The sequence below is a fragment of the Halococcus sp. AFM35 genome (assembly GCF_051195015.1).
Taxonomy (GTDB): Archaea; Halobacteriota; Halobacteria; order Halobacteriales; family Halococcaceae; genus Halococcus.
Window position 1 is genome coordinate 56,464 of the sequence record NZ_JBNTJU010000002.1, and the last position, 53,791, is coordinate 110,254.

The following is a 53,791-nucleotide window of genomic DNA, read 5'->3' on the forward strand; positions in this document are numbered from 1 at the left end:
CACGCCAACCGGGGTTGGAAAGTCGAGACCGAACACCTTCGTGTGAAGACGCTCGTCGTCGACGGCGTAGCGTGTGGCGAGCGCCCGCTCGAATCGGGTGTGCTGGATAGCATCGAGGAGGGTATGGGCGGCGCTGTGGGCGGTTTCCGCCGGGAGTCGAAATGCGAGCGGTTTCAACAGGTCGTAGGCATGCATTCCCCGATGATCCGTCAGAAGTCGTGTTCGACCTCGTCCTTGTCGGCTTTCTGGATGATGATCTTGTCCTCACGTACCCGGACGAACACCTCGTCGCCGATGGCCATGCCGGCAACCGCCAGTTCGTCCTCGTGGAGGTTGACGTGGACGTTGTGGTATTCGCCGCTGTCGTCCTTTGCCCCGCTGGGACTGAGCTTCTTTTTCCGTACCATCGCGGAGTCCTGTCCGGGCTTCGACGTAGCGTACACTTAACCTTACGGTCCCGATGACGACCCAACGGGGCTTCGTCGGAGCCGACTCGCCCGAGTGCTCGGCCGTGCTCGTGACTGAGGGCGTCACAGCGGGGATATATTTATAACGAGGCCTGCGTTGGGTTCGCACGGGGCGACCAAAACCATGGCACGTGATACGGATGACAAGCGAAACTTCGCACTGCGCGAGCACGACGGGGAAACGAGCGTCTTCTCGGGGCGTACGCCACGGCAGGCGGCGCTGAAGGCCGCACGACGGCTTGAACCCGACGATTCGGAGTCTGATGCCGGGCGGGTGGACCTCAGACTCCGCGAGAAAGGGACCCAGAAGGTCCACATCTACGAGGGGTGGGCGTGGCGTGAGGACGCTCCCGACGACAAACCCGACTGGATGCCCGAACGGATAACCGAGGCGAACGTCTCGAAGCAGGGCATCGAACATCTCGAAGAGATCTGACGCCGCGAGCGGCGAACCGGACCGACTTTTTGTCCGCCACATCGAGTGACAACCGCGCGGCCAGACATCCGACCGGACCCGACGCACACGCGTGGGATGAGCGGTCGACCTCCAGCCGCGCAACAGCCGTCTCCGACGCACCTCGATTGTCTTGTTTTTGATAATTGTCCACATCTGGCTATCTATTCCCCGAAGCTAACGTTTCGATATCGGCAACATTTACTAGACGCGCGACCGAATCCGTCCGTGATGACGACACACGGGGAAGGAGTGAACGGGCCGCACACGCTCTCTAATCCGACGAGCTTATCCGTCAACCCCGATTCGGATGGAACACGACGGTCGGTCGGAAACGACTGGCCGAACGGTAATCCGATGCCCTTAAGTGATACAGGGCATTCGGATGGAATGCAGAAAGAAAGCGACACTCGGAGGCCGTTCAACTCGGTCTCCATACCGGATCTCCGGTGGGTGGAATCGACTCACCCACACGAGACCCGCTTCGAAGGGTTTATCCCTTCCAGTGGTATACGATGAGGTCCGAAGGAGATGAGGATTCCGCCCCTGCGGTCCGCCGTCAAGACGGGATCTGACGTTAGCCCTGATAGTTCGGTGACACCCGGTTCGGTCCGCGGTGTCACGAACGCGAACCCGATAGGTGAACACACCCTTGTGTTCCCGCCTAACCCCCCGAGCCATCGTGCTCGGGACATTCCGGTTGATCCTGCCGGAGGCTATTGCTATCGGGGTCCGATTCAGCCATGCTAGTTGTACGGGTTTAGACCCGTAGCAAATAGCTCCGTAACACGTGGTCAAACTACCCTCTGGACCGGAATACCCTCGGGAAACTGAGGCTAATTCCGGATACCGCTTTCATGTTGGAACACCGAGAGCGGGAAACGGTCTGCCGCCGGAGGACGTGACTGCGGCCGATTAGGTAGACGGTGGGGTAACGGCCCACTGTGCCGATAATCGGTACGGGTTGTGAGAGCAAGAACCCGGAGACGGTATCTGAGACAAGATACCGGGCCCTACGGGGCGCAGCAGGCGCGAAACCTTTACACTGCACGACAGTGCGATAAGGGGACCCCGAGTGCGAGGGCATACAGTCCTCGCTTTTCGTGACCGTAAGGTGGTCACAGAATAAGAGCTGGGCAAGACCGGTGCCAGCCGCCGCGGTAATACCGGCAGCTCGAGTGATAGCCACTTTTATTGGGCCTAAAGCGTCCGTAGCCGGCCGAACGGGTCCGTCGGGAAATCCACTCGCCCAACGAGTGGACGTCCGGCGGAAACCAGTCGGCTTGGGGCCGGGAGACCAGAGAGGTACGTCCGGGGTAGGAGTGAAATCCCGTAATCCTGGACGGACCGCCGGTAGCGAAAGCGTCTCTGGAGAACGGACCCGACGGTGAGGGACGAAAGCTTGGGTCTCGAACCGGATTAGATACCCGGGTAGTCCAAGCTGTAAACGATGCTCGCTAGGTGTGGCGTTGGCTACGAGCCAGCGCTGTGCCGTAGGGAAGCCGAGAAGCGAGCCGCCTGGGAAGTACGTCCGCAAGGATGAAACTTAAAGGAATTGGCGGGGGAGCACTACAACCGGAGGAGCCTGCGGTTTAATTGGACTCAACGCCGGACATCTCACCGGCACCGACAGTGTGCAGTGACAGTCAGTCTGATGGGCTTACTTGAGCCACTGAGAGGAGGTGCATGGCCGCCGTCAGCTCGTACCGTGAGGCGTCCTGTTAAGTCAGGCAACGAGCGAGACCCGCGTCCCTAATTGCCAGCAGCAGCCTTGTGCTGGCTGGGTACATTAGGGAGACTGCCGTCGCTAAGACGGAGGAAGGAACGGGCAACGGTAGGTCAGTATGCCCCGAATGTGCCGGGCGACACGCGGGCTACAATGGCCGAGACAGTGGGACGCTACCCCGAGAGGGGACGCTAATCTCCTAACCTCGGTCGTAGTTCGGATTGCGGGTTGAAACCCACCCGCATGAAGCTGGATTCGGTAGTAATCGCGTCTCAGAAGGGCGCGGTGAATACGTCCCTGCTCCTTGCACACACCGCCCGTCAAATCACCCGAGTGAGGTCCGGATGAGGCCGGCGCAACGCCGGTCGAATCTGGGCTTCGCAAGGGGGATTAAGTCGTAACAAGGTAGCCGTAGGGGAATCTGCGGCTGGATCACCTCCTACAGACCGGGATCGGGCCGACGGCCCGACCCACTCGTAACTGTGTTCGCGTTCGTGACTCGCGGTGCCGACCGGGCACCTACGAACTATCAGGGCTGACAGCGAACGCGAGCCTTCCGTGGCGGTCGGCCTGTGGGAAAACGGAAGGCGGGCCCATAGCTCAGTGGGAGAGTGCCTCCTTTGCAAGGAGGATGCCCTGGGTTCGAATCCCAGTGGGTCCATCCGTCGACTCGGACGAACCGAGTCCCTTAAGTGGGTCTCGGGGATATGTTCGAGTCCGACCGAACCGATGCACCATCCCGTGCAAGCGTGGGTGGGAAGGGTCGAGACGTGCCTCGTGACACTCGGGCGCGTCCGTGAGACTGTGTGTACGTGCGATCCAGGCGTCCACTGGACCCGTTCAGCGGGTTCATGGATTCTGATTAGAAGACCGTGGCTACTATGCCAACTGGTGGATAGCTCGGCTCGAGTGCCGATGAAGGACGTGCCAAGCTGCGATAAGCTCAGGGGAGCCGCACGGAGGCGAAGAACCTGAGATTTCCGAATGGGAATCCCCACCGCAATTGCTTCGCGCAATGGGGAACGCCGGGAACTGAAACATCTCAGTACCGGCAGGAAGAGAAACCGAACGGGATGTCGTTACTAACGGCGAGTGAACGCGACACAGTCCAAACCGAAGCTTACGGGGCTTTGCCCCACGAGCAATGTGGTGTTCGGACTGACTCTCATCACCGGATCGTCTGTGTGAAGTCTCCTGGAACGGAGCGTGAGACAGGGTGAAAACCCCGTAACACAGGTCAGTACGGTGTGCGTCAGCTCCAGAGTATCGGGGGTTGGATATCCCTCGTGAACATGGCCGGCATCGACGGCCAAGACTAAACACACCTCGAGACCGATAGTGAACAAGTAGCGTGAGCGAACGCTGAAAAGCACCCCACAAAGGGAGGTGCAATAGGGCTTGAACTCAGTTGGCGATCGAGCGACGGGGCACGAAAGGCGTCTCGGCGAACGACCCGGGGGCGACCCCGCAGTAGCAGCCGAGACGAGCCGGTGTTCCGTCGTGCGTTTTGAAAAACGAGCCAGGGAGTGTGTCTGCTTGACGAGTCTAACCCGAGTATCGGGGGAGGCATAGGGAAACCGACATGGCCGCAGTGCGTTCTACGTACGAGGGCCGCCGTGTTCAAGCGCGGGGAGTCGAGCGGACACGACCCGAATCCGGACGATCTACACGATGGCAAGGTGAAGCGTGGCGAAAGCCGCGTGGAGGCCTGTTAGGGATGGTGTCCTACAATACCCTCCCGTGACCAGCGTGTAGGGGTGAAAGGCCCATCGAGTCCGGCAACAGCTGGTTCCGACCGAAACATGTCGAAGCATGACCTCCGCCGAGGTAGTTCGTGGGGTAGAGCGACCGATTGGGGGGACCGACTCCGAGAGGAGTCGGCCCTCCTGTCGAACTCCGAACCTACGAACGCCGTCGACGCGGGGAGAGCGGTGTGCGGGGTAAGCCTGTGCACCAGGAGGGAGACAACCCAGAGCTTGGTTGAGGTCCCCAAGTGTGGACTAAGTGCGATCGAAGGTGGTTCCGAGCCATAGACAGCCGGGAGGTGAGCTTAGAAGCAGCTACCCGCTAAGAAAAGCGTAACAGCTTACCGGCCGAGGTTTGGAGCGCCGAAAATGATCGGGGCTCAAGTCCACCACCGAGACCTAGCGGCGCATCGTCTGATGCGATCCAGTAGGTCGGCGCTCCGTTCGGGCGGAAGTGCGGGCGAGAGCTCGTATGGACCGAGCGGTGACGATAATCCTGGCCACAGTAGCAGCGGTAGTCGGGTAAGAATCCCGACGGCCTCACGGACAAGGGTTCCTCGGCAATGTTCGTCAACCGAGGGTTAGCCGGTCCTCAGTCCTACCGCAGTTCGAGTAGGACGAATCGGGAAACTGGTTAATATTCCAGTGCCCGCGTGCAATCATGCCGACGCCTCGGGGTCGACCGAGCCGGGCACTCGCCCGGTCGAATCATCAAAACTCGTGGAAGCCGTAACGGCACGAAGCGGGCGAACGGTGAGATAGGGAAACTCGGTCCAACCTGGGGCCCGTGAAAAGGCGCACGCGGTCCGTACCCAGATCCGACACAGGTGTCCGTGGCGGCGAAAGCCAAGGCCTGTCGGGGACAACCGACGTTAGGGAATTCGGCAAGTTAGTCCCGTACGTTCGCAATAAGGGATGCCTGCTCCGGAATGGAGCAGGTCGCAGCGACTCGGACGCTCCAACTGTCTAATAACAACACAGGTGACCGCAAATCCGCAAGGACTCGTACGGTCACTGAATCCTGCCCAGTGCGGGTATCTGAACACCCGGTACAACGGGACGAAGGACCCGTCAACGGCGGGGGTAACTATGACCCTCTTAAGGTAGCGTAGTACCTTGCCGCTTCAGTAGCGGCTCGCATGAATGGATGAATGAGAGCGTCACTGTCCCAACGTTGGGCCCGGTGAACTGTACGTTCCAGTGCGGAGTCTGGAGACCCCCAAGGGGAAGCGAAGACCCTATAGAGCTTTACTGCAAGCTGTCGCTGGGACACGGTCGCTAGTGTGCAGGATAGGTAGGAGTCGTTACGCAGGCACCCGCGCTAGCGGGCCGCCGAGACATCACTGAAATACTACCCACTAGTGACTGTGACCCTTACTCCGGGAGGAGGACACCGGTAGCTGGGCAGTTTGACTGGGGCGGTACGCGCTTGAAAGAATATCGAGCGCGCCCAAAGATCACCTCATCCGGGTCGGAGACCCGGAAAAGAGCGCAAGAGCAAAAGGTGGTCTGACAGTGTTCTCTCCAACACGGGAACGCTGACGCGAAAGCGTGGTCTAGCGAACGGATGAGCCTGCTTGATGCGGGCCATTTACGACAGAAAAGCTACCTTAGGGATAACAGAGTCGTCACCGGCAAGAGCACATATCGACCCGGTGGCTTGCTACCTCGATGTCGGTTCCCTCCATCCTGCCCGTGCAGCAGCGGGCAAGGGTGAGGTTGTTCGCCTATTAAAGGAGGTCGTGAGCTGGGTTTAGACCGTCGTGAGACAGGTCGGCTGCTATCTATTGGGGGTGTCATGGTACCTGACGGGAACGGTCGTATAGTACGAGAGGAACTACGACTGGTCGCCACTGGTGTACCGGTTGTCCGAGAGGGCACGTGCCGGGCAGCCACGCGACACGGGGTAAGAGCTGAACGCATCTAAGCTCGAAACCCACCCGGAAAAGAGGTACCACCGAGGTCACTCCTAGAAGAGGAGTTCGATAGACTCGGGGTGTACGCGCCGAGGCAACGAGGCGTTCAGCCCGCGAGCACTAACAGACCGAGCCACTCAGTCATATCGCATTGGAATCCGTCCTGCTGGACGGGTCCAGGCGCTAACTGGATCGCACGTCATATCACGACCCGAACGCATCGGCCACCGATCATCGGCTTTGCGCGGTTCGATTCCGCGGATCGGCATTAAGGCGGCCACAGCGGCGGGGCGACTCCCGTACCCATCCCGAACACGGCAGATAAGCCCGCCAGCGTTCCAGCGAGTACTGGAGTGTGCGAACCTCTGGGAAAACTGCCTCGCAAGAGGGGCCAAGTACGAGCCCAGGAACGCAATCGGAAGTACACGCAGGGTCCGTCCCGGTGGAACCCGAGACCGTTCCGTTACAACGGCTCGCAACTGGTGGTTCGCCGCCTCCCATTCATATCCCGAGCTACCCTTCTCGGTAGCTCATTCATCATTCCTCGCGGAGTGGCAACGCTCGGGAGCAATCGCTACCGTTATCCCTTCGAACTCAGTAGTTCCAACTGCGCCAAGGTGGCAGAGTCCGGCCTAACGCAGCGGCCTGCAGAGCCGCCCATCGCCGGTTCAAATCCGGCCCTTGGCTTCTCTCGACCGCTATCGAGCTGCGATAGCTGCTTCGACGTCACCGCGGACGGTCCGAACGAAAAGCAACGATTATACCACGCCGAATGTTCCTGTCGAACATGCAACGACGGGCTGCGGCGATCTACGTCGTTTTCTTCGTCCTCGTCGCCGCTGTAGCGTTTTCGTTGACGACAGTGGCACAGGAGCCGTCGGTATCGGTCGACGGTCAGAACTATTCACAGGGCGATACCATCTCCGCTGCCGGCACGGAGTGGACGGTCAACGTCAACGACGGCGAAGGAAACCTCTCGACGGTCAACGAATCGGCACGGTTCACCGCCTCCATCGCGAACAACTCGTCGTTGCTGTTCGTGAACGGCGAATATCGACCCGCTCCGAACGGTTCGGGCGGCGGTGCTGGGACCGGTACTGGAAGTCCCTCACCGAGTACGACTGGTACCCCCGGCACCATTGGGACCAGCGTCTCAACCGGTGAGGGGGCGAACAACGACTCGGCGACGCGATTCCGTGTCGTCATCGCCAACGCCACGCCCAGCAATGGCTCCGCTGGCAACGCTTCCGGGAACGCAACGAACGTTACGTCGTTCACTCTCCGCCAGCAGTTCGAGACCAGTGCGCGCCTGCGTGAGGACCCGTCGGTCGCGGATGTACCGCTCACCGGCGAGAACGGTACGCAGTACGTCCGATATCGCAACGGGTCGACCCAGCCACTCGATGAATACCTTCCCGAACCGGAGGTCCGCAACGTCTCGGTCGGCGACTCGTTCCCCTACAAGAACAACTCGACGACCGTCGAGAGCGTCAACACCAGCGGCGCGACGCTCGCATGGGAGGGGCGGCTGACGCGCTCGCAGGACTTCGAGGAAGGTTCGAACGTCACTCTCGGCGGAACGACGTACGTCGCACAGTTCCCGACCAACAGTACCGTCACGCTCTCACAGAACGTTTCGGGGTATCAAGCCGAGCAGGCAGCCGTCACGCAGTTCAACAACCGAATTCTCGGTCTCTGGGGCGTCGTCATCATCAGCCTGTTCGCCGCCATCCTCATCGTCGCGCTTGCGTACATGCCGGTCCGGGGCTAAGTCGGTACGTTTCGACTCTTCTCTCGTTCGGCAACTATCTTCATTGTGAAGGCGGCAGGAGCGGTTCGAATCACTTGGGTTCTCCAGCGCTTGCTGTTCATCCCTCACTACCGCTCGTCGCAAAAGCGGGCTGGGAGGGATTCGAACCCCCGACCGTCTGGTTAAAAGCCAGACGCTCTGCCTAACTGAGCTACCAGCCCACATCCCGGTTCGGGGCGGCGACCCTAAATCAGTACCGTTCGGCGGGCGCAGGGTCGGCCGACTGTTCGTCGAGCGCTTCGGCGACCAGTGCTGCGGGGTCGACGCCCTCCCGCGCGGCCCGGCGTCTGAGTTCGGTATAGGTTTCGGGTGGGAGGTGGAGCGTCATCTCGCCGAGGGTCACGCCGTGGGCGGCGAGTGTTTCTTCGGGAGCGGTTCCGGCGTTGATGGCGCTCGCCACCGACCGTACGTCTCGTACTGTGAGGTCGCCGTCGAGCATCGCCCACGCGAGGAGGTACCGCGCTTGGTCGGTGACCCGGGCGATGTGTTTGGCCGCCGTCGGGGCGATCTCGCCCGTGGCGACGTACTGGCGGATGGCTCGCGGGAGGTCGTGGACACGCGCCCACTTGCGGATGAACGAGACCGTCACATCGCTGCCGGCCCGTTCGGCAGCGGCCTTGTAGGAGCCTTCGCCGCGGACGAGTGCTGCGCACGCGGCGGCCCCGCGGAGCATGTAGACGCTGTCGGCAGCGCCCACCGAATCGTCGGCGAAGCGCTCGACGATCTCGGCGGCACGCGCGAGGCTGTCGGGGTCTTCGGGGTCGAACTGGACGGCCTGCTGGGCGTGCTCGCCAGCGAAGGTCGGGTCGCCCCGGACGACCGGCTGACCGACCGGTGACTCGCGGTCTGTCAGCCCATCGGGCGTGTCGTCGGGGGTCATACCCTATTCGGGACGGCGACGAACAAAAGCGCCTCGCCGCTGTGCGTTCGCAACGCTCAGTCGTCGTCCGCTTCGCGCTGTTCGGAGAGATGCTCCCAGATTTCGGTGCAGCCACAGCCGTCCGCGACGTCGTCGAGATGGTCGGTCGCCGGGTCTTCCTCCGTGGTATCCGTCTCACTCATGGCTCGTCCTCCGGCTCGTACAGTTCCGGGGCGACGTCCGCCGAAACGTGTTGGCGTGCGCCGTCGTTGTCTGACATCACCATCGATAGGGCAGTGTCCCGCATAAGCGCGCGCTCACCCGTAAGCGCTACCCTGACTCTCGTCTACCGGCAACCTGTTCCGATAGCTTCGACACGTTCAACACAACGATTCCGACGCAGGCATGCGATTTTTCGAAATCGGCCGTCATCACGACCATCGCGGTTGGCGAGCGACAGACATAGACGGTTGCGGTCGGAAGGATGGATGTGCCAATCGATGTCCACCAGCTCGACGCCGGAGCGTGGATAAGCGTCAACGACAGCCGCGAGATGAGCGTGAGCGACCTCTGGTGGCTCGCCAGACAGGACTTCTGTGGCTGCGAGACGACCGATTTCCTCGCCGAGGGGTTCGTCGAGGTCGGCGTCGACACTCGCGACATCGAGGCGCGCATCGCGGGACAGTGCATCGCCTGCGGGGAGAGCGGCGTCACCGACTGGCTCGTCGTCGGCCGCGTGCTCGACGGCGAGTTCCACCCTGTCGTGCCCGAAAGCGTCCACATCCCCCAACGACGCACGCGCCTCGCCCACCCCGTGTAGCAACTTTTCGGCAATAATTTCCCCATTCACCGAGACGCGGGGAGGATTGACGCCACGGGAGAGGGTTTAGGGCAGTAGCCGTTGGAATGGTGTATGCCGAGCAACGTCGAGGGCTGGAAAGACGAAGTCTATGGGGAAGAGATACGCGAACATCTCTTCGAGTTCGCCGAGGAGGGCTGGGAGTCGATTCCCGACGACGAACACGACGCGTGGTTCGAGCGCTTCAAATGGTGGGGGCTGTACCACCAGCGCAACGGCCAGGAGAGCTACTTCATGATGCGCATCGGGACGCCAAACGGGATTCTGGAACCCGGCCAGCTCGAAGTCGTCGCCGACATCGCCGACGAGTACGCCCGTGGTCCGGCCGACAACCCCGAGTTCGGGGGTGCGTACTGTGACTGGACCACCCGGCAGTCGATTCAACTCCACTGGATTCGCATCGAAGACGTGCCCGACATCTTCGCAAAGCTCGAAGCAAATGGATTGTCGACGATTCAGGCCTGTGGCGACTCGTGGCGGAACATCGTCGGCTGTCCGGTCGCCGGCAAGGACAAGCACGAACACGTCGACGCGTGGCCAGTGGCCGAAGAACTCCACGAGGAGTTCAAGGGCAACGATGCCTACGAGAACCTCCCCCGCAAATGGAAGGTCTCGGTGACGGGCTGTGACGAGGGCTGTGGGCAGGGCGACATCAACGATCTCGCGTTCGAACCCGCCGAAAAGGAGGTCGACGGCGAGGAGACGATGGGCTTCAACGTCCGCGTCGGTGGCGGTCTCTCCCGGAAGGAGCCGCGCTTCGCCCGCGACATCGACGTGTTCTGCACGCCCGAGGACGCCCCGAAGGTTTCAGCGGGGATGTCCGCACTCTTTCGGGACTACGGCGACCGCAACGACCGATTCAACGCCCGCATCAAGTTTCTCGTCGACGAGTGGGGCACCGAGAAGATTCGGAACGTCCTTCAAGAGGAGTACGTCGACTACGAGCTTCCCTCCGCGGGCGAGGACCTCCGCGAGGACTACACCTACAACGCGGGCCGACAGGACGAACACGGCGACCACGTCGGCATCCACGAGCAGCCCGACGGCAACTACTACGTGGGACTCAACGTCATGGTCGGTCGGATGGGCGCGGAAGACACCCGCGAACTCGCTGCCCTCGCCGACGAGTATGGTTCGGGCGAGGTCCGGCTAACCCAGCGCCAGAACGTCATCGTCACCGACGTGCCCGAGGAGAACCTCGACGACCTCCGCTCGGAGCCGCTGCTGGAGGATTACTCGCCCGACCCGCACGCGTTCATGCGCGGGTCGATTGCCTGTACCGGGACGGAATTTTGCTCGCTGTCGATTGTCGAGACGAAAAACCGGCAGGTCCGGTACGCCCGCTGGCTCAAGGAGAACGTCGAGCTACCCGATGGTATCGAGGACTTCCACATCCACCTCTCGGGCTGTACCGCCTCGTGTGCCCAGCCCCAGATCGCCGATATCAGCCTGCGCGGGATGAAGACCAGAAAGGACGGCGAGCCGGTCGAAGCGTTCGATATCGGTCTCGGCGGTGGACTCGGCGAGGACCCCCACTTCGCCGACTGGATCGCGATGCGGGTCGCGGCCGACGAGGTGCCGGGCTACATCGCGAACGTCCTCGACGCCTACGAGGACGAATCCGAGGGAAGCGAGAGCTTTCGTGAGTTCATCGCCGAGCGCGACGAAGAGGAACTCGAAGCGCTCGCCGACCCCGAGGAGACCGACTACGAGGACCCCTTCATGCACAACACGAAGATGACGTGGTATCCTTACGCCGAGGATGACGACATGGACGACCGACCGACGCCGGCCCGCGCCGACGGCACGCCGATTTCGGCGGACGACTGAGCGTCGTCCGGGCTGTGGAGGATGGCGATTAAGTTCTCCCCTCCCCAGCAACACACATGAGCGACCGCATTCTGAAGGTCAACGCTTACACGACGCTCGACCTCCTCGACGGCCGGGCGGAGGGCCACGATTTCGAGGAAGACGCGCTCGCGGTGTTGAACGTGACTTCCGACCGGAAGAATCCCCACGAAGTGAAGCTCCAGCTCGAACTCGACAACACCGACCTCGACCACCTCCCCACTCACGCCGACGAAGTCGGTCTCACGCCCGCGCAGGCTCGCACGGTCGCCGCGGCGCTCGAAGACCACGCCGACGACGTCGAGACCGCAACCGACGACGGCTGAATCGGTCTCGTCAGTCCCTTTCACTGCGCTCGCGCCACGCTCGTCGCTGGCGGTGTTCGGTGACGTGGCGCTGTCCGTCGGCCAGCTCCTCGCGGATGTCCGCCTCGAACCCGGCCGCGGGGTCGAGGAACTCGTCGGCGAAGGCCTCGACGACCTCGTAGGTCCACATCCCCTCGACGACGCCCGCCGGGAGGAGGTCGTCGCGGAGCGCGTCGGCCCGTCCGTCGTGACCGCTCTCGCGGAGTTCCTCGCGCGCGTCGTCGAAGCGGTTCATGGCGCGGCCGACCGCGTGATGGAAGGTGAGCAGGTGGCCGTAGCCCCGATGGAGGTGTTCGATGCCGAGCTGGAGATCGTGGAGTGCCGCCCGTTCACTCTCGCCCAATCCGTTCCGTTGGTCGTCCATGCTTCCCTTCTCATCGAGAGCGACCAAAACGTTTGGTGGCGGGGTCGTCGCCGCAACGCCAACCGCTTTCCGCGGGCCGCCCGCACACCGCCCATGACGACGAACGACGACTGGAGGGCGGAACGAATGGGTGATGTGAGCGACAAAACAGTAGTGGTTACCGGCGCGAACAGCGGGCTGGGCTACGAGGCCGCGAAGACGTTCGCCACCCACGGCGCGAACGTCGTGCTGGCCTGCCGGAGCGTCGAGCGCGGTGTCGAAGCGGGCGAGAAAATCCGGGAAGAAGCTCCCGAGACGCGGCTGACGGTCATCGAACTCGACCTCGCGGACCTCGCCTCGGTGCAGGAATTCGCCGCGAACTTCAGGGACACCCACGACGAACTCCACGTCCTCTGTAACAACGCCGGCGTGATGGCCATCCCTCGAACGGAGACCGAACAGGGTTTCGAGACCCAGTTCGGCGTCAACCATCTGGGTCACTTCGCGCTCACGGGTCTGTTGCTCGACGAGCTACGCGCAACTGACGGCGAGAGCCGCGTCGTCACCCAGTCGAGCGGTCTCCACGAGAGCGGTGAGATCGACTTCGACGACCTCCAGGGCGAGCAGTCGTATGACAAATGGGACGCTTACGGCCAGAGCAAGCTCGCGAACGTCCTCTTCGCCTACGAACTCCAGCGCAGACTCCGGGCTGCGGGCGTCGAGGACGTGGCGAGCGTCGCCTGCCATCCGGGCTATGCAGCCACGAACCTCCAGCAACGCGGTCCCGAACAGGAAGACTCGACGCTGCGGCTGTGGGGGATGCAAGCCGCGAACGCCGCCCTCGCACAGGACGCCGAGACCGGCGCGCTCCCCATGCTCTATGCCGCGACGGCTCCCGACATCGAGGGTGGGGAGTACGTCGGCCCGGGTGGCTTTCAGCAGATGCGCGGCCACCCGGAAAAACAGCGCTCCAGCGACCGGTCGTATGACGAAGCGACCGCGAAACGGCTCTGGGAGGTCTCGGCGGAGCTGACCGGGGTGCGCTACGGTCTCGACGCGGCGTAAGGCTCAGAGTTCGACCCGCTCGCCGCGTTCGGGCGCGCTCGCGTCGAAACTCCTCTCTCGGAGGTCGGCGGCGAAGGCCGGACAGCGGTCACCGTGGACACAGAGCACTTCGGCATCGCGGTAGGCATCGAGATAGGCGAGCAAGCCACGGCGGTCGGCGTGAGCCGAGAAGTCGTACGCCTCGACCCGTGCGCTCACGGCCATCACGCGCCCGTCGATTTCCGCGCGACCAGTCTCAAGGAGTTCGCGGCCGGGCGTGCCCGCGACCTGATGGCCGGTCATGGCGATCAGGTTCGTCGGACTCGCCCGGATTTCGGGGATATACGTCATTGCCGGCCCGCCCGAGAGCATCCCGCTGGTCGTGATGATTGCCGTGCTCTCATCGGCGATGCGCTTTCGCTGCCCGTCGCGCCCGGTGACGAATCTGGCATGCCCTGCGGCGTCGTCGAGGGCATCCCCATCACGGACGAACGCGGGATGGCGACGGCACATCTCCGTCACTTCCTTGCCCATCCCGTCGACGTAGCAATCGATACCGTGGGCCGCACAGACCAGCAGCAGTTCCTGTGTGCGACCGATGGCGAAGGCCGGCACGACGACCGTCCCGCCGTTCCAGAGGGTCCGTCTGACTCCCTCGGCGAAGCGTTCCTCGACGCGCTCGCGGGGGTCGTGCTCGGTGTCGGAGTACGTGCTCTCACAGACCACGACGTCGGCGTCGGGTCGGGCAGTCGAGGGCGCGACGAGGCGCTGGCCGCGGTCCGGATGGCCAGTGTGGAAATCGCCGGTGTAGCACAGTCGCGTCTCGCCGTCATCGACGATGACGTGTGCGCTGCCGGGGATGTGGCCGGCGTTGTACAGCATGACCTCGTGGCCGGCGGCCGCGAACGACTCACCGTAGCCGTGGGTTTCGGAGACCTGCGTGAGCCGATTGAGTTCGGTCTCGGTGAACGGACAGCCGTAGGTTCCCCCGTGGAGCTTGAGCGTGTCGCGTGCGAGCGTCATGGCGAGTTCGCGCGTCGGTGGCGTCCAGTGGACCGTCGGGCGTGCGTCGCCCGATAGCAGCGCGGGCACCGCGCCGACGTGGTCGAGGTGGCCGTGCGAGACGACGACCGCCTCGGGGTCGACAGAACCGACCGGATAGCCCGGCGGCGTCCCGCTCTTCATGCCGTAATCGAGCAGTAGTTCGTCGTTGATCAGCATCGCGCTCCGGCCGACCTCGCGCGCGCCGCCGAGGAACTCAACGTTCATTGGCCACCCTTCGCGTCTGCGGGCTTTCGGCCCGTCGGTCCTATCCGTTGCGCTCCTTCAGGTCGTCGACCCATCCGGGCTGGTCGACCGAGGTCGATCCGATATCGGAGAACCGGAGCGTCTCCGTGATGGTGTTCGACCCGTCGGCACTCAGCGCGTCGGTGGTGCGCTCGGTTTTCAGCGTTCGGACGACGCCCGTCTCGGGGTTGATGACGAGCGTCGAACTGAACTCGGAGATATCTTCGCCGCGGAAGAGGACCTCCGTGTCGAGGCTGTCGGTGCCGTTGGCGACGTAGACGGCGAGTTCCTGCCCGTCGCGCGTGAGGCTGCCCGAGCGCTCGTAGTCGACCGCGCGAACGGTTTCGGCGATTTCGGTGGCGGTGAGCAGGCTCTCGGCGAGCGGCCGGCCGAGCTCGGAAACCTCGTACTGTGGCTGGTCCAGTTCGTCGAAGACCGTCTTCTCGTAGGCCGTTGCCCCCTCGGCGTAGGTGTGGCGGGTCGCCTCCTCGGTTGGCCGGGAGACCAGCCGGGCGGTGTTCGCATCGAGGTCAGCCCGTCCACTGCGGTCGTTCGTCTCGCTCTCTGCGGACCCTGCTACTGTCGCGCTGTCCGTGATGGTGAAACTCCCGGCGGCCCTGAGTCCCTCGACGTGGCCGTCGGCGACGCTTTCGGCGTCGAGCGGCGGCTCCGGACCGCTCGCGGCTTCCGCCGGCTCGTCGGTCGGCGTTGCTGTCGGGGTCGGTGTCGGGGTTGGCGTTTCCGTCGCCGTTGGGGTCGGCGTCGCTGTTTCGGTTGGCGTTGGTGTTTCGGTTGGCGTTGGTGTTTCAGTCGGCGTCTCGGTTGGCGTTGCTGTGGGGGTCGGTGTCTCTGTTGGTGTGGGTGTTTCGGTCGCTGTTTCCGTTGGCGTTGCCGTCGGCGTTGCTGTCGGGGTCTCTGTGGATGTCGCGGTTCGTGTTGCCGTCGGTGCTGGCGTTGCGATGGCGGTCGTCACCGTCGGTGATGGTGTTTCCGTCGTCGCGGTCCCGTTTGCCGGCGCGGATTCGAGCGGGTCCTGTGAGAGCGAGCTACAGCCGGCGAGCACCACGAGCGCGGCGATGAAAACCATGAGAATCGTTCGACGTGTCATTGGTTATCGTCTGCATCCGGGGTAAATATTAATCTGCTGGTCATGCATTGCCCGCACCCGTCGTTCGCGTCGCTCGACCGTGGGGCTTTCAATACGCTTTTGAACGCCGACCGACTGTCTCGGATATGGCTGATTTCACGGTCGTCGTTGCCGACCCCGAGGACGGGGCGGCCTACCAGCGCGCGGTCGACGGACAGGACGCAAACCGCTTCATCGGGCGCTCCATCGGCGAGGAGGTCGATGGCGGCGCGGTCGGTCTCGACGGCTACACGGTCGAACTCACCGGCGGCTCGGATACGGCCGGCCGCCCGATGCGCGAGGACGTCGCCGGCCCGGCACTCAACGCCGTGTTGCTCTCGGGCGGGACGGGCTTCAATCCGACCCGTGACGGCGAGCGAAAGCGCGTCACCGTCCGCGGCCGCGAGGTCGGCGAGGACACGAGGCAGATCAACGCCACCATCACCGACCGCGGCGACCAGCCGGTCGACGAACTGCTCGACGAGGGTGACACGGACGAAGACGACGAGTGACCGACCGGCTGCCGAGCGACCACCCCTCGGTCGAGACCGTGCGCGCGACGCTCGCCCGCCGCGGCCGCACCCGCTCGCGGCTCGAACTACCGGCCGACGACCGCTTTCCACTTACTACTGTGCGCCTCGTTCTCGACGGCGACACCTACCACGGCCGCATCGAACGCAGCCGCGAGGAGGGCGTCGAGATCACCGGCGCATACGACAACCCCCGGCTCGCGCGCGAGCACGATGGCGAAGACCGCCTCGAAGCGTGGCGCGCTGAGTCGAAAATCGACTACGGCCGGAGCGTGCTCGTCGACGCCGTCGAATCCGGCTTCCTCTACGGCGTTCGCGAACCCGGCGAGCGCGTCGTCTACGACGCCGTCGAATCGCCCGATGAGGGACTTGCGGCCATCGCCCGCGACCTCGACGATGGCTGATCCCCGGGTTTTTGTTCGGCCTGTGCGTAGTTCGCCCATGAACCCCGACAGACGCGAGTTCCTCGACGGCGAGCGGCCCGAGGACGTCCTCCTATTCTTCGCCGAGTCGGCCGTCTCGGACCTCGGAACGCTCTCCCAGCACGGTGAGGCAGTCGGGAACGGCGTCTCGCTGGTCTTGGACGCCGAGCGCGGCCGGAGCGCCTTCGAGGGTGCGACCGGCGTCGACCCGATGACACTCGCGAGCGCGGCGATGGACGCCGAGGGCGCGGTCGACCTCGAATCCTTCGAGGGGGACTGCCCCGTGACCGACAGCACGACCCCCGGCGAGCACGCTCCCCGATTCGTCTTCGCCTTCGCCGAGGAACGAAACGAGGACGTGGGCGGCATCTACGCCGAGGGTGACGTGATTCACGCCTACGCGGTCTGTGAGTGCGGTAGCGTCTACTCCGAGCGCTGGGTCACGAGCGCGTCCTGACTCGCCGTGGCCGTAGCGCATCCCACAGTTTATATACGATGACGGCCGTTTACGGCCGTGGAACAACTGCACCCACAGAGCAAACTCGAAGCGGAGATAGCACCGCTCGACCTGCGGTTTTCGAGCGACGAACTCGCCGCCGAACGCGAGCGCATCACGTCGTTCATTCAGGAACAGGTCGACCGCCACGACGCCGACGGCGTCGTTCTCGGTCTCTCGGGCGGCGTCGACAGTACCGCGGTCGCCCACCTCGCCGTCGAGGCGCTCGGCCGGGAGGCCGTTCACGGGGTCGTGCTTCCCCGTGAGATCAACAGCGACGAGAACATGAGCGACGCCGAGCGCGTCGCCAGCGACCTCGGCATCGAGTACGACGTCATCGGTATCGACCCGATGGTCGAGGAGTTCCTCGCCATCGAGACCGACGAGGGAGCGAGCGACGAGGGCGGCTGGGAGAACCGTTACATCGGCAACACGAGCGCACGCGTGCGGATGACCGTCAACTACCTCATCGCCAACCGGGAGAACAAACTGGTGCTCGGGACCGGCAACCGCGTCGAGCTCGCGCTCGGCTACGTCACGAAATACGGCGACGGCGGCGTCGACTGTAACCCAATCGGTGACTGCTACAAACAGCAGGTCCGCCAGCTCGCCGCCGACCTCGGTGCCGACGAAGAACTCGTCCAGAAGACGCCGACCGGGGGAATGGTCGATTACGAGACCGACGAGGAGGAGATCGGCGTCGAGTACGACACCATCGACGCCATCATCGCGCTCGCCATCGACGGCGACGTGCCGACCACCGCGACCGCCGAAATCGCCGAGACGACGCCCGAAACCGTCGAACACATCCGGGAACTCTACCGCGAGAACGAACACAAACGGACCGCACCGCCGACGCCGACCGACGCCGACTAATCGCTCACCGAACGGTTGCGCCTATTCGATTACTCTTGCTCATCGCTGTTTCGTGCCGAGAGATAGCCGACGAGATGCTCGAATACGGTGTCCACGATGGCTGGCCGCAGTCGTCCATAACCGACGCGATGTCGGCGTGGTCGCGGGTCACGAGCAGCCACGGATAGGCGTACGACCGTCGTGGCAGTCCGCCGGCAGCCCAGTCGTCCGGGTCGAGTGCCAGCGCTTCGTCTCGGCGGGTGGTCGAGAGCGCGACACCGGCGAACTGGCGGTCGGCGAACGGGTGTGTTTCGTTGCTCAACACGAGAAACGGTCGTTCCGGTTCCGAGTCCTCCGCACTCTTGAACGGGTCGAGACCCCAGACGACCGCACCGCGCCGGAACGAACGGTCGTTCATCCGTCGTCCGCGTCGCTGCGTGCCGATTCGAGTTCCGCCTCGCTCGCGGCGTGGTCTGCCCATTCGCTCCACTTCTCCTCGCCGAGCAGTTCGTTCAAGTAGGCGTCCTCGGCGCATGCCCTGAAGGCGCTTGCCACCCGCTCGCGGTCGTCGGTGATGGCCCAGTATGGCTCCCGATGGCGGACCAACTCGCGCGACTTCAGCCGCGAGAGATTTGTCCCGATGGTGTTCGGGTCGATATCGAGCGCCTCGGCGATTTCGGCGCGCGTGAACGCCTGCTCGTCGTGAGCGAGGAGAAACTGGACGATGCGTTCGCTAGTGGGACGCTCGCGGAGTTCTTCGCCGTCCTCGAAGCGGTCGATGCCAATGGGCATGGGGTGTACTTGGTGTGCTGCTGTAATAGCTGTTCTGCCGTGCTACCGCTCGTGACGCATCGCTCTCTCGACGCAATCGAGCTGTTGGTGGTCGACTCACTCCACGTCGAGCCGCCCGAACGTTTCGAGAATCACCTGTTTGGTCACCGCACCGCGGGTCGTCCAGTGGTGGGCGTAGTCCAGCATGTCGCCGTAGATGTCGGGTTTGCAGCCGGCGGCTTTCGGATGCCCGCCCCCATTCACCTGTTCGGCGACCTCGTGGCAGCGCTCGAAGCCCTCGGAGCCGCGAATCGAGGCGCTTCCCGATGGCTTGACCACGACGGCGGCGTCGGCTCCCGCCTCGCGGAGGGCCTCACAGACCTCGTTCTGTGAACAGCGCCCGTAGGTGACGCCGACGGTCCACGGGCCGCTCTCTTCGAATTCAGCTCGCTCGACTGCCCGCTCGATGAGCGCCTCCTTCTCGACGCGGCGCTCGTCGAGATACTCCTCGACCTCGGTGGGGAGGTCCACGCCGTGCTCGGCGATGACACCGACGTACTCCTCGGGGTCGGCCCAGTAGGCGAAATCCGCGAGGTCGTCGCTTCTCGGGTCCTCGCGCAGCCAGAGGTCGTGGTCGCGGGTCACGGCGGCGAGTTCCGCCCACCGGGGGTCGAACTCGTAGTCGAGCGCCCCGAGAGCGACGTCCGCCGAGCACTCCTCGTCGGACTCGCCGACGACGAGGCGCGCGTGATTGCGTACTTTCTCCATGTCCTCCCCGTCCCACTGGTGGTGGTCGAACCAACTCACCATACTGGCGCGCTCGGAAAGGCGCTCGAACTGGCCGGCAATGTAGTGGAAATCGTCGGGGACGAGGTCACAGACGAACACCCGTGCATCCGGTTCGAGGTGGTCGGCCACGCGGTCGATGGCGTCGCTCAACTCGTGCGGGCCGGCCGGGACGAGCACAGTAGTGCCGAACGCCTCGCGAAGCAGCGCCACGCAGGCCAGCCCGTCGGCGTCGGGGTCGGCGATGACCACCCGTTCGGCACCGGTGACGGTGTCACGGGTCTCGCGCTCGGCTCGCTCGGCGTCGAACGAGTCGGGGGAGAAGAACCCCGCACCCGGCAGCAGCGACTTCCGGGCCAGCGGAAGCTCCTCGTCGTCGATGAGTCGGTCGTTCATGCCCTCCCAATGCTACCGCCGCCGAAGTACTCCCCGATTCACGTTGCCGTTTCGAGCTGGCGGACGGTGAGCACCGGCACCGGCGAATCCCTGACGAGCGCCTCGGCGACGCTGCCGAGGACGAAGCGGTACTCGCCGTGTCGCCCGCGCGTGCCCGTCGCCACGAGGTCGGCGTCGTGCTCGGCGGCGTAGCGCTGGATCTCCTCGGCGGGATGGCCTTCACGGACGGCCGTCGTCACGTTCCCGTCGGCTTCCCGGACGTTTGCGAGGGCCGCCTCGCCGCTGTCTTCGAGCGATTCTCGGAGGTGCTCGCGGACGTCTTCGGGTGCGGCGGCGACGTCGCCCTCCTCGACGACGTACAGCGCATGCACGGCAGCGTCGAAGCGGTTGGCGAGGTCGAGCGCGGCCATGACTGCTCGCTCCGCGCTCTGTGAGCCGTCGGTTGCGATGACCACGGTCTCGAACATACGTCCGATTTCGTTTCCCATGTGATAAAGCTCGCGTGCTGCACTCGGTGGGTTTTTGCGTGCCGACTGTGATTGCCTTCCATGACGCTCGCGGTCGAGACCGTCCTCGCTCCAGTCGACGGTAGCGACGCATCCATGCGTGCCGTCGAATACGCCCTCGCTATCGCCGAACGCTACGACGCCGGCGTCCACGCGCTCTACGTCGTCAACGAGGAGCGCGCCCGTGATGCCGCCTTCGGCGACAGCGACGAGGACATCGCCGCCGCCAGCGAGGCGTTCATCGACGAAGCCCGCGCGCTCGCGCCAGAGTCCGTTCCCCTCACCCACTCCTCGGCTTACGGCTTCTCGCCGACGATGAAGACCCGCCATCCGGGCAGCGTGGTGCTCGACGCCGCCGAGGACGTCGCGGTCGATTTCATCGTCGTCCCGCGCGAACCGGTCTCGGGCAAGCCCGACGAACCGCTCGGGCGCGCCGCCGAGTACGTCCTCCAGTACGCGACCCAGCCCGTGCTTTCGGTCTGAGTCAGGCTGCCCGGTCGTGTGCGGGTCGGCTTTCGCTGTGTTCGGCCCGGATATGCCGCTTCAGTGCATCGCGCCTGTCCGAGTCGATTTCGATGACCGCCTCACAGAACGGACAGCGTTGGTACGGCGACATGTGTCCGGTAGGGGGCCGACGACCCTAACGCTGTGGCATGCGGTTGCATGTCTCAGATATGAGTTACAGTCGCAGCGACATCTCCATCTCGAAGCTTTCGGTGTCGCAGGTCTCGAAGCCGAACTTCCGGTAGAGGGCGATTGCGGCCCCGTTCCAGCGCTCGACGGTGAGCCAGACGCGCTCTGCACCCTCGGCTCCGGCGTGGCCCAACAACCCTTCGAGCAGCCGCGAGCCGATGCCGGCCTGCTGGTGGGTGTCGAGGACGAAGATGGCGAGTTCGTGGGCATCGTCGCCGTCGGGGACGAGCGTCGCGTGGCCGACACACTTCTCGCCGTGGGTGGCGACGACGTTGTGACTGCTCTCCAGGATGGTGTCGAGCCACTCCTCGATTGCGCCGCGTTCGGCCGGCGGGATGCCCTGAGCGCGGTCCGCGGGGTCGAAGGAGACGTACATCTCGACCAGCGCCGCGCGGTCGTCGTCGGTGTACACACCGATCTCGATGTCGCGGTCGTGGGCATCGGTGAACGCGATTGGCGGACGCTCGAAGTCGCCGGCGCGCTCGTCGGGATAGGGTCGGGTCATCGGGCGAGCGTCACCGACGTATCGGCGTTCATGAGGACGAACTCGGTCGTCGAACTGAACGAGAGCTTTCCGGTCGGGGTGCGCTCGCCGCCGCTGACGACGAGTCTGTCGAACCGCCCGTTGTCCGCTAGCTCGACCAGTTCACCCTCGCCATCGACGTGTTCGACCGTTCCATCGATTCCGGCGTCGGTGAGCGTCTCGCGGACGCGGCGCGTGGTCGCTGCCGTGTCGTCGAGCACGCCCGCGACGAGCGCCACCGTGAGGTCGTCGCCGGCCTCGCGCGCTCGGTTGATGGCGCGCTCGAAGACGGCGAAGGCGTCGTCGCTTCCGTCGATGCCCACTACGACGTTCATGCCGAGCGATGGAGCGGTCGGGCCAAAACCGTTGTGTTGGTCACCTCGGGACACGACACGCTTTTTCCCGCCCGCTCGCAATCCCGAGTGATGACCGAGGACTCGCCATCGCCCACAGCACCCGCCGACGGCGACGACCCCGAAATCCCCGAGGACGTGCGGCGGTACGAGCGATTCACGAAGATGGACGGCGCGCGCTACGAGCGCGCCAACGACTTCCTGCGCGAGCGCACGTATATCACCGCCCGCGAGTGGGCCATCGCCCGACTGTGTGCGGATTTCCGGACCGAGACCGGCGTCGAGATGACGAAAATCGGCGAGCATCTCCCGGAACTCGTCCCCTTCATGACCGACACCTACACGCCCCAAGCCGTGAATCAGGCCCGCGCTGCCTTCGAGGAGAAGGTCCGCAAAGCGGGAGCAACCTTCCTCTATGGCGCGATGTGTGACTTCTTCACCGCCGAGCAGCTCGACGACGTGATGTACGAGGCGACCGAAGTGGCGAAGTTCCTGCTCGAAGTCGAGGGTGTCGACCTCGCGGTCGGCGAGGAACTCGAAAGCGAGGAGCGCATCTCCAGTACGATGCGGGAGGTGCGCGCCCGGAGCGCGGCGCTGCGCCACGACGAACTCAGCTGTCCGCACTGCGGCGAGGAGTTCACCGCGAGCGACGCCGACGACGCCGAACACACGACTACCGAGTGAGGTCGGCACGGGGCATCGCCCTCAGTACGACAGCACTTGGTCGAGCACTTCGACGTAGAGGGCGTAGTAGGTCCCGCCGCGCTTGAGGTACATCGTCATCGACTCCTGTCTCTGCTGGTGGTCCGAAATGCGCTCGACCAGTGCCTCGAAGTCGGCCGATGGCTCGCAGGCTGCGACGCCGCCCTCCTCGATGACGCTGCGGGCGATTGCTTTCTCTCCGGGTGGCAGTTCCGAGAACACCACGGGTGTGTGGCCGTCGCCGATGGTCGTGGTCGTCCGCTGCACGCGAATGACGCTGTCGTACATCCCGCTCGGTGTGTGCTCGCAGTTCGTGGTTCGTGTCCACTCGACGGTCCCGTTGCCCTCGGATATGGCGGTCGCCGTGGCCGGTTCCGTGGTGGTGCTCCTCGTCGGCGCGGTCGGTGCTGGCGTCGTGGCCGCCGGTCCCGTTTCCGTGGCCTGCTCGTCGGTGCCCGCACTGCCCTGTAGGCAGCCCGCGACGGCAACCGTCCCGACGACCCCCGAGAGGAACGCACGGCGGTGCATACCCGGATTGCGCCGGGTTTCGGTAAATGCTTTCTCCCGACTGCCATCCGCGTCAAGCGGTCGCTCCGTATCGAACGGTGTGGACTACTCAGAAGAGGTCCGGCTCCTCATAGCTGAAGGTCACGGCGCGGTCGTCGGCCAGCGGGCGGATGTGGGTGTACAGCACGCCGTCGTCACCGATGTGTCGCTTCACCCGTTCGATATCGTCGCGCTCGTAGTAGGTCGGACAGCAGACCGCGCGCTCGTCGTCGGTGTCTTCGAGGACGACCAGCGCGAAGACCATTTCCGACTCAGCGGCGCGATAGACCTCGTATGACCCGAAGGTCGCCTCGGCAGCGAGCGCTTCTAGCTCCTCGAACTCGCTGCCGGGGACGAGCACATCGAGTCCGTGCTGGTCGTCAATTACTGTGACGTCGCCGGGGTGGAGTTCGAGAACCTCCCAGTCCGCTTCGCGGTAGCCCTCGGCGGTGGCTTCCATGTCGGCGATGACGTCCTCCCAGTGCCCCGCCACGCGCTCGGCCGGATCGTTCTCGGACACAGGGTTCGTGTGTGACTGGCGACCAAAAGCCTTCCTTTCGGTTGCGGCAAATCTATATACCACGGTTGCAAACCCCTCGGCGTGAGCGACCTTCTCTCGATATCGGGCCTGCGGACCCAGTTCGCCACCGACCGTGGCACCGTCAAGGCGGTCGACGGTCTCGACCTCACAGTCCGGGAGGGCGAAACCGTCGGACTGGTCGGCGAGAGCGGTTCGGGCAAGTCGGTGACGGCGCTGTCGGCGATGGGACTGGTCGACGACCCTGGAACCGTGGCCGACGGTACGGTCGAATTTCACGACGCGGACCTCGCGCGGTCGTTCGCCGACGAGTATGGGGCCGGGTTCGCCGACCCCAACGCCGGAACCGTCGACCTGACGCGCGCACCCGAGAACGCGATGCGCACCGTACGAGGTGGCGAGATGAGCATGATATTTCAGGACCCGATGACCTCGCTCAATCCCGCCGTCCCCGTCGGTGAGCAGGTCGCTGAAAGTCTCCGACTCCACCAGTACGGCGGCCAAAAGAAGGACTCGTGGCTCAATGCCGTCCGCGAAATCCTTCCTAAAACCGGTTCCGAGATGGACGAGGCGGTGCTCGAAGACACCATCGAGATGCTCGCCGAGGTCGGTATCCCCGAACCCGCTGCCCGCGTCGAGGAGTATCCCCACGAGTTCTCGGGCGGGATGCGCCAGCGGGTGCTCATCGCCATCGCGCTCGCCTGTCGACCGCAGCTCCTGATCGCCGACGAACCCACGACCGCGCTCGACGTGACGATTCAAGCCCAGATTCTCGACCTCATCAACGACCTCCAGGACGAGTTCGGGATGTCCGTGCTGTTCATCACCCACGACCTCGGGGTCGTCGCCGAGACCTGCGACCGGGTGGCGGTGATGTACGCCGGCGATATCGTCGAGGAGGGGCCGGTCGAGGAGATATTCCACAATCCCAGCCATCCCTACACCTACACGCTGCTCGAATCGGTTCCCCGGGAGGACACCGACCGGCTGACGCCAATCGAGGGGAACGTTCCCGACCTCGTGGACCTTCCCGATGGGTGCTCGTTCGCACCGCGGTGTCCGTGGGCACAGGAAGAATGCCGCGAGGGTGGGATTCCGTACCTCCAGCACGGTCCCGACGTGGTGGACCACCGCGCGAAATGCATCCTGGAGGACTTCGATACGAGCGAGTACGGGACCGAGGAAGGCATACGGGCCGATAGCGAGTCAACCAGCCCGTCCGATGCTGCCGAGCCGCTGCTCGCGGTCGATGGCCTGGAGAAACACTTCTCGCAGGCCGACGACCTGCTCGATTCGTGGTTCGGCGGCGGGGCGAAGCCGGTGCGGGCGGTCGACGGCGTCGACTTCGAGGTCTATGAGGGCGAAACCCTTGGACTAGTGGGCGAGTCCGGCTGTGGAAAATCGACGACCGGGCGGTCGATCCTCCGGCTGCTCGACCCCACCGACGGGCGGGTCGTCTTCGCCGGCGAGGACCTCGGTGACCTCGACAGGGACGAACTGCGCGCCAAGCGCCGCGAGATGCAGATGATATTCCAGGACCCGCTGTCGAGCCTCGACCCGCGGATGAACGTGGGCGCGACCATCGCCGAACCCCTGAAAATCCACGACCTGCCCGACTCCGAGAGTGGCTCGACACGGAAGAGTCGGCGCGAGCGCGTCGAGGAACTCATGGAAGCCGTCGGTCTCGACACCTCCCAACTCGACCGCTATCCCCACGAACTCTCGGGCGGCCAGCGCCAGCGCGTCGGCATCGCCCGTGCCTTGGCTGTCGACCCCGATTTCATCGTCTGTGACGAACCCGTTTCGGCGCTCGACGTCTCCGTGCAGGCCCAAATACTGAACCTCCTTGAGGACCTCCAGGAGGAGTTCGGACTCACATTCTTATTCATCGCCCACGACCTCTCGGTGGTGCGGCATATCTGCGACCGCGTGGCCGTGATGTATCTCGGCGAAATCGTCGAAGTCGCGGGCACCCAAGAGCTGTTCGCCGACCCGAAACACCCCTATACGCGAGCACTGCTGTCGGCGATTCCCGAACCCGACCCGACCGACGACACCGACAGGGTGGTGCTCGAAGGCGACGTGCCGAGCCCCATCGACCCGCCCTCCGGCTGTCGGTTCCACACCCGCTGTCCGTCGGTCATTCCGCCCGAGGAACTGGACGTTTCCCAAGAGGCCTACCGCGAGGTGATGGATTATCGCCAGCGCGTCGAGAGCCAATCGATTTCGGTCGCGGACGTGCGGGCCGAAACCGACGCCGAACGGGTGGCGACGGTCGCGGCCGACGGTGGCACGAGCGTGCCGACGGGCGCGTTCTGGGAGCACTTCTTCGACCACGGTGACGCCCTCGACGAGCAGTCACGAACGGTCATCGAGGACTCCGTCGAGCGGGTCGTCGCCGACGACTGGGCGGGGGCGGCCGCACGGCTCCGCGAGCGCTTCGAGAGCGTCTGTGAACGCGAGCAACCAGTGCTCCAGGACGAGGCCCACCCCGCCGCCTGTCACCTCTACGAGCAGCCCGACGACCGCCCGCGCTGACGGCCGTCGCAATTCTTTCCGGTACTCTTATTATGCCACTCTCGTCAGTACCGTCCATGCCATTCGATAGCGAAACTGACAGGCGCTCTTTCCTCAAGGCGGCCGGCGGCGCGGCGGCCGCCGCCACGGTTGCCGGCTGCCTCGACAGCGGTGGCTCCGGTGGCAACGGGTCGGGCGGCAACGGCTCCGGTGGCGGTGGCTCGGGTGGCAACGGCTCCGGCGGAAGCGGCGGGGGTGGCGGACAGAGCGGCGGCACGCTCACCTACGCCCGCGGCGACCACCCCTCGAACTACGACCCTCACCAGTCGACCAGCGGCGAAGTGGCGAAGGTCACCGACCAGGTGTTCAGCCACCTCATCGCGTTCGTCCCCGGCAGCGGCGGGAAGCTCACCGCCGGGCTGGCGAAGAACTACGAACTGAACGGCAAGACGGTGACGCTCGAACTCCGGCAGGGCGCGACCTTCCACAACGGCGAAGAGTTCACCGCGGCGGATTTCAAGGCCACCTACCGTCGGTTCGTCGACGACAGCTACCAGTACTATCTCGGCAAGGATTCGGTGTCGGGCACCCCCTCGGGCTACGCCTCGGTCACGTACGGCAACTGGATCAAATCCGTCACCGCGAAGGGCAAATACGACCTCGAAATCGAACTCAAACAGAAGTACGCGCCGATACTGCGCAACCTCGGGATGTTCCCCTCGGCGGTGCTCTCGAAGAAACAGATCGAGAGCCTCGGCAAGAAGCAGAACCAGCTCGGCAAGAACCCCATCGGGACCGGCCCGTTCACCTTCGAAGAGTTGGACAACGGCAACCAGCGCGTGCTGCTCGGCAAAAACGGCGACTACTGGAAGAAGGGACCGTATCTCGACCGGGTCATCTTCACGACCATCGGCCAGAACTCCACGCGCGCGCAGGCGGTCATCAACGGCGACGCCCACATCATCGACGGCATCGGCGCACAGGCCTCGAAACAGCTCCAGAACGCCGACAGTGCCTCCCTGCTCCAGAAGGACGGCATCAACATCGGCTACATGGCGATGAACATGGAGCGCTTCGAACCCTTCAGAAAGAAGAAGGTCCGCCAAGCCGTGAGCTACGCGGTCAACACCAAGGCCATCGTCGACGACATCTACGAGGGCTTCGCTTCGCAGGCCGACCAGCCGCTCCCGCCGACCGTCCTCGGCTACAACGACTCCATCGATCCCTACTCGAACGACAAGGAGAAAGCACAGCAGCTGCTTGAGGAGGCTGGCGAAAGCGGTCTCAGTTTCGAGCTGGCGACGTTCTCGAACCCGCGCGGCTACAACCCTTCACCTGTGCAGACCGCCCAGCAGGTCAAATCCGACCTCTCGGACATCGGCGTCTCGGTGTCCATCAACCAGTTCTCGACGTTTTCCTCCTACCTCGAATACACCTATGCGGGGAAACACGACGCCTGCTTTTTGGGCTGGTATACCGACAACGCCGACCCGGACAATTTCGATTACGTGTTGCTTCACCCGGGCGTCGACAAATCGAAGATTCCCGACGGCCAAGACTGGGTGAGCTTCGACACGGAGGGCTACAACACCAACAACGCCTCGGCGTGGGCCAACCGGAAGTTCATGGACCTCACCGAGCGCGGGCAGAAAACGTACGAAACCTCGAAACGCAAATCAATCTATCAAGAGGCCAGCAAGGTCGCCCACGACGAGGCCCCATGGGTGTTCGTCGACTACGCGAAGACGCTCCGCGGCCTCAACGAAGCCGTCGACCAATCGACGTTCACTCTCTCGTCGATCAACAACCCATATCTCGAATCGGTAAAGCTCAAACAGTAGTCACCCACAGGAACGATCTACATGGTCTCGACGCGGTTCATCGCAAAACGTCTCCTCCTGTTGGTGCCGGTGTTGTTCGGGGTGGCGACGGTCGTCTTCGGCATCCTCCACCTCGCACCGGGCGACCCGGCACGGGTCATCCTCGGCCAGCGCGCGCCGACCCAGCAGGTCGTCGAGCTGCGGCGTGAACTCGGCCTGAACGACCCCATCTGGGTGCAGTACGGCCGATTTCTCGCCGACACTGCCCGGTTCGACTTCGGACAGTCCTACCAGATAGCCAGCGGCACCCCCGTCTGGGAGGTGCTCGCCGACCGCCTGCCGGTGACAATCGAACTCGCGCTGTACGGCCAGTTCGCCGCCATTCTGTTGGGGATTCCCCTCGGCGTGCTCTCGGCGGTCAAACAGGACTCGCTGACCGACCACGTCACCCGCATCGGCGCGCTGACGGGTATCTCGGTTCCCATCTTCTGGAGCGGTCCGTTGGTTCTCCTGGTCTTTGCGACCTACCTCGGCTGGTTCCCGACGAGCGGGCGCATCGGCAGCACCTTCTTCCTCGAAGAGCACTGGGTGCTGTTCGGCACGCAGCTCCCGCTGACGGGGATGGTGACGGTCGATACGTTCATCCTCGATACCGGCGCGTTCGTCCAGTCGATACTCTACGGCGAGGGTCTCGGTGCGTTCGCGTCGCTGACCGAATACTACGCCTCGTTCATCTCGGCGGTCCAACACCTGTTCCTGCCGGTGTTGACGCTCGGCATCTACTCGATGGCGCTGCTGTCGCGGATGATGCGCTCGTCGATGCTCGAAGTCATCCGGCAGGACTACATCCGCACCGCGCGCGCCAAGGGCCAAGGCGAGAAGATCACGCTGCTGAAACACGGCCTCCGAAACGCGCTCATTCCCGTGATTACCGTCATCGGTATCCAGTTCGGCACGCTGCTGGGCGGTGCGGTGCTCACCGAGACGGTCTTCGGCATCGGCGGCATCGGCCAGTTGCTCGTCGCGGCCATCGGCGCGACCGACTACCCGCTCGTCCAGGGCACGGTGTTGGTGTTCGCGCTGCTCTTTACGCTCGTGAATCTCGGCGTCGACATCACCTACAGCTACCTCGACCCACGCATCCAACAATGAGAGGCGACTCACGATAATGGCGACCGAAACCACTACCACCACGGCAGAGCGCCGGGGCGTCATCGGGCGGCTGCGCGCCTCGCCGTTCCTCTCGGAACTGCTCTCGAACCGGCTCGCGGTCGTCGGCCTGAGCATCATCCTCGGGATGGTGCTCCTCGGCGTCTACGCCCGGCTGTTCATCGACCTCGGAGCCATTTCTCAGTCGCGGCTCGGGGCGTATCCGAACAAGGCTCCGCCGGGCTGGCTCGGTTCCGCGGCGCTCGACCAGTTCCTCTTCGGCACCGACGCCGCCGCACGTGACATCTTCAAGCGGGTGCTGTACGGCGCGTGGCTGGCGCTGAAGTTCGGCGTGCTGGTCGTCGGGTCCTCCACAGTACTGGGAATCTCGCTCGGTATCATCGCGGCGTACTACGGCGATGTCGTCGACAACGTGGTGATGCGGACGATGGACGTCTTCCTTGCCTTTCCATCACTCTTGCTGGCGCTTGCACTGGTCGCCATCTTCGGGGCGGGGCTGTCGAAAGTCGTCATCGCGCTCACGCTGGTCTATACGCCGCGCTTTGCGCGCGTCGTCCGCGGGGCGGCGCTCAAAGTACTGGAAGACGAGTACATCGACGCCACGGTGGCCCTCGGCGCGCGCGACCCCCGCGTGCTCGTCCGGCACGTGCTGCCGAACTGTCTCGCGCCGATTACCGTCCAGAGCACGCTGAACTTCGGACTCGCCATCATCGACCTCGCGGCGCTGTCCTTCCTCGGGTTCGGCGCGCAGGCCGGCACGCCGTCGTGGGGGTTGATGTTGAAAAACGGCGTCAGCAACGGGCTGCTGACCGGCGATTGGTGGCTGTCCTTTTTCCCCGGCCTGTTCCTCGCAGTCACGGTGCTCGGGTTCAACCTGCTTGGCGACGGGATGCGCGACGCGCTCGACCCACGGATGCGCGAGACCGTCGAGTGAGCCAATGAACCACGGGCCGGCGCTCGCGTGGCTCGCTCCTCGCCTGTCGCTCCTCGCCACGGCGGGGGCGGTCGGCGGTCTCGTGGGTGCGCTCGCGGTCGTCGCGTTCGCCGTGCTCGCGGGTCCGATGACCGCCAGCACGCAGACGTTCGCGGTCGGGACGCTCGCCTTCGGGTTCGGGGTCCTCGGCTGGTCGGGGTCGATGCTTGCCGGCCGCAGCATCGAGGGTCTCCAGCGTCGTCTCGATGTCGATACCGCTTGGACCGAACGCGACTCCCGGCGAGCGATGGCTCGCATCGCGGGCTTCGGCGCGGGCGTGATGGCCGGCGTCGTGGTCGTGACGCCGTTACTCCCCTGACCGGACGTTTTCACCGCGCGCGTCGCCGAACCGCTCGCCGTCTCGCGGGTATTGCTCGTCTCCACCGCGCTCGTACACCATCTCACCACGGACCATCGTCCATTCCGGGAACACGCCCGTCCATCCCTCGAACGGCGTCCAATCGGCCCTCGAATGCAGCTGTTCGCCCCGGATTTCCCGGGTCGTATCGGGGTCGAACAGGGCGAGGTCGGCATCCTTCCCGGTCTCGACGCGCCCCTTCCGTGGGAGGTCGAACACGCGTGCAGGATTCGCCGCCGTGAGGTCCCGGACTCGCTCGTAACTCAGCCGTCCCTCGTGCGCCTCAGCCAGCAGGAGCGGAAGGGCGGTCTCGACGCCCGGCACGCCGCTGGGAGCGTCCCAGATACTACTGCTCTTCTCCGCGCGGCTGTGGGGCGCGTGGTCGGTCGCCACGATGTCGACCGTGCCGTCGGCGACACGCTCGAAGACCTCCTCCCGTCGCTGCTCGCTCCGCAGCGGGGGATTCATCCGTCCGACGGTGCCGAGTTCCGGGAGGTCATCGCGCGAGAGCAGGAGGTGGTGGGGCGTCACCTCGCAGGTCATGCCCGCCTCCGCCGCGCGGTCGATACCGGCCGGCGTGCTCGCGTGGGCGATGTGGAGCTGTGCACCCGCCTCCCGACCGACCTCGCAGGCGCGCTCGATGGCCACACGCTCGGCTTCCGGGGTTCGAAACGCGCTCCACGCGTCGGCGTCGTCGCGCTCCCTCGCACTTGCGTCGAATCGGTCGGCATCCTCGGCGTGGACGGTCACGGGGATGCCACGCGCCGTGGCCTGCTGAACGGCGTCGGCGAACAGGTCGGCGTCAATGCCCATCTCGCCCGTCGAATCGGCGAGGAAGACCTCCCCGAGGGCGAACAGCGGTTCGGCAAGCAGGTCGTCGGGACACCAGTCGGGCGTGACACCGCCGTTGATGCCGAAATCGACGAGCGACTCGGCGGCCAGTTCCTGTTTTTCGGCGACCCGCTCGCCGTCAATCGTCGGCGGGTCCGTGTTCGGCTGGTCTACCACTGTGGTGACGCCGCCGCCGGCCGCCGCTCGACTGCCACTCGCCCACGTCTCCTTGTCGGGAAATCCCGGTTCCCGAAAGTGGACGTGGGTATCTACCATCCCCGGCAGCAGGAGCTTGCCGTCGGCGTCGATTTCGCGTTCGTCGCTCGATAGCCGACGCTCGACGGCCGCGATGCGCTCGCCCTCCACACGAACGTCGCACCGTCGGCCGTCGGCGAGGGTCGCGTCCCGAATCAGCATGCCGTCGCTGGCGTGCCTGCGGGCCTAACCCTGTCGGTTATCCGCGTTGCTGTTCCGATACCCTTCGACGAGCGCCCGCTCTACCTCGTTTGCGACGGTTGCGGGCTCGCTCTCGCCGCCGGCACGTTCGATGCTGCCGACGCTTGCGGGGTCGAACGGCACGTCGAGCGCGCCATAGACGGGGACGAGCACGTCGGCCACCGCATCGGCGTCGCGGGTGAGGACGATGCCGGCGACGAGCGCTCCCTCGCTCGTGACGCGCTGGGCAAGCCCTGCGAGCTTCCCGTCGGCCTGTAGCGAGTGCGACCCCGGACAGAACGACTCCGGGGGTTCGCCGGGGCGTGCCCGGACGCCGAGCCGGCGGAAGGCGACCTGCAAATCGGCGGTCGTGCGGGCGTATCGCTGTTGTATCTCTTGGCCATCGGTGGGTTCGGCTCGCGCGAACGCGACCGTCGAACCCGTGTAGGCGACCGCCCGCCCACCGACCGACCGCTCGACGACTGGAAATCCTCGTTCTTCGGCGACTCGCTTCGCCGACTCGTACCCGTCCGCGCGGGCGTCGCGCCGGCCGAAGGCGACCTGTCGGTGCGGCGTCCACGCGCGCACGGCCGGCTCGCCAGTCTCCCTCGTGAACTCGAACATCGCTTGGGTCAGCTCCCTGTCGGCATCGATGTCCTCCGCCCGGCCGTCGAAGGCGCGCATAGTTCGGGTACGGGCGGGGAGGCTATAGGAACTGTTGTGTGTACTTTCAGCAGGGTCGTCGACAGAGGATTTGCTTCGGCGTTTCACGAACGGTTCGCGTTCGTCCGGTGGTACGGAACCACAACAATCCGTATAAACGCACACGTACCCTTCCGTCGGCGATGGCGGCCACGCTCTCCCCGGAAACGCTCTCACCCTATCGACGCTTCTCGCTGTACAACTCCCCCTACACCGCCCACGACCGGGGCTGTGCCATCGACCTCTATCCCATCCCTGGATTCGGCCCGACGACCGACGGCACACACTCGCCGGCCCCCTCGCCCGTCGCCGGTGAGGTGCTCGATACCCGTACTGTGCGCGCGCCGTCGAAGCCCTACGCACCCGACCACGACCATCTCGTGCTCGTCGATACCGGCGAGCATGTCGCGCGCATCCTTCACGTCGAGCCGGCGGTCGAGGCGGGCGACGTGCTCGAAATCGGCGAGCACATGGGACGACTCGTCCGTGCGGGGTTTTTCGCGCCGTGGGTCGACAACCACATGCATCTCGAACTCCGCGACCCCACAGCGGACCCCTATCGCGCGAGCGGCTCCGAGCGACTCGCCGTTGACATCGACGTCGAGGGGATTGAGTGGAATGGCTCCGGGACCGTCGTCGAGACCGACGACACGTATGCCGTCCTCGATTCCCCCACTCACCCCGCGCCGGGCGAGCGGTTCGTCGGTCTCGCAAGCGATGGCGGGGCGGTTCTCGATGGCGGTCTCGTCCACTACGCGGGCGGTGGCGCGCTCGGCGGTGAAGAGGGATCGGTCTCGCTGTTCGGCCAGCAGGTCGGAAGCGCATCCGGGCGCGACATCCGATGGAACGCTCTCGAAATCCTCGCAAACGACGAACGGATTACCGGACTGTCGCTGTTCTGTGCTCGCGATACCCTCGGCGCGAAACTCGTCTGTCCCGACCGCGAGTTCGCCGTCGGCGAGCGCGTGCAGGTCGAACTCCGGCCGAGCGACGACCCGGTACGGCTCGGTTGACGCTACCGACGAGTACAAATCGTTCGCCGGTCACGAACCGCCATGACCGACGCCGAAATTCCCGACCAGACGACCGACCTCCTCCAGCGCTACATCGACGCCCACGGCTATCTGTCGTGGCTCGGGATGCACGTCGAGTCGATGGACTATGGAACGCTCGTGATGACGGTTCCCTTCGACGAGAAGCTGACGAACTCCCGGCCGGGCGAGAACGGCGAGACGCCCGCGCGCATCCACGGCGGTATCGCCGCGACGCTCATCGACACCGCCGGCGGCATCGCGCTCCGTCCCTTCCTCGACGACCCGATGAACGACGACGTGGCGACCATCAACCTCAACCTCAACTATCTTCGTCCTGCTGGCGACGACCTCACGGCGACCGCCGAGGTGGTCCGGGCGGGCGAGAGCGTCGGCGTCTCCACAGTCATGGTCGAGAGCGAAGCGCCCGACGGCGAGAGCAAACCCGTCGCCACCGGACAGGGTGCCTACCGGCTGTTTCGGTCCTGATCAGACGAACTCGACGGCTTCGCGCTCGGTGATTTCCCCGAAGAGCCAGTCGGCGTGGTCGAGGGCGTACTCGCGGTGGTCCTCCTCGATGTAGCCGATGGCGTCCGCGGCGAGCACGGGTCTGAAATCGCGCAGACCGGCGCTGCCTGCCGTATGGAGCACGCAGACGTTCGCGAGCGTCCCGCAGAACAGCAGGTCGTCGATGCCGTGGGCGTCGAGCCAGCCCCCTAATTCCGTGTCGTGAAAGGCATCGTAGGTGTGCTTTTCGACCACGTGGTCGTCCGCTGCGACGTCGAGACCGTCGACGATGTCGGTCTCCCACGTTCCCTCGACGAGGTGTTCACCCCACCGCTCGAACTCGTCGTAGTAGTGATTCCCGTCGAATTGGTCTTCTGGATGGACGTCCTTGGTGAAGACCACCGACGCGCCCGCCGCGCGGGCCGTATCGAGCAAACCTGCAATGGGGTCGACGACGCGCTCGCTGGCCGGGGCGTGGAGGCTGCCGTCGGGGTGACAGAACCCCTTTTGCATGTCCACCACGACGACGGCGGTTCGTGCTGGGTCGAATTCCATACCCTCCATACCACTGGATTCGCCAAATGTCTTTGCTCGCCAGCCGGGCCTTTTTTGCCCATAGCGCCCCCGTTTCGCACAATGCGCTCCCGCGCCGCCGTCCTGTGTGTGCTGCTCGTCGTCCTCGCCGGCTGTAGCGCCCCCTTCTCCATCGGCGGCGAGGAAACCACCAGCGGCGGATCGAACAGTCCCGAAGCGGGCGGGGCGGGCGGGCCCGGAGCGGACACTGCGACCGCCGACGCCCCGGTTCAGAACCTCGCCGACCCCGCCGCCGACGTGCTCGGCTGGGAAGGCGGCTACTGGTACAACGAGTCGATTCCCGTCACAGCGGAAGACGGTCTCAACGCGAGCGAACAGTCCACGTTCGTCAACCGGACGATGGCCCGCATCGAGCGCGTTCGGGAGTTGGAGTTCAATACTACTGTGCCGGTCGAGGTCATCTCCCGCGAGGAGTTTCAGGGGCGGCCGAACGCGACCGGCGGCGGGGCGCGCTCGCCGGCCTTCCGCACCTTCGACAACGCGAAGTTCGAGGGCCTGTTCCTCATCGGCGAGGGGAACAACTCCCTCGCCGTCCAACAGTCGAATCGCAACCAGAACGTGCTCGGCTACTACAGCCCCACGAACGACTCCATCGTGGTGGTCTCGGAAAGCGCCACCCCGCGCATCAGCCGCTCGACGCTCGCCCACGAACTGACGCACGCACTTCAGGACCAGCAGTTCAACCTCTCGGAGGGAACGCCACCGACCCGGGACGGCTACAACGCCCGCAACGGTCTCATCGAGGGCGAGGCGAACTACGTCCAGCGCCGCTATGAGGGGAAGTGTGGCGGCCAGTGGCGCTGTCTCGACATCAGCAGCGCCGGGGGTGGTGGTGGCGGTGACGCCAATCTCCACCTCGGCGTCTACGCGCTCGAATACTTCCCGTACGCCGACGGGCCGGCCTTCGTCGATTCGGTCTTCGACCGCAAGGGCTGGGCGGGCGTGAACGCCCTCCACGAGGACGTGCCCGAGAGCACCGAGCAGGTCATCCATCCCCGAAAGTACGGCACCGACGCGCCGACGAACCTCACGATTCGAAACGCGAGTTCGGCGGGCTGGGAGCGGGTCCGCCCCGATGGCCGGCCGGACTACGCCACGCTCGGCCAGTCGGCGCTATCGGCGATGTTCGGCTACACCATCTACGACAGCTACAATCAGTCGCCGGTCATTCCCCCGCAGGCGTTCCTCAACAGGGAAGGCCGGAGCGTCAATCGAACCGACCCCTTCGAGTACGGTCTCGCCTACACGAACGGCTGGGACGGCGACCGGATGGCCGTCTACGAGAAGAACAACCGAACCGGCTACGTCTGGAAACTCGCGTGGGATTCGCCCGGCGAGGCCCGCGAGTTCGTCCGTGGCTACCGGGACCTCCTCACCCACTGGGGTGGCGAGCGCGTGCTCGGTCGACAGGGCGTCTGGGAAATCGAACGGGAGAGTCCCTTCGCCGACGCCTTCCGAATCTCGCGGCAGGGGAGTACTGTGACCATCGTCAACGCTCCCCGACCCGACGCCCTCGATGCGGTCCATGCGGACGGCTGACGAATGGTTTTTGCCGACCGGCCGACCACTCACCCCATGCCCGACTCGTTCGACGTCATCTCGCCCGCAACCATCCGCGAGGGCCGCGCGACCGATGCCTACTTCGAGCGCACAGTCGAAACGCTCGAACACGCCGAGAAGAATCCTCGCGTCGTTGCCGAGGTCACCGCCGACCAGTTTCCCACGGATGACTTCGAGGTCTTTGCGGGTGTCGCCGACGCCGCCCGCCTGCTCGCCGGGCGCGGTGTCGATATCGATGCGCTCGCCGAAGGCCGGCTGTTCGACGGTGGTCCTGTGATGTCAATCGAGGGTCCGTATCTCGCATTCGCCCGGTTGGAGACTGCTCTATTGGGATTTCTCTCCCACGCCTCGGGGATGGCGACGAACGCGCTCCGTGCGCGCCGCGCGGCCCCCGATGCGTCGCTGCTGAGCTTCGGCGCTCGCCACGTCCACCCCTCGATAGCGGCGGTCGTCGAGCGGAGCGCCCTGCTTGGTGGGTTCGACGGCTTCTCGCATGTGGCGGCGGGCGAGTTGCTCGACCGGGAGGCAAGCGGCACGATGCCCCACGCGCTCGTCATCGCCTTCGGCAAGGGCAACCAAGAGGGGGCGTGGACGGCCTTCGACGAAGCAGTACCGGAGTCGGTCCCGCGGGTCACGCTCTGTGATACCTACTCCGACGAAGTGGACGAAGTGCTGCGCGCGGCCGATGCGCTCGGCGAGAGCCTCGACAGCGTGCGCATCGACACGACGAGTTCACGCCGTGGCGACATCCGCCACATCATCCGCGAGGTGCGCTGGGAACTCGACGCACACGGACGGGAGGACGTGGAAGTCTTCGTCAGCGGCGGTCTCGACCCCGATGCCCTGCGAGCACTCCGGGACGTCGCCGCGGGCTTCGGCGTCGGCGGCTACGTCTCCAACGCCGACCCGGTGGATTTCGCGCTCGATATCGTCGAAGTGGAGGGTGAACCGGCCGCGAAGCGCGGCAAGCTCTCGGGGAAAAAACAGGTCTATCGCACGGACGAGGGCGGCCATCACGTCGCGCTCGCCGGGCACGAGAGCGATGGTGAACCGCTGCTCTCCCCGCTGGTTCGTGACGGCGACCTCGTCCGGGAGTTCGACCTCGACGCGGCGACCGACCGCGCCCGCGAGGATGCGAAAGCGGTCGGCTTCGCGTGACGAGCGAACCGCTTTTGATGGTTGCCGGCCTATCAGGAACCGGCAGAGAGAGCCCGGCCACCGCGGCGTGCCGACAGGCGCGCACGCGAGGAAAGTCCCCCCACCGCCGGGCAGGTGACCGGGGAAACCCCGGGACGGGAGACCGTCGGCGCTGGAACAGCAACGAGACCCCTCCGCCCGACCGATGAGGCGCGGGCGGTGGCAAAGCCACCTCTCGGCGCGAGCGGCGCGGGGCGCATCGCGCCCCGAAACGAGCGGGCATCGCCCGCGAGGACCGCGAGCGTGCGAACCCGACGCAAAACGGCCACTGGTCGGACAAAGCAACGGGGAGCTAACCCGTCGAGGGATGAGGGCGGAGAACGGATGGAACGGCGAACCCTCACCGGTGCAAGTCCACGCCACGCGGCGCGAGCCGCACGGTAGCCCGGCAGGGACGTGGACGCTCAGCCGAATGCCGGGACGAACAGAAGGGGGCTTACTCCTCTCAGCCACCCGTTTTCGACACATCCCGTCGAGCGCTGTCACCATCTATCCACGGAATCAGAAATACTTGCCGCATTCAACGACGTTTCCGAACGGGGAGTATCGTCGATAGCGGCCCGATGACCTGCGTTGTGGGCCGATAGACCGGCAACGATTCGACCCACATACGCGCAGTTCTCTCCGCCGACCACGCCCCCATACGTGTGACACCCGTCTATCCTTCAACGCGTGGTCGGCGCGCTACCGACCGTCTTCGAGGAGTATTCATCGAATGGGGACACGCGAATCCACTATCGACGTCGCACAGTTCATCGACAATCTCACCGAATTCCGCTACCGCGAGGTGATGATGACGGGGGCGACCCTCGTCGCCGTCGCGGCGGCAATCGTGTTCTTCCCGGGCACGGAGAACGTCACCCAGGGGATTCAATCGGACGTCTCGACCGGACTGTTCGTCCTCTTCGTCGGTGTCGCAATCCTCGCCGGGACGGTTATGGGAATGCTCGGGTTCGGGTTTTCGCTCATCGTCACGCCCGTCTTCGTCAGTGTCATCGATCCGACGCTCGCGGTGGTCGTCCTCGCCGTCCCGCCGTTGGTGATAAACACGTTCCAGATGGGCGATACGGGTACCGGCATCGGGTTCGTCCGCGACCAATGGCCGCTGATGGTCCTCGCCATCATCGGCACCGTCATCGGTGTGGTCTTTCTCACGCAGTTCAGCACCGGCCCGCTCGTCCCGTTTCTCATCGGTCTCATCATCCTCGGCTACGTCGTCTTTCAGGTGGTCGAGAACTTCGTGGTCATCGAGGAGGCCCACCACCCCGTCGCGCTCGGCGCTATCGGGCTTATCGAGGGATTCTTGCTCGCCGCCGCGAACCTCGGACCGGTGCTTCCGGCGTACTTCCACACCTTCGAGCGCGACGCCGAGCAGTACATCGGCGGGCTGTCGATGGCGCTCGGCACGATCTTCGCCACCCGAATCATCCTGATGACCTTCTTCACCGACCTGATGACTCCCTATCGCCTCTGGCTCGGGTCGGTCATCGCCGTCGTCGCCATCGTCGGGCTACTGCTCGGCACCTACCTCCGGCGCATCGAGATCGACGAGGGGAAATTCACGTGGTTCGTCATCGCGCTGCTATTTATTATCTCGCTCAACATCTTCCGGAACACGGTCCCGGCGCTGTTCCTCTGATCCCTTACTCGCGGCTGTAGGTCGTCGTGCGGCCCCAACTGGTGGTCTTGCCCCAGAGACCGGAACGCATACATTCGAGTTCGACGATTTGGGAGTTGTCGACGAACAGATTCACATTGGGACCGAAGTTCTTGATGTACCACTCGAACATATCGGGACCGGGAGCCTCGAACACGAGGTTCTCTTCGCCGAGTTCATTGGCGAGGGTGTAGACCACGTCGGTTCGCCACTCCTTCACCTCCTCGGTGATGCCTTCGGCCTCGACCATCAGCAGGTCCGCACCGGCATCGAGGTGGCGTTTGCCCTCCTCGACGGCCACCTCGGGGGCCTGCTGGACCTCCGATTCGAGTTCTTCGGGGTCGGAGGCCCCGCCCGCGCCGAACTGGACGTTGATTTCGGGTTTCGGCTCCACTCCTTCAGTATCGGCGACCAGCTCGGTCATCGCCACCATATCGTCGGTGTCGATAGCGAGGAATCCACTCGAAATCTCCACGATGTCGAAGCCGAGGTTGGCACACTCCTCGACGTATTCCTCGACTTTGTCGTTATCTCGAATCAGGACGTTCTCGATGAATCCCCCCGTGGAGACCTTGACGTCGTACTCGTGGCAGATATCGATGAGTTCCGTGACTGCCTCCTCGGGCATCAGTGCGAACGAACCGCCCGAGAACTTGTAGATGTCGACGTACCAGCCCATCGTCTCCAAGATATCGCGCAGCTCGCGCGGACCCATCGGGTCGTAGTACGGCCCGCGCATCTCCGTGATTCCCTTCTCGCGGGGTTTGTCCGGCCGGTTGTTGACATGCAGGAAGTCGAAGGCCCTGTCGAACGGTCGCTCTGACATGATACCTCTCAGTATAGGACTGCCGTCCACTTAGAGGTTGGCGAGGAATCAGCAAGGTGGCGAAAGGAACGGTCGGCGCGCTACAGCCGCGAGAGCAGAATATCGGTATCCTCGATGGCCTCGATGACGTGTTCCATGAACCGATTGGCCGTCACGCCGTCGATGAGCCGGTGGTCGAAGGACAGCGACAGCGGGACGCGCTCGTGGACTTCGAGTTCACCGTCCACCGCGATCGGCTTCTCGTCGATGGGACCGATGCCCATGATGGCGGCCTCGGGGTGGTTGATGACCGGCGTGCCGAAGGTCCGGTGCTCGCCGTCGAGCGCGAGGTTCGTGACGGTGAAGGTCCCGTCTTGGAGGTCCGCGACGTCGATGGAGCGGTCGCGGGCCTGCTCGGCGAGCTCTTGCATCTCTGCGGCGACCTCGACAATCGACTTCCCGTCGATGTCATCGATGACGGGCACCATGAGTCCGTCCTCGGTGTGGGTCGCAAAGCCGACGTTGTAGTAGTGTTTCTCGACGATCTCTCCCGTGGTGTCGTCGATGCTCGCGTTCACCAGCGGGAACTCCTTGAGCGCCGGTACGACCGCCTTCAGCAAAATTGGCGTGTAGGTGATGTGGACGTCGTGTTTTTCGTTCAGGCGCTCTTTGAGCGCGACGAGTTCCGTCGCATCGGCCTCGAACCCGGAGGTGAGTTGAGCGGTGACGGTCAGCGACCGCGTCATGTTTGCGGCGATCTGCCCGCGTAGTCCCGAGAGGTCCCGCCGCTCCGACCGGGACTCGTCCTCGTCTACCGACGTGGGTTCGATGTCGACGCTCGGATGCAAGTTCCGTCGCTCGGTTTCCGCTCCCTCACTGCCTGCGTGCTCGTCGATGTCCTCGCGCAGCACCCGGCCGTCGGGACCGGAGCCATCGACCGCCGAAAGGTCGACATCCTCCTCGCGCGCGTAGCGCCGGGTACTCGGCGCGGCGAACACCCGCTCGTCGCCGGTGTCCGGCTCCTCTGATTCGCCGGCTTCTTCGTCTTCGGCCTCGGTCTCCGTGACGACCGCTTCGGGTTCTTCCTCAGTCGACTCTTCTCCGTCTTCGGGTTCTTCCTCTTCGTCACCGGTTTGTTCGTCTCCGGGTTCTTCGCCTTCGGATTCTTCGGCCGATTCTTCGGCCGATTCTTCGGTCTCTTCGGTCTCTTCGGACTCCTCGGCCGATTCTTCGGTCTCTTCGGTCTCTTCGGTCTCTTCGGTCTCTTCGGACTCCTCGGCCGATTCTTCGGCCCCTTCGTCCTCGCCCCCCTCGCCGGTGTCGAAGACGACGATGACCGTGCCGACATCGACCGTCTCGCCCTCTTCGGCGGCGAGTTCCTGGACCGTGCCCGAAACCGGAGAGGGGATTTCGGTGACGGCTTTGTCGGTTTCGACCTCGCCGAGCACGTCGTCCTCTTCGACCTCGTCCCCCTCCTCGACGTGCCACTCGGTGATTTCGGCCTCGGTCAGCCCCTCGCCGGGGTCGGGGAGTTCGAACTCGTAGGTCATGGCTCACCCCACTGGCCGTGACCGTTTCCCGCACGATGCTCCGTCGCTTGCGTGGTGTGCTCAGAACTCATAGTTCATCACCGCCTCGATGGCATACCGGGCGCGCTCCTCGTCGGGCAGGTAGTCGTCCTCGATGTCGTGGCCCGGGAAATGCACGTCGTAGCCTGTCGCCCGTTTCACGGGAGCCTTCAGCCTGTCGAGGGCGTACTCGTTGACGAGCGCCGATAGCTCCGCGCCCAGTCCGAGCGTCCGCCGCGCCTCGTGAACCACGACGCATCTCCCCGTCCTCTTGACCGATTCCAGTACCGCGTCGACGTCCAGCGGCGACAGTGAGCGGATATCGACGACTTCGACGCTCGCGTCCACCGCTTCGCCCGCCGCGACCGCGTGGCGTACCATCGCTCCCCACGTCAACACCGTGACGTCCTCACCCTCGTGGACCACTCGGACCTCGTCCAACGGCAGGGTGTATTCGTCGGTCGGCACGGACTGCTCGCCGCCGCGATAGATCTTTTTGGGTTCCATGAACAGTACGGGGTCGTCGTGGCGGATGCTCGCCGCGAGCAATCCCTTCGCCTGATAGGGCGTGCTCGGACAGACGACACGGACACCGGGGGTGTGGAGGTAGTACGTCTCGGTCGACTCCTGATGGTATTCGAGCGCCTTCACGCCGCCGCCGTAGGCCATTCGCACTGTCAGCGGAATCTCGGCATCCCCGCCCGTGCGGTCGTACATCTTCACGAGCGCGTACATGATTTGACCGAAGGCGGGGTAGGAAAAGCCCATAAATTGAATCTCGGGCACGATACGCTCGCCGGCCATCGCCATCCCCACTGCTGTGCCGATGATGCCGTTCTCCGACAGCGGCGTGTCGATGACGCGCTCGTCGCCGTACTCTTCGAGGAGTCCCTCGGTCGCGCGATAGACCCCGCCGATGGGACCGATGTCGTAGCCCATGACCCGCACGGTGTCGTCCCGACCCATCTCCTGATGGAGGGTATGATTGACGGCGGTCACGAGGTCGATGTCCTCTGTCTCGGTCTCGTCGGCGTCGTGTGCCTCCAACGCCTCGACCGGATAGATGTCACTCATCGAACCCCTCCCCGTCGAAATCGGTAAAGGGGTTCTCACCGTTCTGTTCGCGTTCGAGCTCCGCGCGCTGGTGGGCGTGCTTCCACGGCGTGTCGTGGAGCTGATGGTCGAACATCCGTTCGGGCTCGGAATCGGGCACGTCGCGGGCCGCGTCCACGGCTTCCGCGACCTGTTCGTCGATTTCGTCCTGCACGTCCGCCGCGAGGTCGTCGTCGAGCACGCCCGCCTCGCGGAGGTAGGTCTCGTAGCGCTCCAAGGGGTCCTTCTCCTCCCACTCGTCGCGCTGTTCGTCGGGGTCCCGATAGACGTCGGGGTTGTCCGAGGTGTTGTGCTCTTCCATTCGGTAGGTGACACATTCGATGAACGTCGGGCCATCCCCGTTGCGGGCGCGCTCGACGGCCTCTTCGGCCTTCTCGCGCACCGCAAAGACGTCGTTACCGTCGACGCGCTCGTGGGGCACTCCGTAGGCCTCGCCTTTCTTGGCGAACGTTTCGGCCCCGGTCTGGCGGTGTGAGGGCTCGGATATCGCCCACTGGTTGTTCTGACAGACGATTACCACTGGGGGTTCGAACACCCCGGCGAAGTTCATCGCGTCGTGGAAGGAGCCTTCACTGGTCGAGCCATCCCCCACGAACACCATCGTGACGGTATCGTTGTCCTCGAACTCATCGGCCATCGCCATCCCGACGGCGTTGGTGGTGTTCACTCCGACCGGGGTGTAATCCGGCGAGAAGTTCACGTCCGGCTCTTCGGTGTCGAGATGCTCGGCTATCGTTTCGGGTTCGAACCCCATCGTGCCAGCGATGACCTGCTCCATCGGGTACCCCCAGTACAGCAGTGCGGGGTTTTGCCGGTAGGTGTAGAACACCCAATCGTCGGGTTCGAGCGCGGCCGCACATCCCAACGGAGTCGCCTCCTCGCCACGTGAGCGCGTGACGAGACTCGCCTCGCCGCTTCGCTGCATGTTCAACATCTTGTCCTCTAGCGTCCGGGTGGCGACCATCGTCCGATACATCGCCAGTAGCTCGTCGTCATCGAACGCTGGGGCGTCGCCGTCGAGCTGTCCGTCCGCATCGAGGCGTCGATACTCCTCCTCAGGCGGCTCGTGTTCGGTCCATTCTACCATGTGTAACTCTCCTTCGACGGTTGCGCGATACCGATTGCTCGGCGTCCGACACGGCATCGACTCACGGAACGGACAAAAACGCCAGCCCGGCCAATTCAGGCCGCTGATATATCACCACTCACCGACCACACCTCGCCGCACCGCGTCCGTCGTCCGCTCAGTCGAGCAGTTCGGTGAGGTCGGCCACGTCGTGGTCTTCCAGGTTCTCGACCACGTCGACGATCTCCTGTCTGTGGTCCTCGTCGTAGCGTTCGGCCGTCATCGTGGTGAACTTCTCCCCGACCTGTTCCCACGTCATCGGGTTCGTCGGATGGCCGTTGAAGGCGTCCTTCTCGATGTGTCGGGTCGAGTCGTCGGCGAGCGCGATGTCGATGACGGCGGGCATCTCTCCGTTTTCGAATCGCTCGGTGAGTTCGTCGTCCTCCTCGACGTCGACCTTCCGGAGCAACTCCTGGACATCGTCCCGCTGGATGCGTTCGGGGTCGTAGGCGTCGTTTGTCATCTCGCGGTCGATGAGCGCGGCCGCGAGCATATATGGCAGGGAATGGTCGGCTTGGGCCTTGGTCTCGACTTCGTACCGACTTCCCTCGCCGCCGCCGATGATGAGCTTCGCGCCGTGGAAGGTGTCGAGATGGATGGAGTTCACTTGCTCGGGGTCGATGTCGGCATCCTCGGCGAGTTCGATGACGCCTTCGACCGCCGACTGGGCGTAGGTCTCGGCGACGTACCGCTTGGTCATCGTATCGAACACGCGCTCACAGGACGAATCGAGGTCCACCGTGAAGTCCCCCGAGATGACCTGCTTCCAGCCCTTCTGGCCCTCGAAGAGGTCGACCGGGCCTTCCATGCCGTTCGAAGCGAGCAGCGCCGAATAGACGGCGTTTCGGGCGGCGTTCGCGCTCGCAATCCCCTTCCATTCGTTGATTCCCCCGGTGCGGGTGACGCGGAGCGCGTTGTGGGCGGTGCCGGCGATGCCGATGGCGTTTCTGAGCTGTTCGTGGTCGAGTCCCAGGACCTTTCCCGTGCCGGCGGCCGCCGAGATGACTGTGTGGGTCACGTGGTCGTAGCCACGGTCACGGACGGGTGCGTTCCACGCGAGTTCGCCCTGTATCTCGTAGCTCGTTCCCACCGCTTCGATGAGGTCCTGCCCGCTGGCTCCGGTGTGTTCGCCGGCGGCGATGAGACTCCCGATGTTGTCGCTCGGATGCGGGGTCTCGCCCGGCGCGAGAAACGAGTCCATGAAGTCGAGATATCGCGTCAGGGAGGTGTTGTAGGTCGCCGCGCCGGTCGGGCTAGCTCGTTCATCCGACCCCCACAGGCGGGCCGCATCGCCGCCAGCTGTCTCTTCGACCGTCCTGCGGACGCTCTCGGTGGCGTCGGCCCCGAGCGCGCCGACCGCGATACCCACCGAGTCGAGTACGCGCTTTTTCAACTCCTCGCGCACGTCCTCCGAGAGGTCATCGTAGGCGACGTTCGTCACGAAGTCGGCGAGTTCGTCGGTGGTCGTCATACGATATCAATTATCGACGGGTGCAAAAGCCTTCGTTGCTTGCAGTCCACTACCCCGGCAGGGACCGCCGGTGGAGTCATGTACGGCGAGCGTCTCGATCCGTCATGAACGCTGCCGACCTGCTCGTCGAGAGCCTCGAAGTCGAGGGCATCGAGTACGTCTTCGGCCTACCGGGCGAGGAGCTGGAGGACATCCTCTTCTCGTTGCGCGATTCGACAATCGAGTTCGTGCCCGTCCGCCACGAACAGGGCGCGGCCTTCATGGCCGATGTCCACGGCCGGCTCACCGGCGATGCCGGCGTCTGTCTCAGCACTCTAGGGCCGGGCGCGACGAACCTCCTGACTGGGGTCGCCGACGCCCATCTCGACAAGAGCCCGGTCGTCGCCATCACCGGCCAGGGTGGTCTCGAACGCCTGCACAAGGAGAGCCACCAGAACCTCGACGTCGTCGGCCTATTCGAACCGATAACGAAGTGGAACACACAGATTTCCGACCCGGAGATCGTCAACGAATCGGTACGAAAGGCGTTCAAGCTCGCCGAGCACGAGAAACCGGGCGCGACTCACCTCGAATTTCCCGAGGACGTCGCGGCCGCGGAAACCGAGCATCGGCCGCTGCCCCCACGCAACCGCGTGCGCCGGCCCAGCCCCGACGGGAAAGCCGTCGAGCGCGCCGCGGCGCTGCTCGCCGACGCAGACCGGCCCATCGTGCTGGCGGGCAACGGTGGCATCCGCACCCGTTCGGCCGAACGGCTGCGCTCCTTCGTCGAGCAGACGGACATTCCGGTCGTTGGAACCTACATGGGCAAGGGGGCGGTCTCGGACGCCGACGACCATTCGCTACTGACGCTCGATTCCGGTGGCGACGAACAGGCCGCAAGCGCCATCGAGCGCGCCGACGTGGTGCTCGCCGTCGGCTACGACATCGCCGAACACGACCCCGAGAACTGGAACCCTCACCAAGAGAAGCGGGTTATCCATCTCGATTTCGAGCCGGCGGAGGTCTACGCCCACTACAACCCGCAGGTCGAAATCGTTTCGGACGTCTCGGCCGGTTTGCGCGCGATTCAGCAGGAAGGAACGACCATCACCACCGACCCCGAGTGGTACGGCGACCTCCGCGAGTCGATTCTCGCCGACGTGACGCGCTGTCCCGAGGCGGGCGAGGACTTCACCGTCCGCCGCACGCTCCCGCTCCTTCGGAACGCGATGGCCGACGACGATGTCTTGATTTCGGATACTGGCAGTCATAAGATGGCTATCGCCCAGAACTTTCCCACACACGAGCCGAACACCTGCATCATCTCCAATGGCTTGGCAACGATGGGGATTTCGGTACCCGGCGCGGTGGCCGCCGACCTCGCGGTCGATTCGAACGTGGTGGCCGCCACCGGCGACGGCGGTTTTCTGATGAACGCCGCCGAAATCGAGACCGCCACTCGACTCGGCTGTGGGTTCACGGTTTTACTGTTCAATGACAACGACTATGGTCTCATCTCGGAAAAACAGGCCGAGCACCGCGGCGAGCACACCGGCACGCAACTCACGAACCCCGAATTCACGGCGTTCGCCGAGAGTTTCGGTATCGAGGGCTACCGTCCGGATAGCTGGGATGAACTGGACGAGGTATTGGAGCGCGTCGTGTCATCGAACGAGATGGCGCTCGTCGAAGTGCCCGTGGAGTGATCGGTCCCGTCGCTATCGGGATGGCCTGACGTCGACACAAACGAGAACCGCAGTCCACACACCCCCCAGCCGACTCCCTCGCTCACTCCGTTCGCTCTGTCCACCGTCAGAGCGAAGTCGTCCGGAAGAGCTTCGCTCTTCCGTGATGACGGAAGACGCGTAGCGTCTTCCGAACCACCCTGACGAGCCTGCACTCGCTGGCGCTCGCGCAGACCTCGCGCGAGTCACACGCCTTCGGCGTGCTCGCGCGCGCCAACCGGCAGCGGTTGGGTGGATGAGGTGCTTCCACACATGAGGGCTCAGGCGCGCGCGGTCGCCCAAATCGCCGCGACGCCGAGCGCGAGCGCGGGCGCGAGCGGGAGCACGAGGAACGTATCGCGCCACGTCAGCCCGAGCGCGGCGAGCGTGCCGCCGGCGTACGGCAGCGCGAGGATGACGGTTGGAACGACCAGAAAGGCGACGACGATGATGCCGACGAGCACCCAGCCGCGCCAATTGAACTCCCGTTCGTCGGCGCGGGCGGCGACCGCGTCGTACTCGCTTCGGGGTCGGTCCTCGAAGTTCTCCGGGTCGTGGACGTACTCGTCGCTCATGGCCGCCCGTCCCGCCGATGCTGCCCCGTTCGGTGCCACATGCCTCCTCGGAGGGCTGGCACGACCAAAAGCATGGGGAGTTTTTGTCCTCGGCGACCGGAACCGCGGTATGAGCGAGTCACAGGGCCATGACGAGGATTCCGGACACCATCACGACCACGACGAAGACGAGGCGGTCCACGCCCACGAGCACGACTTCGGTCCGGTCGGGGTCGCGGTCGTCACGGTCTCGACTTCGCGGACGCTTGAGGACGACCCGGCGGGCGACGCTATCGCGGCGGCCGTCGAGGGCGACGACGAGGTGATCACGCGCGAACTCATCCCCGACGAGTACGACGAGGTGCAGGGAACGGTCGATACGCTCGCAAGCCGCGACGACGTCGACTGCGTCGTCACCACCGGCGGCACGGGCGTCACGCCCGACGACGTGACCATCGAGGCGGTCCGGCCGCTGTTTGCGAAGGAACTCCCCGGTTTCGGCGAACTCTTCCGCGCCCGCTCGCGCGAGACCATCGGCACGCGCGTCGTCGCCACCCGCGCCACCGGCGGCGTCGCCGACGGCGTGCCCGTCTTCTGTCTGCCGGGCAGCGAGGACGCCGCCCGTCTCGGCGCGGACATCATCACCGAGGAGGCCGGCCACCTCGTCGGCCTCGCCGGCCGCGAAGCGAACGACGGGACCGACGCCGACGGGGTGGACGAGACCGTGGAGGACTCGACGGAGTAGCTACGAGGGGAGCGGACAGAGGCTGGCGGTGAGCACCGCCCTTTCCTCGCTCTCGTTGTGCGCGCCGTGGACCGCACCCCGCTCGTTCGGAACGACGCCCGGTGCGGCGACCGTTTCTTCCCCGTCGTCGCGGGTCACGACGACCGTTCCTTCGAGGACGTGGAAGACGTTGGTCGCGCCCTCGTGTTCGTGGGGGTCGACGCTCCCGCCGGGACCGAGCGCGAACGCCTTCACGAGCACGTCGTCGCTCACGAACAGCTCTTCGGTCAGGACCTCATCCTCGCCGGGGTCGAGGTCGGGATAGCTGTCGAGCACACTTACGAGGTGGGCGCGAGCGAAGTAGCCCTTTCGGTACTGCCGAAGGCAGGGAGGTTAAACGCTCGCCGGACGGTTCTGTGCTATGGAGTACGTCAGCGTTCAGGACGTCGAGGTTCCGGCGCTCGGACTCGGTACGTGGCGCATGCAGGGACCGACCTGTCGGCGTGCCGTGGCGACGGCCCTCGACCTCGGCTATCGGCGCATCGACACCGCCCAAGCCTACGGCAACGAGCGTCAGGTCGGCGCGGCCATCACCGAATCCGACGTCGACCGCGAGGACCTGTTCGTGACGACGAAACTCGACTCGTCGAACCGCGACCACGACTCGGTGCTCGCCTCGACCCGCGAGAGCCTCCGTAAGCTCGAAACCGACTACGTCGACCTGCTGCTCATCCACCAGCCGAATCCACGAGTGGACCTCGACGAGACCATCGGCGCGATGGACGAACTAATCGAGGAGGGACTCGTCGAACACATCGGCGTCTCGAACTTCGGCGTTTCGCGCCTCCACGCCGCCCGCGAGCACGCCAACGCGTCGATTCTCGCCGACCAAGTGCAGTATCACCCCTTCTGGGACCAGACCACGCTGCTCGATTACTGCCAAATCCACGATATCATGCTGACGGCCTACAGCCCGTTGGCCCACGGCGGTGCGGTGAGCGACGACCTCCTCGGGGATATCGGCGCGCGCTACGAGAAGACGCCCGCACAGGTCGCGCTCCGCTGGCTGGTCCAACAGGACAACGTTACGACGATTCCGAAATCGACGAGTCCCGAACACTTGGAGGCCAACCTCCAGATATTCGACTTCGAACTCACGGAGGCGGAAATGCGCGCGATTGCGCGGCCCTCGATTTCCCGCACGGCGTCGAGTTTCCTCCGCGCACGGCTGCCGCTGTGAGCCGCCGACCGTCGACGCTTTCCTTCCGCCGGTCGTCGTTCGACCATGGCAACCGAACTCGCCGACGGCATCCATTGGTTCGGGTTGACCGGCGTGAACGCCTATCTCGTCGAAGACGACGTGCTCACGCTCGTCGATGCCGGCACGCCGTTCGACGCTCGCGCCATCGAAAACGAAATCGAAGACGCCGGCCACGCGGTCGCGGACGTCGAGCGCGTCCTCCTGACCCACTACGACTTCGACCACGCCGGCGCGCTCGCCCGGCTTCCGGGCCTCGATGCGACGGTCCGTGCGGGCGCGGCCGATGCGGCCATCCTGACTGGCGAGCGTCACCCGACCCTCTCCACTCACAAAGGGTTGCTCCAGCGCGTGACGAAACCGTTCGTGCGTTCGCCGAACTCACCTGTTGAGCCGATTGCCGACGGCGAGCAGGTGGGTTCGTTCACGGCCTACCACACGCCGGGACACACGCCCGGCCATACCGCCTTCGTGAGCGAAGAGCAATCCGTGGGATTTCTCGGCGACCTCGTCTTCGAAGGTGGCGGGACGCTCACGGTCTCGCCGTGGCTCGTGAGCTACGATACCGACGAGGCCGAGGCGAGCGTGCGGTCGCTCGCCGAGCGCGCGCCAGCTTTCGACGCTCTCGGGATGGGTCACGGAGTCCCCTTCGTTCGGGACGGCGACGAGCGACTCGCCGACCTCGCCGCGAACTGAGGAATTTTATCGGTTCGGCACGAATGGATACCATGAGCACCGGCGACGACCTCCCCGACGGCTGGCAGCAACCCGAATCCGACGCACAGGCCGGCCAGTACAACCCACAGCAGCCGATTCGCTACGAACGCGACGACGTCGAGGTTCACCTCCAGCCGGCGACGAACACCACCGACACCGACCAGGACGTCTGGCGACTCAACGTCATCGATGAAGACCGCGATGCGACCGGACCGGTTCGTGACGGTATCGAGGGCCGTGGCAGCGCCATCGACGCCGCCCGCGAGTTCATGGAGCGCTACAACGAGCGCTGTGTTGCGGGCGAGGCGAGCACCGAGGCGGTTATCGCGTCGTTTCGGTGAGTTCCTCGGCGACCGTCTCGGCGTCGAACAGAGCCGGGTCGAGCAGCAGGTCGGCCTGTCCTTTGGCGAACTCGGGGAGCGACTCGCGCGCGTAGACGACCACGCGAATCTCATCGACGAGATCGACGGCCACGGGTATCGCGGTCGCCTGTCCGACGTCGGTGAGCACGAACAGGCTCGCCCCGTCGATGCCGGCGTCTTCGAGTGCCGAGCCATTGGCGATGCCGTCGATTCGCGCAACGCCCATCCCCTCGGCTTCGAGCGCGTCACCCAGTCCGTCGGGGTCGGGACCAGCGAGCACAGTTTTGTTCATTCGTACTCGATGGTCGCGGGCGGTTTGTGCGTGACGTCGTAGACGACCCGCGAGACGCTCTCCAACGACCCCGTAATCCGACTCTGGAGGCGCTGGAGGGTTGCCCAGTCGAGTTCCTGCGCGCGGGCGGTCATCCCGTCTCGTGACTCGACCGCACGAACCGAGATTACCCAGCCGTGGACGCGGTTGTCGCCCTTCACGCCGGTGGCCTTGCCGATGACCGCCGCGAGCGCCTGCCACGGGTCGTACTCCTCCAATTCCTCCTCGACGATGTGGGTCGCCTCGCGCGCCACGTGCAGTTTCTCCTCGGTGACTTCGCCGAGCACTCTGACGGCGAGGCCCGGGCCGGGGAACGGCATCCGCTCGGCGACGAGTTCGTCGAGGTCGAGCGCGCGGGCGACCTCGCGCACTTCGTCCTTGTAGAGGTCGCGCACGGGTTCGACGATGCCCGAGAAATCCACGACCTCGGGCAGGCCACCGACGTTGTGATGGGATTTGATGCCTCCTTCCGATTCGATGCGGTCAGGGTAGATGGTGCCCTGGACGAGGTACCCCGCCTCGGCCTCGCGGGCCTCGCGCTCGAACTCGCGGATGAAGCGCTCGCCGACGACCGCACGCTTTTCCTCGGGGTCCGTCACCCCAGAGAGCGCGTCGAGGAATCGCTCGTGAGCATCGACGATGCGGAGGCCCTCCATGTACGCGAAGGTCTCCTCGACCTGTTCGGTCTCGCCCTTGCGCATCAGTCCGGTGTCGACGTACACAGGTGTGAGTCGGTCGCCGAGGGCCTCGTAGGCGAGCGCGGCCGCCACCGAGGAGTCCACGCCGCCCGAGAGCGCAATGACGGCGTCGGCGTCGCCGACCTGTTCGTCGATTTCGGCGACAGCCTCGTCGATGAATTTCTCCACTTCGACCATCAGGCTTCGACCTCGTTGACCCGCTGTTCGCGTTCGTCGATTGTGGCGTCGAGAAAGCCAACGAACGGCGGACTCGCCCGGCCGGGCCGCGAGCGGAACTCGGGATGGAACTGCGTGCCGAAGAAGAACGGATGGTCCTGGAGTTCGAGGATCTCCATCCGGTTGTTCGCGCGGCCCGAGAAGGTCAATCCGGCGGTTTCCAGCTCGTCGATGTATTCGGGATTGACCTCGTAGCGGTGGCGGTGGCGCTCGGTACAGCTCTCGCCGTAGAGGTCGGCAGCGAGCGTCTCCCTCTCGATGGCGGTCTCGTGGGCACCGAGTCGCATCGTCCCGCCGAGGTCCTCGACGTCGTACTGTTCTGGCAGCAGGCCGATGACGGGATGGGGCGTGTCGGCTTCCATCTCCGTCGAGTGCGCGTCGTTCAGCCCGCAGACGTTTCGCGCGTATTCGATGACGGCCATCTGGAAGCCAAGGCAGAGTCCCAGAAAGGGAACGTCGTTCTCGCGGGCGTAGCGCGCGGCGGCGATCTTCTCGCCCGTGCCCCGCGTGCCGAACCCGCCCGGCACGACGATACCGTCGGCCTCTTTGAGTCGGCGCTCGTGGGTGTTCGCCATCTCCTCGGCGTCGACCCACAGCACCTCGACCTCGATACCGTGTTCGAGACCCGCGTGTTTGAGCGCCTCGTGAATCGAGAGATAGGCGTCTTCGAGGGCGTATTTGCCGACGAGTGCAACAGTAACGGTGCCGGACTGCTCGCGGGTCACGATGTCGCGCCATTGACTCGCACGCTCGGATTCGGGCCGGGCCGCATCCGCGATTTCTAACCTATCCATCACGTACTCGTCGAGACCCTCCTCCTCGACCATCAGCGGGACGTGATAGATGTCTTCTACATCTGGATTCGAGAAGACTGCCTCGGTGGGAACGTCACAGAAGAGTGCGATCTTCTCCTTCGTGTCGGCGTCGAGTTCGTCCTCACACCGACCGACCACGATGTCGGGCTGGAGACCAATCGACCGGAGTTCCTTGACCGAGTGCTGGGTGGGTTTGGTCTTCTGTTCGCCGTTTTTCGAGTAGGGGACGAGGGTGACGTGGGCGAGCAGGACGTCCTCGTCCCGTTCCTCGTGGGCGAACTGTCGGATAGCCTCGTAGTACGGGCCACCCTCGATGTCACCCACCGTGCCGCCGACCTCGATGAGACAGACGTCGTGGCCCGCCGCGGCCTCCCGGATTCGCCGCTTGATGTCGTCGGTGATGTGCGGAATGATCTGGACCGTCTTCCCGAGATAGTCGCCGGCGCGTTCCTTCTCGATGACGTTCTTATAGAGCTTTCCAGTGGTTATATTCTGGTCGAAGCTCATGTCCGCATCGAGGAAGCGCTCGTAGTTGCCGAGGTCGAGGTCGACCTCGCCGCCGTCTTTCAGGACGTAGACCTCCCCGTGCTGGTAGGGGTTCATCGTCCCGGCATCGACGTTGAGATATGGGTCGATTTTCACAGCCGTCACGTCGAAGCCGGCGTTTTCGAGCAGCCTCCCTGTGCTCGCGGCCGTGATTCCCTTTCCGAGACCGGACATCACGCCTCCGGTGACGAAGACGAACTTCGGTCCCGAATCGGGACCAGGATTTGTCGGCATAGCAACGGTGGGCAAGCGGTAGGGAAAGACGTTTCGGAGCGAGCGATGCCCGCCTCACCCCGACTCGTTGAAAAACGCCGCGACCCGCTCGGCGACCTTTTCGGACTGGCCGAGAAAGAAGTGGTCGGCCGACAGTCCTTCGATGTCCATGTCGTGTTCGCGGGCGCGCTCGACGACCGGCTCCCAGTCGGCCGTCGAATCGCGCTCGGCGTAGAGGATTTTCACTGGACTG

General features: G+C 64.7%; 57 protein-coding genes, 3 tRNA genes, 3 rRNA genes and 1 other RNA gene (2 of these 64 running past the window's edge). 33 read left to right on the forward strand and 31 right to left on the reverse strand.

Annotation, left to right across the window (positions count from 1 at the left end; all coding sequences use genetic code 11):
• On the reverse strand, positions 1 to 195 hold the beginning of the coding sequence (locus tag ACQUQO_RS01955) for a quinone-dependent dihydroorotate dehydrogenase (RefSeq protein WP_435076261.1). Its footprint begins 855 nt before the window's first position; the window shows 195 of its 1,050 coding nt (coding positions 1-195); the start codon lies at positions 193 to 195; the stop codon falls past the left edge of the window.
• 14 nt (positions 196 to 209) lie between these two features.
• Positions 210 to 407: a hypothetical protein gene (locus tag ACQUQO_RS01960; RefSeq protein WP_435076262.1), complete on the reverse strand. Its 198-nt coding sequence runs from the start codon at positions 405 to 407 to the stop codon at positions 210 to 212.
• 184 nt (positions 408 to 591) lie between these two features.
• On the opposite strand from ACQUQO_RS01960, the gene ACQUQO_RS01965 reads away from it, so the two are divergent.
• From ACQUQO_RS01965 to ACQUQO_RS01995, 7 genes are all read left to right on the forward strand, one after another.
• Positions 592 to 903 (forward strand): non-histone chromosomal MC1 family protein, encoded by a 312-nt coding sequence (locus ACQUQO_RS01965; RefSeq protein ID WP_435076263.1) that lies wholly within the window; start codon positions 592 to 594, stop codon positions 901 to 903.
• 711 nt (positions 904 to 1,614) lie between these two features.
• Positions 1,615 to 3,088: ribosomal RNA gene (locus tag ACQUQO_RS01970) — 16S ribosomal RNA — on the forward strand.
• A 148-nt stretch (positions 3,089 to 3,236) separates the two neighbouring features.
• Positions 3,237 to 3,308 (forward strand) — tRNA-Ala (locus tag ACQUQO_RS01975).
• Between the two features lie 206 nt (positions 3,309 to 3,514).
• A 23S ribosomal RNA gene (locus ACQUQO_RS01980) occupies positions 3,515 to 6,450 on the forward strand.
• Positions 6,451 to 6,577: 127 nt separating this feature from the next.
• Positions 6,578 to 6,696, forward strand: a 5S ribosomal RNA gene (gene rrf, locus ACQUQO_RS01985).
• Together the 16S, 23S and 5S rRNA genes with 2 tRNA genes alongside form the textbook arrangement of a ribosomal RNA operon.
• A gap of 223 nt (positions 6,697 to 6,919) precedes the next feature.
• Positions 6,920 to 6,995: transfer RNA gene (locus tag ACQUQO_RS01990), tRNA-Cys, on the forward strand.
• A 100-nt stretch (positions 6,996 to 7,095) separates the two neighbouring features.
• On the forward strand, positions 7,096 to 8,079 hold the full coding sequence (locus tag ACQUQO_RS01995; RefSeq protein ID WP_435076264.1) for a hypothetical protein: 984 nt from the start codon (positions 7,096 to 7,098) through the stop codon (positions 8,077 to 8,079).
• 126 nt (positions 8,080 to 8,205) lie between these two features.
• Here the strand turns inward: ACQUQO_RS01995 and ACQUQO_RS02000 are convergent.
• The 3 genes from ACQUQO_RS02000 to ACQUQO_RS02010 form a co-directional block, all read right to left on the reverse strand.
• Positions 8,206 to 8,279, reverse strand: a tRNA-Lys gene (locus ACQUQO_RS02000).
• Between the two features lie 29 nt (positions 8,280 to 8,308).
• Entirely contained in the window at positions 8,309 to 8,998 is a 690-nt protein-coding gene (locus ACQUQO_RS02005; RefSeq protein WP_435076265.1) for a DUF7119 family protein, read from the reverse strand.
• Positions 8,999 to 9,054: 56 nt separating this feature from the next.
• Positions 9,055 to 9,180 carry a hypothetical protein gene (locus ACQUQO_RS02010; RefSeq protein WP_435076266.1) on the reverse strand — a complete coding sequence of 42 codons (126 nt, stop codon included), beginning with the start codon at positions 9,178 to 9,180 and terminating at the stop codon, positions 9,055 to 9,057.
• 287 nt (positions 9,181 to 9,467) lie between these two features.
• On the opposite strand from ACQUQO_RS02010, the gene ACQUQO_RS02015 reads away from it, so the two are divergent.
• The 3 genes from ACQUQO_RS02015 to ACQUQO_RS02025 all read left to right on the forward strand — a co-directional run bounded on the left by ACQUQO_RS02015 (position 9,468) and on the right by ACQUQO_RS02025 (position 12,010).
• Positions 9,468 to 9,797, forward strand: a complete 330-nt coding sequence (locus tag ACQUQO_RS02015; RefSeq protein ID WP_435076267.1) for a hypothetical protein — start codon at positions 9,468 to 9,470, stop codon at positions 9,795 to 9,797.
• Positions 9,798 to 9,890: 93 nt separating this feature from the next.
• Positions 9,891 to 11,666 (forward strand): nitrite/sulfite reductase, encoded by a 1,776-nt coding sequence (locus ACQUQO_RS02020; protein ID WP_435076268.1) that lies wholly within the window; start codon positions 9,891 to 9,893, stop codon positions 11,664 to 11,666.
• A gap of 56 nt (positions 11,667 to 11,722) precedes the next feature.
• A complete protein-coding gene (locus ACQUQO_RS02025; protein ID WP_435076269.1) occupies positions 11,723 to 12,010 on the forward strand; it encodes a DUF6360 family protein in 288 nt (95 codons plus the stop codon).
• 10 nt (positions 12,011 to 12,020) lie between these two features.
• On the opposite strand, the gene ACQUQO_RS02030 is transcribed toward ACQUQO_RS02025, so the two are convergent.
• On the reverse strand, positions 12,021 to 12,413 hold the full coding sequence (locus ACQUQO_RS02030) for a hypothetical protein (protein WP_435076270.1): 393 nt from the start codon (positions 12,411 to 12,413) through the stop codon (positions 12,021 to 12,023).
• Between the two features lie 93 nt (positions 12,414 to 12,506).
• Between ACQUQO_RS02030 and ACQUQO_RS02035 the strand changes: the two genes are divergently transcribed.
• Positions 12,507 to 13,457, forward strand: a complete 951-nt coding sequence (locus ACQUQO_RS02035; RefSeq protein ID WP_435076271.1) for an oxidoreductase — start codon at positions 12,507 to 12,509, stop codon at positions 13,455 to 13,457.
• Positions 13,458 to 13,460: 3 nt separating this feature from the next.
• Here ACQUQO_RS02035 and ACQUQO_RS02040 read toward each other — a convergent pair whose 3' ends face one another.
• Positions 13,461 to 14,705: an MBL fold metallo-hydrolase gene (locus ACQUQO_RS02040; protein WP_435076272.1), complete on the reverse strand. Its 1,245-nt coding sequence runs from the start codon at positions 14,703 to 14,705 to the stop codon at positions 13,461 to 13,463.
• A 40-nt stretch (positions 14,706 to 14,745) separates the two neighbouring features.
• A complete protein-coding gene (locus tag ACQUQO_RS02045) occupies positions 14,746 to 15,831 on the reverse strand; it encodes a DUF7537 family lipoprotein (RefSeq protein WP_435076273.1) in 1,086 nt (361 codons plus the stop codon).
• 125 nt (positions 15,832 to 15,956) lie between these two features.
• Between ACQUQO_RS02045 and ACQUQO_RS02050 the strand changes: the two genes are divergently transcribed.
• Genes ACQUQO_RS02050 through ACQUQO_RS02065 form a run of 4 tightly spaced genes read left to right on the forward strand, consistent with a single transcriptional unit; the run spans position 15,957 to position 18,173 of the window.
• On the forward strand, positions 15,957 to 16,361 hold the full coding sequence (locus tag ACQUQO_RS02050; RefSeq protein WP_435076274.1) for a 30S ribosomal protein S6e: 405 nt from the start codon (positions 15,957 to 15,959) through the stop codon (positions 16,359 to 16,361).
• A complete protein-coding gene (locus tag ACQUQO_RS02055) occupies positions 16,358 to 16,783 on the forward strand; it encodes a DUF7112 family protein (protein WP_435076275.1) in 426 nt (141 codons plus the stop codon). The genes ACQUQO_RS02050 and ACQUQO_RS02055 overlap by 4 nt, the downstream gene beginning before the upstream one ends.
• A gap of 37 nt (positions 16,784 to 16,820) precedes the next feature.
• Positions 16,821 to 17,258: a DUF5807 family protein gene (locus ACQUQO_RS02060; RefSeq protein ID WP_435076276.1), complete on the forward strand. Its 438-nt coding sequence runs from the start codon at positions 16,821 to 16,823 to the stop codon at positions 17,256 to 17,258.
• 57 nt (positions 17,259 to 17,315) lie between these two features.
• Complete coding sequence (locus ACQUQO_RS02065; protein WP_435076277.1) at positions 17,316 to 18,173, forward strand: NAD+ synthase; 858 nt, start codon at positions 17,316 to 17,318, stop codon at positions 18,171 to 18,173.
• A gap of 4 nt (positions 18,174 to 18,177) precedes the next feature.
• Here ACQUQO_RS02065 and ACQUQO_RS02070 read toward each other — a convergent pair whose 3' ends face one another.
• From ACQUQO_RS02070 to ACQUQO_RS02085, 4 genes are all read right to left on the reverse strand, one after another.
• Complete coding sequence (locus ACQUQO_RS02070; RefSeq protein ID WP_435076278.1) at positions 18,178 to 18,570, reverse strand: hypothetical protein; 393 nt, start codon at positions 18,568 to 18,570, stop codon at positions 18,178 to 18,180.
• Positions 18,567 to 18,944, reverse strand: a complete 378-nt coding sequence (locus tag ACQUQO_RS02075; RefSeq protein WP_435076279.1) for a helix-turn-helix domain-containing protein — start codon at positions 18,942 to 18,944, stop codon at positions 18,567 to 18,569. Before ACQUQO_RS02075 ends, ACQUQO_RS02070 begins: the two co-directional genes overlap by 4 nt.
• A gap of 96 nt (positions 18,945 to 19,040) precedes the next feature.
• Complete coding sequence (locus ACQUQO_RS02080; RefSeq protein WP_435076280.1) at positions 19,041 to 20,105, reverse strand: DHH family phosphoesterase; 1,065 nt, start codon at positions 20,103 to 20,105, stop codon at positions 19,041 to 19,043.
• 38 nt (positions 20,106 to 20,143) lie between these two features.
• The gene (locus ACQUQO_RS02085) at positions 20,144 to 20,572 is read right to left on the reverse strand and encodes a universal stress protein (RefSeq protein ID WP_435076281.1); all 429 of its coding nucleotides are present in this window, start codon (positions 20,570 to 20,572) and stop codon (positions 20,144 to 20,146) included.
• An 81-nt stretch (positions 20,573 to 20,653) separates the two neighbouring features.
• On the opposite strand from ACQUQO_RS02085, the gene ACQUQO_RS02090 reads away from it, so the two are divergent.
• On the forward strand, positions 20,654 to 21,094 hold the full coding sequence (locus tag ACQUQO_RS02090) for a universal stress protein (RefSeq protein WP_435076282.1): 441 nt from the start codon (positions 20,654 to 20,656) through the stop codon (positions 21,092 to 21,094).
• A 1-nt stretch (position 21,095) separates the two neighbouring features.
• Here ACQUQO_RS02090 and ACQUQO_RS02095 read toward each other — a convergent pair whose 3' ends face one another.
• From ACQUQO_RS02095 to ACQUQO_RS02105, 3 genes are all read right to left on the reverse strand, one after another.
• Complete coding sequence (locus ACQUQO_RS02095; RefSeq protein ID WP_435076283.1) at positions 21,096 to 21,227, reverse strand: hypothetical protein; 132 nt, start codon at positions 21,225 to 21,227, stop codon at positions 21,096 to 21,098.
• A 63-nt stretch (positions 21,228 to 21,290) separates the two neighbouring features.
• Complete coding sequence (locus ACQUQO_RS02100) at positions 21,291 to 21,809, reverse strand: GNAT family N-acetyltransferase (RefSeq protein ID WP_435076284.1); 519 nt, start codon at positions 21,807 to 21,809, stop codon at positions 21,291 to 21,293.
• Entirely contained in the window at positions 21,806 to 22,162 is a 357-nt protein-coding gene (locus ACQUQO_RS02105; protein WP_435076285.1) for a universal stress protein, read from the reverse strand. The genes ACQUQO_RS02100 and ACQUQO_RS02105 overlap by 4 nt, the downstream gene beginning before the upstream one ends.
• Before the next feature lie 33 nt (positions 22,163 to 22,195).
• Here ACQUQO_RS02105 and ACQUQO_RS02110 point away from each other — a divergent pair, with 33 nt between their 5' ends.
• Positions 22,196 to 22,864, forward strand: a complete 669-nt coding sequence (locus ACQUQO_RS02110; RefSeq protein ID WP_435076286.1) for a DUF5806 family protein — start codon at positions 22,196 to 22,198, stop codon at positions 22,862 to 22,864.
• A gap of 21 nt (positions 22,865 to 22,885) precedes the next feature.
• Here ACQUQO_RS02110 and ACQUQO_RS02115 read toward each other — a convergent pair whose 3' ends face one another.
• Positions 22,886 to 23,410 (reverse strand): hypothetical protein, encoded by a 525-nt coding sequence (locus tag ACQUQO_RS02115; RefSeq protein ID WP_435076287.1) that lies wholly within the window; start codon positions 23,408 to 23,410, stop codon positions 22,886 to 22,888.
• An 88-nt stretch (positions 23,411 to 23,498) separates the two neighbouring features.
• Positions 23,499 to 23,948, reverse strand: a complete 450-nt coding sequence (locus ACQUQO_RS02120; protein ID WP_435076288.1) for a DUF7529 family protein — start codon at positions 23,946 to 23,948, stop codon at positions 23,499 to 23,501.
• An 81-nt stretch (positions 23,949 to 24,029) separates the two neighbouring features.
• Here ACQUQO_RS02120 and ACQUQO_RS02125 point away from each other — a divergent pair, with 81 nt between their 5' ends.
• The 5 genes from ACQUQO_RS02125 to ACQUQO_RS02145 are packed head-to-tail and all read left to right on the forward strand — an operon-like array spanning position 24,030 to position 30,765.
• Positions 24,030 to 26,504, forward strand: coding sequence for a dipeptide ABC transporter ATP-binding protein (locus tag ACQUQO_RS02125; protein ID WP_435076289.1), 2,475 nt, complete (start codon positions 24,030 to 24,032; stop codon positions 26,502 to 26,504).
• A 56-nt stretch (positions 26,505 to 26,560) separates the two neighbouring features.
• A complete protein-coding gene (locus ACQUQO_RS02130) occupies positions 26,561 to 28,324 on the forward strand; it encodes an ABC transporter substrate-binding protein (protein WP_435076290.1) in 1,764 nt (587 codons plus the stop codon).
• 21 nt (positions 28,325 to 28,345) lie between these two features.
• Positions 28,346 to 29,455 (forward strand): ABC transporter permease, encoded by a 1,110-nt coding sequence (locus tag ACQUQO_RS02135; protein WP_435076291.1) that lies wholly within the window; start codon positions 28,346 to 28,348, stop codon positions 29,453 to 29,455.
• A gap of 16 nt (positions 29,456 to 29,471) precedes the next feature.
• Positions 29,472 to 30,407, forward strand: coding sequence for an ABC transporter permease (locus tag ACQUQO_RS02140; RefSeq protein ID WP_435076292.1), 936 nt, complete (start codon positions 29,472 to 29,474; stop codon positions 30,405 to 30,407).
• 4 nt (positions 30,408 to 30,411) lie between these two features.
• The gene (locus tag ACQUQO_RS02145) at positions 30,412 to 30,765 is read left to right on the forward strand and encodes a DUF7268 family protein (protein WP_435076293.1); all 354 of its coding nucleotides are present in this window, start codon (positions 30,412 to 30,414) and stop codon (positions 30,763 to 30,765) included.
• Here the strand turns inward: ACQUQO_RS02145 and ACQUQO_RS02150 are convergent.
• Positions 30,754 to 32,052: a dihydroorotase gene (locus tag ACQUQO_RS02150; protein WP_435076294.1), complete on the reverse strand. Its 1,299-nt coding sequence runs from the start codon at positions 32,050 to 32,052 to the stop codon at positions 30,754 to 30,756. The two genes, ACQUQO_RS02145 and ACQUQO_RS02150, sit on opposite strands and share 12 nt — an antisense overlap.
• Positions 32,053 to 32,076: 24 nt before the next feature.
• Positions 32,077 to 32,754 carry a lipoate--protein ligase family protein gene (locus ACQUQO_RS02155; RefSeq protein WP_435076295.1) on the reverse strand — a complete coding sequence of 226 codons (678 nt, stop codon included), beginning with the start codon at positions 32,752 to 32,754 and terminating at the stop codon, positions 32,077 to 32,079.
• A gap of 161 nt (positions 32,755 to 32,915) precedes the next feature.
• Here ACQUQO_RS02155 and ACQUQO_RS02160 point away from each other — a divergent pair, with 161 nt between their 5' ends.
• Entirely contained in the window at positions 32,916 to 33,785 is an 870-nt protein-coding gene (locus tag ACQUQO_RS02160) for a hypothetical protein (RefSeq protein ID WP_435076296.1), read from the forward strand.
• Positions 33,786 to 33,827: 42 nt separating this feature from the next.
• Positions 33,828 to 34,292, forward strand: coding sequence for a PaaI family thioesterase (locus ACQUQO_RS02165; RefSeq protein ID WP_435076297.1), 465 nt, complete (start codon positions 33,828 to 33,830; stop codon positions 34,290 to 34,292).
• Here the strand turns inward: ACQUQO_RS02165 and ACQUQO_RS02170 are convergent, their stop codons facing one another.
• Entirely contained in the window at positions 34,293 to 34,865 is a 573-nt protein-coding gene (locus ACQUQO_RS02170) for a cysteine hydrolase family protein (protein WP_435076298.1), read from the reverse strand. It abuts the gene before it with no gap.
• An 81-nt stretch (positions 34,866 to 34,946) separates the two neighbouring features.
• Between ACQUQO_RS02170 and ACQUQO_RS02175 the strand changes: the two genes are divergently transcribed.
• From ACQUQO_RS02175 to ACQUQO_RS02190, 4 genes are all read left to right on the forward strand, one after another.
• Entirely contained in the window at positions 34,947 to 36,443 is a 1,497-nt protein-coding gene (locus ACQUQO_RS02175) for an Hvo_1808 family surface protein (RefSeq protein ID WP_435076299.1), read from the forward strand.
• Between the two features lie 36 nt (positions 36,444 to 36,479).
• Positions 36,480 to 37,622 (forward strand): nicotinate phosphoribosyltransferase, encoded by a 1,143-nt coding sequence (locus ACQUQO_RS02180; protein WP_435076300.1) that lies wholly within the window; start codon positions 36,480 to 36,482, stop codon positions 37,620 to 37,622.
• Between the two features lie 41 nt (positions 37,623 to 37,663).
• Positions 37,664 to 38,112, forward strand: an RNA gene (rnpB, locus tag ACQUQO_RS02185) — RNase P RNA component.
• A 264-nt stretch (positions 38,113 to 38,376) separates the two neighbouring features.
• A complete protein-coding gene (locus tag ACQUQO_RS02190) occupies positions 38,377 to 39,300 on the forward strand; it encodes a TSUP family transporter (RefSeq protein ID WP_435076301.1) in 924 nt (307 codons plus the stop codon).
• Between the two features lie 4 nt (positions 39,301 to 39,304).
• Here the strand turns inward: ACQUQO_RS02190 and ACQUQO_RS02195 are convergent, their stop codons facing one another.
• From ACQUQO_RS02195 to ACQUQO_RS02215, 5 genes are all read right to left on the reverse strand, one after another.
• Positions 39,305 to 40,144, reverse strand: coding sequence for a phosphosulfolactate synthase (locus ACQUQO_RS02195; RefSeq protein ID WP_435076302.1), 840 nt, complete (start codon positions 40,142 to 40,144; stop codon positions 39,305 to 39,307).
• Positions 40,145 to 40,224: 80 nt separating this feature from the next.
• A complete protein-coding gene (locus tag ACQUQO_RS02200) occupies positions 40,225 to 41,673 on the reverse strand; it encodes a dihydrolipoamide acetyltransferase family protein (protein ID WP_435076303.1) in 1,449 nt (482 codons plus the stop codon).
• A gap of 60 nt (positions 41,674 to 41,733) precedes the next feature.
• A complete protein-coding gene (locus tag ACQUQO_RS02205; RefSeq protein ID WP_435076304.1) occupies positions 41,734 to 42,765 on the reverse strand; it encodes an alpha-ketoacid dehydrogenase subunit beta in 1,032 nt (343 codons plus the stop codon).
• On the reverse strand, positions 42,758 to 43,891 hold the full coding sequence (locus ACQUQO_RS02210; protein WP_435076305.1) for a thiamine pyrophosphate-dependent dehydrogenase E1 component subunit alpha: 1,134 nt from the start codon (positions 43,889 to 43,891) through the stop codon (positions 42,758 to 42,760). The genes ACQUQO_RS02205 and ACQUQO_RS02210 overlap by 8 nt, the downstream gene beginning before the upstream one ends.
• A 157-nt stretch (positions 43,892 to 44,048) precedes the next feature.
• Positions 44,049 to 45,401 carry an MmgE/PrpD family protein gene (locus ACQUQO_RS02215; RefSeq protein ID WP_435076306.1) on the reverse strand — a complete coding sequence of 451 codons (1,353 nt, stop codon included), beginning with the start codon at positions 45,399 to 45,401 and terminating at the stop codon, positions 44,049 to 44,051.
• 104 nt (positions 45,402 to 45,505) lie between these two features.
• On the opposite strand from ACQUQO_RS02215, the gene ACQUQO_RS02220 reads away from it, so the two are divergent.
• Complete coding sequence (locus tag ACQUQO_RS02220; protein WP_435076307.1) at positions 45,506 to 47,086, forward strand: acetolactate synthase large subunit; 1,581 nt, start codon at positions 45,506 to 45,508, stop codon at positions 47,084 to 47,086.
• 299 nt (positions 47,087 to 47,385) lie between these two features.
• On the opposite strand, the gene ACQUQO_RS02225 is transcribed toward ACQUQO_RS02220, so the two are convergent.
• Entirely contained in the window at positions 47,386 to 47,679 is a 294-nt protein-coding gene (locus ACQUQO_RS02225) for a hypothetical protein (RefSeq protein ID WP_435076308.1), read from the reverse strand.
• Between the two features lie 109 nt (positions 47,680 to 47,788).
• Here ACQUQO_RS02225 and ACQUQO_RS02230 point away from each other — a divergent pair, with 109 nt between their 5' ends.
• On the forward strand, positions 47,789 to 48,403 hold the full coding sequence (locus tag ACQUQO_RS02230; RefSeq protein ID WP_435076309.1) for a MogA/MoaB family molybdenum cofactor biosynthesis protein: 615 nt from the start codon (positions 47,789 to 47,791) through the stop codon (positions 48,401 to 48,403).
• On the opposite strand, the gene ACQUQO_RS02235 is transcribed toward ACQUQO_RS02230, so the two are convergent.
• A complete protein-coding gene (locus tag ACQUQO_RS02235; RefSeq protein WP_435076310.1) occupies positions 48,404 to 48,718 on the reverse strand; it encodes a cupin domain-containing protein in 315 nt (104 codons plus the stop codon). It abuts the gene before it with no gap.
• An 85-nt stretch (positions 48,719 to 48,803) separates the two neighbouring features.
• On the opposite strand from ACQUQO_RS02235, the gene ACQUQO_RS02240 reads away from it, so the two are divergent.
• The 3 genes from ACQUQO_RS02240 to ACQUQO_RS02250 are packed head-to-tail and all read left to right on the forward strand — an operon-like array spanning position 48,804 to position 50,698.
• Positions 48,804 to 49,622, forward strand: coding sequence for an aldo/keto reductase (locus ACQUQO_RS02240; RefSeq protein WP_435076311.1), 819 nt, complete (start codon positions 48,804 to 48,806; stop codon positions 49,620 to 49,622).
• Positions 49,623 to 49,667: 45 nt separating this feature from the next.
• Positions 49,668 to 50,336 (forward strand): MBL fold metallo-hydrolase, encoded by a 669-nt coding sequence (locus tag ACQUQO_RS02245; protein ID WP_435076312.1) that lies wholly within the window; start codon positions 49,668 to 49,670, stop codon positions 50,334 to 50,336.
• 32 nt (positions 50,337 to 50,368) lie between these two features.
• Positions 50,369 to 50,698, forward strand: coding sequence for a hypothetical protein (locus tag ACQUQO_RS02250; protein ID WP_435076313.1), 330 nt, complete (start codon positions 50,369 to 50,371; stop codon positions 50,696 to 50,698).
• Here ACQUQO_RS02250 and ACQUQO_RS02255 read toward each other — a convergent pair.
• The 4 genes in view from ACQUQO_RS02255 to ACQUQO_RS02270 are tightly spaced (at most 54 nt apart) and all read right to left on the reverse strand, a layout consistent with a single transcriptional unit that may run on beyond the window.
• Positions 50,679 to 51,011 (reverse strand): DUF7126 family protein, encoded by a 333-nt coding sequence (locus ACQUQO_RS02255; protein ID WP_435076314.1) that lies wholly within the window; start codon positions 51,009 to 51,011, stop codon positions 50,679 to 50,681. The two genes, ACQUQO_RS02250 and ACQUQO_RS02255, sit on opposite strands and share 20 nt — an antisense overlap.
• The gene (gene guaA / locus ACQUQO_RS02260; protein ID WP_435076315.1) at positions 51,008 to 51,925 is read right to left on the reverse strand and encodes a glutamine-hydrolyzing GMP synthase; all 918 of its coding nucleotides are present in this window, start codon (positions 51,923 to 51,925) and stop codon (positions 51,008 to 51,010) included. The genes ACQUQO_RS02255 and guaA overlap by 4 nt, the downstream gene beginning before the upstream one ends.
• Positions 51,925 to 53,559: a CTP synthase gene (locus ACQUQO_RS02265; protein ID WP_435076316.1), complete on the reverse strand. Its 1,635-nt coding sequence runs from the start codon at positions 53,557 to 53,559 to the stop codon at positions 51,925 to 51,927. Before ACQUQO_RS02265 ends, guaA begins: the two co-directional genes overlap by 1 nt.
• Before the next feature lie 54 nt (positions 53,560 to 53,613).
• On the reverse strand, positions 53,614 to 53,791 hold the 3' portion of the coding sequence (locus tag ACQUQO_RS02270) for an alpha/beta hydrolase (RefSeq protein WP_435076317.1). Its footprint extends 410 nt past the window's final position; only the last 178 of its 588 coding nucleotides appear in the window; the start codon falls outside the window, past its right edge; the stop codon is at positions 53,614 to 53,616.

What these genes read in the sequence shown, in the direction of transcription:
- ACQUQO_RS02180 (WP_435076300.1), top strand. Translation starts at nt 36,480, where the DNA reads ATGCCCGACTCGTTCGACGTCATCTCGCCCGCAACCATCCGCGAGGGC.
- ACQUQO_RS02175 (WP_435076299.1), top strand. Translation starts at nt 34,947, where the DNA reads ATGCGCTCCCGCGCCGCCGTCCTGTGTGTGCTGCTCGTCGTCCTCGCC.
- ACQUQO_RS02200 (WP_435076303.1), bottom strand. Translation starts at nt 41,673, where the DNA reads ATGACCTACGAGTTCGAACTCCCCGACCCCGGCGAGGGGCTGACCGAG.
- ACQUQO_RS02150 (WP_435076294.1), bottom strand. Translation starts at nt 32,052, where the DNA reads ATGCTGATTCGGGACGCGACCCTCGCCGACGGCCGACGGTGCGACGTT.
- ACQUQO_RS02010 (WP_435076266.1), bottom strand. Translation starts at nt 9,180, where the DNA reads ATGAGTGAGACGGATACCACGGAGGAAGACCCGGCGACCGACCATCTC.
- ACQUQO_RS01965 (WP_435076263.1), top strand. Translation starts at nt 592, where the DNA reads ATGGCACGTGATACGGATGACAAGCGAAACTTCGCACTGCGCGAGCAC.
- ACQUQO_RS02030 (WP_435076270.1), bottom strand. Translation starts at nt 12,413, where the DNA reads ATGGACGACCAACGGAACGGATTGGGCGAGAGTGAACGGGCGGCACTC.
- ACQUQO_RS01960 (WP_435076262.1), bottom strand. Translation starts at nt 407, where the DNA reads ATGGTACGGAAAAAGAAGCTCAGTCCCAGCGGGGCAAAGGACGACAGC.
- ACQUQO_RS02050 (WP_435076274.1), top strand. Translation starts at nt 15,957, where the DNA reads ATGGCTGATTTCACGGTCGTCGTTGCCGACCCCGAGGACGGGGCGGCC.
- ACQUQO_RS02085 (WP_435076281.1), bottom strand. Translation starts at nt 20,572, where the DNA reads ATGTTCGAGACCGTGGTCATCGCAACCGACGGCTCACAGAGCGCGGAG.
- ACQUQO_RS02025 (WP_435076269.1), top strand. Translation starts at nt 11,723, where the DNA reads ATGAGCGACCGCATTCTGAAGGTCAACGCTTACACGACGCTCGACCTC.
- ACQUQO_RS02090 (WP_435076282.1), top strand. Translation starts at nt 20,654, where the DNA reads ATGACGCTCGCGGTCGAGACCGTCCTCGCTCCAGTCGACGGTAGCGAC.
- ACQUQO_RS02040 (WP_435076272.1), bottom strand. Translation starts at nt 14,705, where the DNA reads ATGAACGTTGAGTTCCTCGGCGGCGCGCGCGAGGTCGGCCGGAGCGCG.
- ACQUQO_RS02145 (WP_435076293.1), top strand. Translation starts at nt 30,412, where the DNA reads ATGAACCACGGGCCGGCGCTCGCGTGGCTCGCTCCTCGCCTGTCGCTC.
- ACQUQO_RS02160 (WP_435076296.1), top strand. Translation starts at nt 32,916, where the DNA reads ATGGCGGCCACGCTCTCCCCGGAAACGCTCTCACCCTATCGACGCTTC.
- ACQUQO_RS02250 (WP_435076313.1), top strand. Translation starts at nt 50,369, where the DNA reads ATGAGCACCGGCGACGACCTCCCCGACGGCTGGCAGCAACCCGAATCC.
- ACQUQO_RS02220 (WP_435076307.1), top strand. Translation starts at nt 45,506, where the DNA reads ATGAACGCTGCCGACCTGCTCGTCGAGAGCCTCGAAGTCGAGGGCATC.
- ACQUQO_RS02195 (WP_435076302.1), bottom strand. Translation starts at nt 40,144, where the DNA reads ATGTCAGAGCGACCGTTCGACAGGGCCTTCGACTTCCTGCATGTCAAC.
- ACQUQO_RS02210 (WP_435076305.1), bottom strand. Translation starts at nt 43,891, where the DNA reads ATGGTAGAATGGACCGAACACGAGCCGCCTGAGGAGGAGTATCGACGC.
- ACQUQO_RS02230 (WP_435076309.1), top strand. Translation starts at nt 47,789, where the DNA reads ATGAGCGAGTCACAGGGCCATGACGAGGATTCCGGACACCATCACGAC.
- ACQUQO_RS02155 (WP_435076295.1), bottom strand. Translation starts at nt 32,754, where the DNA reads ATGCGCGCCTTCGACGGCCGGGCGGAGGACATCGATGCCGACAGGGAG.
- ACQUQO_RS02105 (WP_435076285.1), bottom strand. Translation starts at nt 22,162, where the DNA reads ATGAACGTCGTAGTGGGCATCGACGGAAGCGACGACGCCTTCGCCGTC.
- ACQUQO_RS02095 (WP_435076283.1), bottom strand. Translation starts at nt 21,227, where the DNA reads ATGTCGCCGTACCAACGCTGTCCGTTCTGTGAGGCGGTCATCGAAATC.
- ACQUQO_RS02205 (WP_435076304.1), bottom strand. Translation starts at nt 42,765, where the DNA reads ATGAGTGACATCTATCCGGTCGAGGCGTTGGAGGCACACGACGCCGAC.
- ACQUQO_RS02045 (WP_435076273.1), bottom strand. Translation starts at nt 15,831, where the DNA reads ATGACACGTCGAACGATTCTCATGGTTTTCATCGCCGCGCTCGTGGTG.
- ACQUQO_RS02215 (WP_435076306.1), bottom strand. Translation starts at nt 45,401, where the DNA reads ATGACGACCACCGACGAACTCGCCGACTTCGTGACGAACGTCGCCTAC.
- ACQUQO_RS02225 (WP_435076308.1), bottom strand. Translation starts at nt 47,679, where the DNA reads ATGAGCGACGAGTACGTCCACGACCCGGAGAACTTCGAGGACCGACCC.
- ACQUQO_RS02240 (WP_435076311.1), top strand. Translation starts at nt 48,804, where the DNA reads ATGGAGTACGTCAGCGTTCAGGACGTCGAGGTTCCGGCGCTCGGACTC.
- ACQUQO_RS02005 (WP_435076265.1), bottom strand. Translation starts at nt 8,998, where the DNA reads ATGACCCCCGACGACACGCCCGATGGGCTGACAGACCGCGAGTCACCG.
- ACQUQO_RS02255 (WP_435076314.1), bottom strand. Translation starts at nt 51,011, where the DNA reads ATGAACAAAACTGTGCTCGCTGGTCCCGACCCCGACGGACTGGGTGAC.
- ACQUQO_RS02035 (WP_435076271.1), top strand. Translation starts at nt 12,507, where the DNA reads ATGACGACGAACGACGACTGGAGGGCGGAACGAATGGGTGATGTGAGC.
- ACQUQO_RS02100 (WP_435076284.1), bottom strand. Translation starts at nt 21,809, where the DNA reads ATGACCCGACCCTATCCCGACGAGCGCGCCGGCGACTTCGAGCGTCCG.
- ACQUQO_RS01995 (WP_435076264.1), top strand. Translation starts at nt 7,096, where the DNA reads ATGCAACGACGGGCTGCGGCGATCTACGTCGTTTTCTTCGTCCTCGTC.
- ACQUQO_RS02070 (WP_435076278.1), bottom strand. Translation starts at nt 18,570, where the DNA reads ATGAACGACCGTTCGTTCCGGCGCGGTGCGGTCGTCTGGGGTCTCGAC.
- ACQUQO_RS02245 (WP_435076312.1), top strand. Translation starts at nt 49,668, where the DNA reads ATGGCAACCGAACTCGCCGACGGCATCCATTGGTTCGGGTTGACCGGC.
- ACQUQO_RS02190 (WP_435076301.1), top strand. Translation starts at nt 38,377, where the DNA reads ATGGGGACACGCGAATCCACTATCGACGTCGCACAGTTCATCGACAAT.
- ACQUQO_RS02020 (WP_435076268.1), top strand. Translation starts at nt 9,891, where the DNA reads ATGCCGAGCAACGTCGAGGGCTGGAAAGACGAAGTCTATGGGGAAGAG.
- ACQUQO_RS02170 (WP_435076298.1), bottom strand. Translation starts at nt 34,865, where the DNA reads ATGGAATTCGACCCAGCACGAACCGCCGTCGTCGTGGTGGACATGCAA.
- ACQUQO_RS02140 (WP_435076292.1), top strand. Translation starts at nt 29,472, where the DNA reads ATGGCGACCGAAACCACTACCACCACGGCAGAGCGCCGGGGCGTCATC.
- ACQUQO_RS02115 (WP_435076287.1), bottom strand. Translation starts at nt 23,410, where the DNA reads ATGCACCGCCGTGCGTTCCTCTCGGGGGTCGTCGGGACGGTTGCCGTC.
- ACQUQO_RS02060 (WP_435076276.1), top strand. Translation starts at nt 16,821, where the DNA reads ATGAACCCCGACAGACGCGAGTTCCTCGACGGCGAGCGGCCCGAGGAC.
- ACQUQO_RS02080 (WP_435076280.1), bottom strand. Translation starts at nt 20,105, where the DNA reads ATGAACGACCGACTCATCGACGACGAGGAGCTTCCGCTGGCCCGGAAG.
- ACQUQO_RS02130 (WP_435076290.1), top strand. Translation starts at nt 26,561, where the DNA reads ATGCCATTCGATAGCGAAACTGACAGGCGCTCTTTCCTCAAGGCGGCC.
- ACQUQO_RS02265 (WP_435076316.1), bottom strand. Translation starts at nt 53,559, where the DNA reads ATGCCGACAAATCCTGGTCCCGATTCGGGACCGAAGTTCGTCTTCGTC.
- guaA (WP_435076315.1), bottom strand. Translation starts at nt 51,925, where the DNA reads ATGGTCGAAGTGGAGAAATTCATCGACGAGGCTGTCGCCGAAATCGAC.
- ACQUQO_RS02135 (WP_435076291.1), top strand. Translation starts at nt 28,346, where the DNA reads ATGGTCTCGACGCGGTTCATCGCAAAACGTCTCCTCCTGTTGGTGCCG.
- ACQUQO_RS02075 (WP_435076279.1), bottom strand. Translation starts at nt 18,944, where the DNA reads ATGCCCATTGGCATCGACCGCTTCGAGGACGGCGAAGAACTCCGCGAG.
- ACQUQO_RS02165 (WP_435076297.1), top strand. Translation starts at nt 33,828, where the DNA reads ATGACCGACGCCGAAATTCCCGACCAGACGACCGACCTCCTCCAGCGC.